55 protein-coding genes and 1 tRNA gene (2 of these 56 only partly in view) are annotated in these 56,674 nt (G+C 62.3%); 28 read left to right on the top strand and 28 right to left on the bottom strand.

What is annotated here, in order from left to right; all coding sequences use genetic code 11:
• Nucleotides 1–439, bottom strand: the beginning of a protein-coding gene (gene pheS / locus FGE21_RS09855) for a phenylalanine--tRNA ligase subunit alpha (RefSeq protein ID WP_139663113.1). It extends 635 nt beyond the left edge of the window; 439 of the gene's 1,074 nt are visible here — the first part of the coding sequence; it begins with the start codon at nucleotides 437–439; the stop codon falls past the left edge of the window.
• Between the two features lie 200 nt (nucleotides 440–639).
• Here pheS and FGE21_RS09850 point away from each other — a divergent pair, with 200 nt between their 5' ends.
• Nucleotides 640–1,620 carry an adenylate/guanylate cyclase domain-containing protein gene (locus FGE21_RS09850; protein WP_139663112.1) on the top strand — a complete coding sequence of 327 codons (981 nt, stop codon included), beginning with the start codon at nucleotides 640–642 and terminating at the stop codon, nucleotides 1,618–1,620.
• A gap of 231 nt (nucleotides 1,621–1,851) precedes the next feature.
• Here the strand turns inward: FGE21_RS09850 and rplT are convergent, their stop codons facing one another.
• The 4 genes from rplT to pyk form a co-directional block, all read right to left on the bottom strand.
• A complete protein-coding gene (gene rplT / locus FGE21_RS09845) occupies nucleotides 1,852–2,217 on the bottom strand; it encodes a 50S ribosomal protein L20 (RefSeq protein ID WP_139663111.1) in 366 nt (121 codons plus the stop codon).
• Nucleotides 2,218–2,232: 15 nt separating this feature from the next.
• On the bottom strand, nucleotides 2,233–2,433 hold the full coding sequence (gene rpmI, locus FGE21_RS09840) for a 50S ribosomal protein L35 (protein WP_139663110.1): 201 nt from the start codon (nucleotides 2,431–2,433) through the stop codon (nucleotides 2,233–2,235).
• Nucleotides 2,434–2,550: 117 nt separating this feature from the next.
• Complete coding sequence (locus tag FGE21_RS09835) at nucleotides 2,551–2,772, bottom strand: hypothetical protein (RefSeq protein ID WP_139663109.1); 222 nt, start codon at nucleotides 2,770–2,772, stop codon at nucleotides 2,551–2,553.
• A gap of 38 nt (nucleotides 2,773–2,810) precedes the next feature.
• Nucleotides 2,811–4,256 (bottom strand): pyruvate kinase, encoded by a 1,446-nt coding sequence (gene pyk / locus FGE21_RS09830; RefSeq protein ID WP_139663108.1) that lies wholly within the window; start codon nucleotides 4,254–4,256, stop codon nucleotides 2,811–2,813.
• A gap of 503 nt (nucleotides 4,257–4,759) precedes the next feature.
• Between pyk and FGE21_RS09825 the strand changes: the two genes are divergently transcribed.
• A complete protein-coding gene (locus FGE21_RS09825; protein ID WP_255731479.1) occupies nucleotides 4,760–5,098 on the top strand; it encodes a DUF1244 domain-containing protein in 339 nt (112 codons plus the stop codon).
• A gap of 192 nt (nucleotides 5,099–5,290) precedes the next feature.
• Here FGE21_RS09825 and FGE21_RS09820 read toward each other — a convergent pair whose 3' ends face one another.
• The 3 genes from FGE21_RS09820 to dgcN form a co-directional block, all read right to left on the bottom strand.
• Entirely contained in the window at nucleotides 5,291–6,151 is an 861-nt protein-coding gene (locus tag FGE21_RS09820) for a D-amino-acid transaminase (RefSeq protein ID WP_139663107.1), read from the bottom strand.
• Nucleotides 6,152–6,161: 10 nt separating this feature from the next.
• On the bottom strand, nucleotides 6,162–7,127 hold the full coding sequence (gene dgcA / locus FGE21_RS09815; RefSeq protein WP_139663106.1) for an N-acetyl-D-Glu racemase DgcA: 966 nt from the start codon (nucleotides 7,125–7,127) through the stop codon (nucleotides 6,162–6,164).
• Between the two features lie 126 nt (nucleotides 7,128–7,253).
• On the bottom strand, nucleotides 7,254–8,255 hold the full coding sequence (dgcN, locus tag FGE21_RS09810) for an N-acetyltransferase DgcN (RefSeq protein ID WP_139663105.1): 1,002 nt from the start codon (nucleotides 8,253–8,255) through the stop codon (nucleotides 7,254–7,256).
• A 302-nt stretch (nucleotides 8,256–8,557) separates the two neighbouring features.
• On the opposite strand from dgcN, the gene FGE21_RS09805 reads away from it, so the two are divergent.
• A complete protein-coding gene (locus tag FGE21_RS09805; protein WP_139663104.1) occupies nucleotides 8,558–9,520 on the top strand; it encodes an L-malyl-CoA/beta-methylmalyl-CoA lyase in 963 nt (320 codons plus the stop codon).
• Nucleotides 9,521–10,074: 554 nt separating this feature from the next.
• On the opposite strand, the gene FGE21_RS09800 is transcribed toward FGE21_RS09805, so the two are convergent.
• Nucleotides 10,075–10,527 carry an Lrp/AsnC family transcriptional regulator gene (locus tag FGE21_RS09800; RefSeq protein WP_139663103.1) on the bottom strand — a complete coding sequence of 151 codons (453 nt, stop codon included), beginning with the start codon at nucleotides 10,525–10,527 and terminating at the stop codon, nucleotides 10,075–10,077.
• A gap of 76 nt (nucleotides 10,528–10,603) precedes the next feature.
• Between FGE21_RS09800 and FGE21_RS09795 the strand changes: the two genes are divergently transcribed.
• The 3 genes from FGE21_RS09795 to rpiB all read left to right on the top strand — a co-directional run bounded on the left by FGE21_RS09795 (nucleotide 10,604) and on the right by rpiB (nucleotide 12,885).
• Nucleotides 10,604–11,200 (top strand): LysE family translocator, encoded by a 597-nt coding sequence (locus FGE21_RS09795; protein WP_139663134.1) that lies wholly within the window; start codon nucleotides 10,604–10,606, stop codon nucleotides 11,198–11,200.
• Between the two features lie 149 nt (nucleotides 11,201–11,349).
• Entirely contained in the window at nucleotides 11,350–12,312 is a 963-nt protein-coding gene (locus FGE21_RS09790) for an acetyl-CoA carboxylase carboxyltransferase subunit alpha (RefSeq protein ID WP_139663102.1), read from the top strand.
• 123 nt (nucleotides 12,313–12,435) lie between these two features.
• The gene (gene rpiB, locus FGE21_RS09785) at nucleotides 12,436–12,885 is read left to right on the top strand and encodes a ribose 5-phosphate isomerase B (RefSeq protein ID WP_139663101.1); all 450 of its coding nucleotides are present in this window, start codon (nucleotides 12,436–12,438) and stop codon (nucleotides 12,883–12,885) included.
• A gap of 110 nt (nucleotides 12,886–12,995) precedes the next feature.
• Here rpiB and FGE21_RS09780 read toward each other — a convergent pair whose 3' ends face one another.
• Entirely contained in the window at nucleotides 12,996–13,658 is a 663-nt protein-coding gene (locus FGE21_RS09780) for a GntR family transcriptional regulator (protein WP_139663100.1), read from the bottom strand.
• A 30-nt stretch (nucleotides 13,659–13,688) separates the two neighbouring features.
• Entirely contained in the window at nucleotides 13,689–14,396 is a 708-nt protein-coding gene (locus FGE21_RS09775) for a M48 family metallopeptidase (RefSeq protein ID WP_139663099.1), read from the bottom strand.
• A 108-nt stretch (nucleotides 14,397–14,504) separates the two neighbouring features.
• Here FGE21_RS09775 and FGE21_RS09770 point away from each other — a divergent pair, with 108 nt between their 5' ends.
• From FGE21_RS09770 to FGE21_RS09740, 7 genes are all read left to right on the top strand, one after another.
• Complete coding sequence (locus tag FGE21_RS09770) at nucleotides 14,505–14,834, top strand: TIGR02300 family protein (RefSeq protein WP_139663098.1); 330 nt, start codon at nucleotides 14,505–14,507, stop codon at nucleotides 14,832–14,834.
• Between the two features lie 210 nt (nucleotides 14,835–15,044).
• Nucleotides 15,045–15,120: transfer RNA gene (locus tag FGE21_RS09765), tRNA-Ala, on the top strand.
• A 411-nt stretch (nucleotides 15,121–15,531) separates the two neighbouring features.
• Nucleotides 15,532–16,848 (top strand): chromate efflux transporter, encoded by a 1,317-nt coding sequence (gene chrA / locus FGE21_RS09760; RefSeq protein ID WP_139663097.1) that lies wholly within the window; start codon nucleotides 15,532–15,534, stop codon nucleotides 16,846–16,848.
• 95 nt (nucleotides 16,849–16,943) lie between these two features.
• Nucleotides 16,944–17,630: a paraquat-inducible protein A gene (locus tag FGE21_RS09755; RefSeq protein ID WP_139663096.1), complete on the top strand. Its 687-nt coding sequence runs from the start codon at nucleotides 16,944–16,946 to the stop codon at nucleotides 17,628–17,630.
• Nucleotides 17,627–18,268 (top strand): paraquat-inducible protein A, encoded by a 642-nt coding sequence (locus FGE21_RS09750; protein ID WP_139663095.1) that lies wholly within the window; start codon nucleotides 17,627–17,629, stop codon nucleotides 18,266–18,268. The genes FGE21_RS09755 and FGE21_RS09750 overlap by 4 nt, the downstream gene beginning before the upstream one ends.
• On the top strand, nucleotides 18,240–20,411 hold the full coding sequence (locus FGE21_RS09745; protein WP_139663094.1) for an intermembrane transport protein PqiB: 2,172 nt from the start codon (nucleotides 18,240–18,242) through the stop codon (nucleotides 20,409–20,411). The genes FGE21_RS09750 and FGE21_RS09745 overlap by 29 nt, the downstream gene beginning before the upstream one ends.
• Nucleotides 20,412–20,414: 3 nt before the next feature.
• Complete coding sequence (locus tag FGE21_RS09740; protein WP_139663093.1) at nucleotides 20,415–20,987, top strand: membrane integrity-associated transporter subunit PqiC; 573 nt, start codon at nucleotides 20,415–20,417, stop codon at nucleotides 20,985–20,987.
• 97 nt (nucleotides 20,988–21,084) lie between these two features.
• Here FGE21_RS09740 and FGE21_RS09735 read toward each other — a convergent pair whose 3' ends face one another.
• The 5 genes from FGE21_RS09735 to FGE21_RS09715 form a co-directional block, all read right to left on the bottom strand.
• Nucleotides 21,085–22,194 (bottom strand): Xaa-Pro peptidase family protein, encoded by a 1,110-nt coding sequence (locus tag FGE21_RS09735; RefSeq protein ID WP_139663092.1) that lies wholly within the window; start codon nucleotides 22,192–22,194, stop codon nucleotides 21,085–21,087.
• Between the two features lie 111 nt (nucleotides 22,195–22,305).
• Nucleotides 22,306–22,551, bottom strand: a complete 246-nt coding sequence (locus FGE21_RS09730; protein WP_176695406.1) for a hypothetical protein — start codon at nucleotides 22,549–22,551, stop codon at nucleotides 22,306–22,308.
• Nucleotides 22,552–23,220: 669 nt separating this feature from the next.
• Entirely contained in the window at nucleotides 23,221–24,807 is a 1,587-nt protein-coding gene (locus FGE21_RS09725) for a chemotaxis protein CheW (RefSeq protein WP_139663091.1), read from the bottom strand.
• Nucleotides 24,773–27,529 (bottom strand): PAS domain-containing methyl-accepting chemotaxis protein, encoded by a 2,757-nt coding sequence (locus FGE21_RS09720; protein WP_218062773.1) that lies wholly within the window; start codon nucleotides 27,527–27,529, stop codon nucleotides 24,773–24,775. The genes FGE21_RS09725 and FGE21_RS09720 overlap by 35 nt, the downstream gene beginning before the upstream one ends.
• 290 nt (nucleotides 27,530–27,819) lie before the next feature.
• Entirely contained in the window at nucleotides 27,820–29,448 is a 1,629-nt protein-coding gene (locus tag FGE21_RS09715) for a GMC family oxidoreductase (protein WP_255731477.1), read from the bottom strand.
• 571 nt (nucleotides 29,449–30,019) lie between these two features.
• Here FGE21_RS09715 and FGE21_RS09710 point away from each other — a divergent pair.
• From FGE21_RS09710 to FGE21_RS09645, 14 genes are all read left to right on the top strand, one after another.
• Entirely contained in the window at nucleotides 30,020–31,255 is a 1,236-nt protein-coding gene (locus FGE21_RS09710; protein ID WP_139663090.1) for an ABC transporter substrate-binding protein, read from the top strand.
• Nucleotides 31,256–31,361: 106 nt separating this feature from the next.
• Complete coding sequence (locus FGE21_RS09705) at nucleotides 31,362–32,252, top strand: carbohydrate ABC transporter permease (RefSeq protein WP_139663089.1); 891 nt, start codon at nucleotides 31,362–31,364, stop codon at nucleotides 32,250–32,252.
• A gap of 1 nt (nucleotide 32,253) precedes the next feature.
• Nucleotides 32,254–33,147: a carbohydrate ABC transporter permease gene (locus FGE21_RS09700; protein ID WP_139663131.1), complete on the top strand. Its 894-nt coding sequence runs from the start codon at nucleotides 32,254–32,256 to the stop codon at nucleotides 33,145–33,147.
• An 11-nt stretch (nucleotides 33,148–33,158) separates the two neighbouring features.
• Nucleotides 33,159–34,250, top strand: coding sequence for an ABC transporter ATP-binding protein (locus FGE21_RS09695; RefSeq protein ID WP_139663088.1), 1,092 nt, complete (start codon nucleotides 33,159–33,161; stop codon nucleotides 34,248–34,250).
• A gap of 40 nt (nucleotides 34,251–34,290) precedes the next feature.
• Nucleotides 34,291–35,040, top strand: a complete 750-nt coding sequence (locus FGE21_RS09690) for a sugar phosphate isomerase/epimerase (RefSeq protein ID WP_139663087.1) — start codon at nucleotides 34,291–34,293, stop codon at nucleotides 35,038–35,040.
• An 11-nt stretch (nucleotides 35,041–35,051) separates the two neighbouring features.
• Nucleotides 35,052–36,173: a Gfo/Idh/MocA family protein gene (locus FGE21_RS09685; protein ID WP_139663086.1), complete on the top strand. Its 1,122-nt coding sequence runs from the start codon at nucleotides 35,052–35,054 to the stop codon at nucleotides 36,171–36,173.
• A 131-nt stretch (nucleotides 36,174–36,304) separates the two neighbouring features.
• On the top strand, nucleotides 36,305–37,360 hold the full coding sequence (locus tag FGE21_RS09680; protein WP_139663085.1) for a sugar phosphate isomerase/epimerase: 1,056 nt from the start codon (nucleotides 36,305–36,307) through the stop codon (nucleotides 37,358–37,360).
• Nucleotides 37,357–38,457: a Gfo/Idh/MocA family protein gene (locus FGE21_RS09675; protein WP_255731476.1), complete on the top strand. Its 1,101-nt coding sequence runs from the start codon at nucleotides 37,357–37,359 to the stop codon at nucleotides 38,455–38,457. The genes FGE21_RS09680 and FGE21_RS09675 overlap by 4 nt, the downstream gene beginning before the upstream one ends.
• A gap of 578 nt (nucleotides 38,458–39,035) precedes the next feature.
• Nucleotides 39,036–39,440: a transposase gene (locus FGE21_RS09670; RefSeq protein ID WP_139663084.1), complete on the top strand. Its 405-nt coding sequence runs from the start codon at nucleotides 39,036–39,038 to the stop codon at nucleotides 39,438–39,440.
• Nucleotides 39,437–39,787: an IS66 family insertion sequence element accessory protein TnpB gene (gene tnpB / locus FGE21_RS09665; protein WP_139663083.1), complete on the top strand. Its 351-nt coding sequence runs from the start codon at nucleotides 39,437–39,439 to the stop codon at nucleotides 39,785–39,787. The genes FGE21_RS09670 and tnpB overlap by 4 nt, the downstream gene beginning before the upstream one ends.
• A 121-nt stretch (nucleotides 39,788–39,908) precedes the next feature.
• Nucleotides 39,909–41,006 (top strand): AAA family ATPase, encoded by a 1,098-nt coding sequence (locus FGE21_RS09660; RefSeq protein ID WP_139663082.1) that lies wholly within the window; start codon nucleotides 39,909–39,911, stop codon nucleotides 41,004–41,006.
• 75 nt (nucleotides 41,007–41,081) lie between these two features.
• Nucleotides 41,082–41,711, top strand: coding sequence for a UDP-2,3-diacylglucosamine diphosphatase (locus FGE21_RS09655; protein WP_176695405.1), 630 nt, complete (start codon nucleotides 41,082–41,084; stop codon nucleotides 41,709–41,711).
• Between the two features lie 14 nt (nucleotides 41,712–41,725).
• Entirely contained in the window at nucleotides 41,726–42,943 is a 1,218-nt protein-coding gene (locus FGE21_RS09650; RefSeq protein ID WP_139663081.1) for a DUF3419 family protein, read from the top strand.
• 17 nt (nucleotides 42,944–42,960) lie between these two features.
• Nucleotides 42,961–43,644 (top strand): class I SAM-dependent methyltransferase, encoded by a 684-nt coding sequence (locus FGE21_RS09645; protein ID WP_139663080.1) that lies wholly within the window; start codon nucleotides 42,961–42,963, stop codon nucleotides 43,642–43,644.
• On the opposite strand, the gene arsB is transcribed toward FGE21_RS09645, so the two are convergent.
• The 11 genes from arsB to FGE21_RS09590 form a co-directional block, all read right to left on the bottom strand.
• Nucleotides 43,641–44,651: an ACR3 family arsenite efflux transporter gene (arsB, locus tag FGE21_RS09640; RefSeq protein WP_139663079.1), complete on the bottom strand. Its 1,011-nt coding sequence runs from the start codon at nucleotides 44,649–44,651 to the stop codon at nucleotides 43,641–43,643. The two genes, FGE21_RS09645 and arsB, sit on opposite strands and share 4 nt — an antisense overlap.
• Nucleotides 44,648–45,913, bottom strand: coding sequence for an organoarsenical effux MFS transporter ArsJ (gene arsJ / locus FGE21_RS09635; RefSeq protein ID WP_139663078.1), 1,266 nt, complete (start codon nucleotides 45,911–45,913; stop codon nucleotides 44,648–44,650). The genes arsB and arsJ overlap by 4 nt, the downstream gene beginning before the upstream one ends.
• On the bottom strand, nucleotides 45,910–46,908 hold the full coding sequence (locus FGE21_RS09630; protein ID WP_139663077.1) for an ArsJ-associated glyceraldehyde-3-phosphate dehydrogenase: 999 nt from the start codon (nucleotides 46,906–46,908) through the stop codon (nucleotides 45,910–45,912). The genes arsJ and FGE21_RS09630 overlap by 4 nt, the downstream gene beginning before the upstream one ends.
• A gap of 6 nt (nucleotides 46,909–46,914) precedes the next feature.
• Entirely contained in the window at nucleotides 46,915–47,757 is an 843-nt protein-coding gene (locus tag FGE21_RS09625) for a helix-turn-helix domain-containing protein (protein WP_139663076.1), read from the bottom strand.
• Between the two features lie 198 nt (nucleotides 47,758–47,955).
• Nucleotides 47,956–48,681 (bottom strand): haloacid dehalogenase type II, encoded by a 726-nt coding sequence (locus FGE21_RS09620; RefSeq protein ID WP_218062772.1) that lies wholly within the window; start codon nucleotides 48,679–48,681, stop codon nucleotides 47,956–47,958.
• 191 nt (nucleotides 48,682–48,872) lie between these two features.
• Nucleotides 48,873–49,559 (bottom strand): D-lyxose/D-mannose family sugar isomerase, encoded by a 687-nt coding sequence (locus FGE21_RS09615; RefSeq protein WP_139663075.1) that lies wholly within the window; start codon nucleotides 49,557–49,559, stop codon nucleotides 48,873–48,875.
• A complete protein-coding gene (locus tag FGE21_RS09610) occupies nucleotides 49,556–50,833 on the bottom strand; it encodes a trehalase family glycosidase (RefSeq protein ID WP_139663074.1) in 1,278 nt (425 codons plus the stop codon). The genes FGE21_RS09615 and FGE21_RS09610 overlap by 4 nt, the downstream gene beginning before the upstream one ends.
• 20 nt (nucleotides 50,834–50,853) lie before the next feature.
• On the bottom strand, nucleotides 50,854–51,897 hold the full coding sequence (locus FGE21_RS09605; protein WP_139663073.1) for an ABC transporter ATP-binding protein: 1,044 nt from the start codon (nucleotides 51,895–51,897) through the stop codon (nucleotides 50,854–50,856).
• Nucleotides 51,898–51,926: 29 nt separating this feature from the next.
• Complete coding sequence (locus FGE21_RS09600; RefSeq protein WP_139663072.1) at nucleotides 51,927–52,769, bottom strand: carbohydrate ABC transporter permease; 843 nt, start codon at nucleotides 52,767–52,769, stop codon at nucleotides 51,927–51,929.
• Nucleotides 52,766–53,611, bottom strand: a complete 846-nt coding sequence (locus tag FGE21_RS09595) for a carbohydrate ABC transporter permease (RefSeq protein WP_139663071.1) — start codon at nucleotides 53,609–53,611, stop codon at nucleotides 52,766–52,768. Before FGE21_RS09595 ends, FGE21_RS09600 begins: the two co-directional genes overlap by 4 nt.
• Before the next feature lie 131 nt (nucleotides 53,612–53,742).
• Nucleotides 53,743–55,011: an ABC transporter substrate-binding protein gene (locus tag FGE21_RS09590; RefSeq protein WP_139663070.1), complete on the bottom strand. Its 1,269-nt coding sequence runs from the start codon at nucleotides 55,009–55,011 to the stop codon at nucleotides 53,743–53,745.
• Nucleotides 55,012–55,235: 224 nt separating this feature from the next.
• On the opposite strand from FGE21_RS09590, the gene FGE21_RS09585 reads away from it, so the two are divergent.
• Nucleotides 55,236–56,270: a LacI family DNA-binding transcriptional regulator gene (locus tag FGE21_RS09585; protein ID WP_139663069.1), complete on the top strand. Its 1,035-nt coding sequence runs from the start codon at nucleotides 55,236–55,238 to the stop codon at nucleotides 56,268–56,270.
• 139 nt (nucleotides 56,271–56,409) lie between these two features.
• On the opposite strand, the gene FGE21_RS09580 is transcribed toward FGE21_RS09585, so the two are convergent.
• On the bottom strand, nucleotides 56,410–56,674 hold the end of the coding sequence (locus FGE21_RS09580; RefSeq protein ID WP_139663068.1) for a S8 family serine peptidase. The gene runs 1,739 nt beyond the window's last position; the window shows 265 of its 2,004 coding nt (coding positions 1,740–2,004); the start codon falls outside the window, past its right edge; its stop codon occupies nucleotides 56,410–56,412.

The raw sequence follows: 56,674 nt of genomic DNA, 5'->3' as shown, positions 1-56,674 counted from the left end.
GGTGGTGGCCGGGGATGTTCAGCGCGTCAAAGTTGTACCAGTCGGTATCCACACGCGGCCCTTCGGCCACAGAAAACCCCATCTCGGCGAAGATCGCGGTCAGCTCTTCCGAGGCCTGGCTGATCGGGTGCAGGCTGCCCTGACGGCGCGGCCGGGTCGGCAGCGTCACATCGAGCCACTCCGAGCGCAGCCGTTCGTCCAGCGCCGCGTCGCCCAATGCGGCCTTCTTGGCGGCGAGGGCGGAATTGATTTCATCCTTCAATGCGTTCAGCGCCGGGCCTGCCACCTGGCGTTCTTCCGGGCTCATCTTGCCCAGCTCGCGCATCTTCAGGGCGACTTCGCCCTTCTTGCCGACAGCGGCGAGGCGCACGGCCTCCAATGCGTTCTCATCACCCGCCTCGGCAATCTGCGCCAGGTATTTTGCTTTAAGATCGTCCATGACGGCCCCTCACGTCTCGCTTTGTGCCCTGCTACCACACGAGGCGTCGAAAGCAAGCGCCGGCGTCCCCTGGCCCGCCCCGGGTGTCGCCGTCAGCCCACGATCGCGCACGCCAGCCGGGGGCCGTGACAATCGCCGCTCTTGCATGCGGCGTACCAAAGGCCCACCTTAGCGGCAGAGCTTGCACGGAGCCGGATTTCATGACCGAACGGATTACACGGAAACTGACCACCATCCTGGCTGCCGATGCAGAGCAGTTCAGCACCGCCATGACCGCAGATGAAGTCGGCACCTTCACCGAGCTTCAGGCCGCACGGGATGTGTTCTTCAAGCTCATCTCCCGCCACGGCGGCCGGGTCGCCAATACCGCAGGGGACGGGCTGATCGCGGATTTCCCCTCGGTGGTGGAGGCCGTGCAATGCGCAATCGAGGTGCAGCAGGAACTCGCCGCAAAGGATACCGCCCTGTCCTTCCGAATCGGCGTGCATCTGGGCGATGTGATCTGCGACGGAGAGGATCTGATTGGCGAAGGCGTCAATCTTGCCGCCCGGCTGCAGACCATGGCAGAGCCTGGCGGGGTGTTGATCTCGCAGCAGGTCTACGACCATGTGAAAAACAAGCTCACCATCGGGTTCGAATATCTCGGCGACCGACGGCCGCGCAATATGCCCGAGGACATTCCCGTTTACCGGATCGCGCTCGGCGCCCCCCGGCGCAGCAAGACCGCGCAGGTCTGGCAGGACCCCGACCCGTTTTCCGACGCCCCGACGCGGGTGTTCGACGGCGCGCCGCCTCAGGCCGGGCCCTCCAGCGGCCGCCGCGCACGCGCCCTGTTCGCGCGCAATTGTGACGGCCGGCAGCGCCCGCTGAGCTTTGGCCGTGCGGGCGCGACTCTGGCGCTGATCGCGGCGGGCCTGTTTATCGTCGACATCTCGACCGGCCGCGGCTTCTGGTCCCATTGGGTACTGCTGGTGGTCGCCGCCCAATACGGATTGCGCAATGCCGACCTCCTGTTTGGCCGCAGCGAGATCCTGTCGCTGCCGGTCAAGCTCTGGGTGATTGCCGCCTTCCTGCTGTGCATCAACCTGTTCAGCTGGAGCGGCTACGCCTGGTCCATGTGGCCGATCGGCGCCTTGGTGATCGCCTCGCTGGCGCGGCGGATTTCATCGCAACCGGAATAGGCCACATCGCAGGGGGCGGCGGCTTTCGCCCCGACCGCAACGCTGGGTGTGACCCTGCACGTATTGCGAGCGGCACCTATTGCAACGGGCATGACCACGGCCCGAACGACGGCACGAACGACGGCCCGAAAAAATACGCACGAAAAAACCCGCCGGTCTGCACCGGCGGGTTTCGGTCAGGTCGGATTGACCAAACTGACGAATAACGGGTCAAGACCCGGCAGACAGCCCTCAGGCGGCCAGCGCGTCCTGAGCCTGACGCACGATGGCGCCGAATGCTTCGGGTTCGTGCACGGCGAGATCCGCCAGAACTTTCCGGTCCACTTCGATACCGGCCAGGTTCAGACCGTTGATGAAGCGGGAGTATGTCAGAGCTTCGTCGTGACCACGGACCGCGGCGTTGATACGCTGGATCCACAGAGCGCGGAAGTTGCGCTTGCGGTTCTTCCGGTCACGGGTTGCATATTGGTTTGCCTTGTCGACGGCCTGACGGGCGACTTTGAAGGTGCTCTTGCGGCGGCCATAGTAACCTTTGGCGGCCTTGATGACCTTCTTGTGACGGGCGTGAGTTGTGGTACCACCTTTAACGCGGGACATATCTCTTATCTCCTCTTAGCGGTCGTAGGGCATGTAGCCCTTGACGATCTTTGCGTCGGGGGCGGACAGGGTTGTGCTGCCACGGGCATCACGAATGAATTTCTTGTGACGTTTGATCATGCCGTGGCGTTTGCCGGCCTGACCTGCCAGGACCTTGCCTGTCGCCGTCACCTTGAAGCGCTTCTTGGCGCTCGATTTTGTCTTCATCTTGGGCATTTCCGTCTCCTTCTTCGTAGGTTCGCTACACACGCGACTCGGCATGCCACTTTGGCCGGTCCCGCGATCAGACGTGCCCTTTACGGCAGCACCGCCGCAAGAGCAAGCCCATTTTACCTAGAGCAGACGAGCAATGACGCGGAAAAACACATCCGGCACATCATAGAAAGCATAGCCCCCCGGATGGGCCATCACCGCCCAGACCAGACAGCCTGCGCCCAGCGCAAACATAAGCGCCGCAGCCAGGGGGCTGCGGCGACTTGCATAGGCCGAAAAGAACGACGGGATTCCGAGCCAGATCAGGACCAGCCCAATCACCAACACCGCATCCGTATCCATCGCGAGCGACCCCCTGTTATACGGTCGGGGGCAGCCTATTATTCCGGGTCGGTGTTGTAAATCATGCGCTCATCGCAGGGGGCGATACGCAGGATATTGGTGGTGCCGGGCACATTGAACGGCACACCGGCGGTCACCACCACCTGATCGGTTTCGGTTGCAAAGCCGCCAGAGCGCGCCGCCCGTGCGGCCGAGACGACCGCCCCTTTGAACCGGTCCACCCGCGCCGTGACCACACAGTTGCAGCCCCAGCTGAGCGCCAGACGGCGGGCCGTTCCCTGCAGATGCGTCATGGCAATGATCGGCACGTTGGGCCGCTCCCGCGCCGTAAGCAGCGCAGTGGTGCCCGATTGCGTGAAACAGCAGATCGCCTTTATCTCCGTCTTCTCGGCGATTTCACGGGCAGCGGCGACGATACCGTCGGCGATGGTGTCCCCCTTTGAGGAGCGCGATGCGGAGATGATCTCGCGGTAGGTCGGGTCCTGTTCCACCTCGGTGGCGACCCGGTCCATGGTCTGCACCGCCTCGATCGGATATTGGCCCGCAGCGGATTCAGCGCTGAGCATGATCGCATCGGTGCCCTCGTAGATGGCCGTCGCCACGTCAGAGACTTCGGCCCGCGTCGGCATCGGGCTCTCGATCATGCTCTCCAGCATCTGGGTGGCCACGATCACCGGCTTGGCGGCTGCGCGACATTTCCGGATGAGACGCTTCTGGATCGGCGGCACTGCGGCCACCGGCAGCTCGACACCGAGATCGCCCCGCGCCACCATGATCCCGTCAGAGGCATCGAGGATTTCGGCAAAGTTGTCCACGGCCGAGGGTTTTTCGATTTTCGACAGCACCGCTGCACGACCATCGGCCAGTTGCCGGGCTTCAAACACGTCCTTGGCCCGCTGCACAAAGGACAGCGCCAGCCAGTCGACACCCAGATTGCAGACGAATTCCAGATCCGCGCGGTCCTTTTCGGACAGCGCCGCCAGTGGCAGAATCACGTCCGGCACGTTGACGCCCTTGCGGTTGGAGATGGTGCCGCCGGTGATCACCACGCAATTGGCAAAGTCATCGCCGCAGTCCTCGACCTTGAGCCGGATCTTGCCGTCATTGACCAGCAGATGCGCGCCCGGCTCCAGAGCCTGGAAGATCTCGGGATGGGGCAGGCAGACCCGGTTGAGGTCGCCCTCGGCAGCGTCCAGATCAAGCCGGAACTTCGCGCCTTCGACCAGTTCCTCGGATCCGCTGGCAAAGACGCCGACCCGCAGCTTCGGCCCCTGCAGGTCGGCAAGGATGGCGATGGTCGAATCAAGGTCGGATTCGATCTGACGAATGATCTTGTGCTTGGCCGCAATTTCCTCGTGGCTGCCGTGGGACATGTTCAGACGAAACACATCGGCGCCGGCCTCATGCAGGGCGCGGATCGTCTCGTAGGTTTCGGATGCCGGGCCGAGAGTGGCCACGATCTTGACGTTGCGTGTACGTTTCATGGGCTCTTTATTTCCTCCGGCTATCGGGTGCGAACGGCAAGGGGCCGTTGTTGAGACCTGCGTTCCCGCATCGGCACCCCTGTCCTGGTCAGGAGCACCCGATGCATGTTAACGCAAACATCGTTGTCGGTCTTATGGCTCAATTCACATTATGCCGCAACTCTTCTAAAGCTGCGCTATCAAATGATGACAGGCCCAAGACGGATCCAATACGGGCCCATGACATAGTCAGCCTATTTCACCCATGGCCCGCCCGGCAACAGCCGCTGGCTGATCATCTACGATCATGCCATCCATAAGAGACAACTGGTGGTGCCCCGCGTGGTTCCGGTGCAGATTCGGTGCAGATCCGGGCCTGCCAGAGGCGGATATGGCAGAGGCAGATATGGCAGGCAAGGCGCGTGTGGCCGTGACCTGCCCCCCCCTGCGCCCTTGCCCCCTTGACCGGGCGTTGCTACCTCTGTCGGTACGACCCCTGCAGCACGCGGACACAGGAGCCAGACATGAGCACTCAGCCGGATATCGACGCCCAGACCCAGATCGAACTGGAGGCGGCGGCCTTTCGTCGTCTGCGCCAGCACCTGATGCAGGACCGCACCGATGTGCAGAACATCGACATGATGAACCTCGCCGGGTTTTGCCGCAATTGCCTCAGCCGCTGGTATCAGGAAGCCGCCAATGCGCGCGGCATCGACCTCGACAAGGAGGCCGCGCGCGAGATCTTTTACGGCATGAGCATGAGCGACTGGAAAGCCAACCACCAGACCGAGGCCACCGCAGACAAGCAGAGCGCCTTCAAACAGGCCTTCGCCGAGAACGTAGGGAGCGACACGACGGGCTAGCCCGCCGACCGCAGCCCAATCACGTGTCGACCACGGCGGCGGATGTGGCAAATCTTCTCCGCCCGGTCCATGCTGCCACATGCAGACCAGCAACGCGCGGGTCCACTGTCACGAGCGACCCTGCCTTCATACGAAAACCGCCCCGGGGATCTCCGGAGCGGCATAGTTTCGCGAGGTATGACGCGGTCTGGATCAGATCGCCGTCCTGACGCTTTCTTCCAGGTAGATCTCGCGCAGACGCCGGGCAATCGGGCCGGGCGTTCCATCGCCCAGGCTGACCCCGTCGATCTCGACAACAGGCATCACGAAGGCCGACGCCGAGGTGGTAAAGGCCTCGTCTGCGGCCTGGGCCTCTTCAATGGTGAACAGGCGTTCGTCAATCTTCAGCTGCGCCTCGGAGGCCAGCCGCAACACGGCCTTGCGGGTGATCCCATGCAGGATCTCTGTCGACAGCGGGCGGGTCACGATGACGCCATCCTTGACGAAATAGGCATTGTTCGACGTGCCCTCGGTGACATGGCCGTCCTCAACCATCCAGGCGTCATCACAGCCCGCTTTCTTTGCCATCATCTTGCCCATGGACGGATAGAGAAGCTGCACCGTCTTGATGTCACGGCGCCCCCAGCGGATATCCTCGATCGATATGATCTTGGCGCCTTTTTTCGCCGCCGGACTGTCCGCAAGACCGGGTTTGTTCTGGGTGAACAGCACCAGTGTCGGCGGCGTATCCGCAGCAGGAAAGGCGAAATCCCGGTCGCCGTCAGATCCGCGCGTCACCTGGAGATAGACCAAACCCTCGTCGATCCCGTTCAGCTCCACCAGCTTGCGATGGATCTCCAACAGGTCGTCACGGCTGCAGGGCTCGGCCATGTCCAGCGCATCCAGCGACCGCTTCAGCCGCACCACGTGGCCTTCGAAATCGATCAGCTTGCCCCCCAGAACAGAGGTCACCTCATAGACCCCGTCCGCCATCAGAAACCCACGGTCAAAGATCGAGACCGTGGCTTCGGTTTCCGGCAGGTAGTCGCCATTCACATATACGGTACGGGTCATTGTCATCTCCTTAGCCCCAAAGCGCCGATTTTGGCGGGTGCACTCCCGCCGCATCAAAGACCAGCGCATCCGGGCGGTCTTCGGCCAGAAGCAGCGGCCCGTCAAGATCCGTCACCAATGCCCCCTGCGCCAACAGCGTTGCGGGCGCCATCGCCAGCGACGAGCCCACCATGCAGCCAACCATCACCTGATAGCCCTCCGCCAGGGCCGCATCACGCAGCTTCAACGCCTCGGTCAACCCGCCGGTCTTGTCCAGCTTGATATTGACGACGTCATATTTTCCACGAAGCCCGGCCAGGCTGGCGCGATCATGGCAGCTCTCGTCGGCGCAGACCGGCACCGGGCGCTCCAGGCCGATCAAAGCCTCATCCTCACCGGCGGGCAAAGGCTGTTCGACCAGCTCCACCCCCAACCGTAGCAGATGAGGCGCCAGCTCGGCATAGACATCCGCCGACCAGCCCTCGTTGGCATCGATAATGATCCGCGCCTCAGGCGCCCCCGCCCGCACGGCCTCAAGGCGCGGCATATCCTCGGGCGTGCCCAGCTTGATTTTCAGCAGGGGACGATGAGCATTCAGGGCCGCCTGCGCGCGCATCTCTTCCGGTTCAGCCAGCGACAGGGTATAGGCGGTGATCTCCGGTCCCGGGGCCGCCAGACCTGCCAGCTCCCAAACCCGCTTTCCCGCCTGTTTCGCCTCAAGGTCCCACAGCGCGCAATCCACTGCGTTGCGCGCCGCCCCCGCAGGCAGCAGCTGCTGCAGCTCGTCGCGCGTGAAATGCGCAGGCAGCCCCTCGATCTCGGCCGTCACAGAGGCCAGCGTCTCGCCATAGCGCGCATAGGGCACACATTCGCCCCAGCCTGTGTGCCCCCCGTCCTCGATCCGCACCGTCAGCACATGGGCTTCGGTCCGCGACCCACGAGAGATGGTGAACACCTGAGCCAGCCTGAAAATATCTGATGTTACACTGATCCGCATGCCATCCCCTCTCTGTCATCCCCGGGTCGGCTGCGCAAAGCTGCGGCCCCCGATTTCATCTTTTCCAAAATACCTCCACCGGAGGCATCCGACAGCGCGCCAGACGCCTCCGCCGCACAGGACAGATCAGATCGCGGCAAGCGCGTCCACCAGACGCCCTGCACCATGGCGATAGGGATCGACCGCAGGCAGCCCCATCCGGTCTTCGACCTCTTTCAGATAGGCCACGGCATCATCCTCGCTCAGATGCTGGGTGTTCACCGAGATCCCGACGATCTGACAGGCCGTGTTGGACCGCAGCGCCAGCGGCAGCGCCACGTCCCGCAGCTCTTCCAGCGTCGGCACATCATAGTCGGGCAGACCACGCATGTGGCTGCGGGTCGGCTCATGACAGAGGATCAGCGCATCCGGCTGCCCGCCGTGCACCAGCGCCATGGTCACACCGGAATAGGAGATATGGAACAAGGACCCCTGCCCCTCGATCAGATCCCAGTGATCCGGGTCATTGTCAGGGGTCAGATATTCAATCGAACCGGCCATGAAATCGGCAATCACCGCATCGAGCGGCACCCCGTCGCCGGTGATCAGGATCCCGGTCTGGCCGGTCGCGCGAAAGGTGGACTTCATGCCACGCGCCTGCATCTCTGCATCCATGGCCAGCGCCGTGTACATTTTGCCGACGGAACAGTCGGTGCCGACAGCGAGACAGCGCTTGCCGCTGCGGTGCTTGCCATCGGCGATCGGGTATTTGACCGAGGGCACCCGAACGTCATGCAGCTTGCGCCCGGTCGCTTCGGCGACCGCCGCCAGGTCCGGCTCGTCGCGCAGCAGGTTGTGCAGGCCAGAGGCGATGTCGAACCCCTCTTCCAAGGCCTGAACCAGCACCTTCTTCCACTCCGGACTGATGAGACCTCCGCGGTTGGCAACGCCGATCACCAGCGTTTTTGCCCCGGCCGCACGGGCCTCTTCCAGCGTCATTTCGGTCAGCCCGAGGTCGGCACCGCATCCGGGCAGGCTGATCTGGCCAACCGCATGATCCGGGCGCCAGTCGCGGATACCAATGGCAACTTTCGCAGCCAGCATGTCGGGCGCATCGCCGAGAAACAGCAAATAGGGGGTCTCGATCATATCCGGCGTCCTTTTATGGATGTGTCGCAATCCACGTTAACTTGCGGCAAAGGGACTGCAAGTTCCTCTCTTTTTTGCCGCTGCAGCGCAGACCCATCGAAGAAATGCCCGTCCGTTCGCCAATTTGCCGAAGATTCTCCCTCTGAGCGCGCCTCTTGCGCTGAAACAAGCGCGCCGCTGGATGGGGCGCGTTGCGCTGCGGCATAATCGTGCTGCAGAAGCAAAAGCCGCTTGCCTTTCGCCACGCAACGAAATAACCAAATTAGGATGATTTTTGAAATTTACGAACCCGGAGAACCCTGATGAGCTTTCGGATCCAGCCCGCCGCGCCCGCCCGCCCCAACCGCTGCCAACTGTTCGGTCCCGGCTCAAACACCAAACTCTTTGCCAAGATGGCGGCCTCGGCAGCCGATGTCATCAACCTCGATCTCGAAGATTCCGTGGCGCCATCAGACAAGGACCAGGCCCGCGCCAATGTCATCGAGGCAATCAACACCGTCGATTGGGGCCGCAAGACCCTGTCGGTCCGGATCAACGGGCTCGACACTCCGTGGTGGTACCGCGATGTGGTGGACCTGCTGGAACAAGCCGGCGACCGGCTGGACCAGATCATGATTCCCAAAGTGGGCTGCGCAGAGGATGTCTATGCGGTGGATGCGCTGGTCACCGCAGTCGAACGGGCCAAGGGGCGGGCCAGATCGGTCTCTTTCGAAGTTATCATCGAATCGGCCGCGGGGATCGCCCATGTCGAAGCCATCGCAGCCGCCTCGCCGCGCCTGCAGGCGATGAGCCTCGGAGCTGCGGATTTTGCCGCCTCCATGGGCATGCAGACGACGGGCATCGGCGGCACCCAGGAGGATTACTACATGCTGCGCGACGGGGCAAAGCACTGGTCGGACCCGTGGCATTGGGCGCAGGCCGCGATCGTCGCCGCCTGCCGCACCCATGGGGTGCTGCCTGTGGACGGGCCGTTTGGTGATTTCTCCGACGACGAGGGCTATATCGCGCAGGCCAAACGCTCTGCGACTTTGGGGATGGTCGGAAAATGGGCGATCCATCCGAAACAGATCGCTTTGGCCAATCAGGTGTTCACCCCGTCAGAGGAGGCCGTCGCCGAGGCCCGCGACATCCTTGCGGCCATGGAGGACGCCAAATCCAAGGGCGAGGGCGCGACAGTCTACAAAGGTCGGCTGGTCGATATCGCGTCCATCAAACAGGCCGAAGTCATTGTAGCCCAGTCGGAGCTGATCGCGCAGGCCGGATAGCGCAGGGGACCGATCGTCGGCGCCTCCGTCCGATGCCCGATACCGGCGCCCGAGAAAACAGGCGCGGTGCCAGTCCGAGTGAACCTTCTACCGAGCGATCCTTCGTCTGCGATCACCAGAAGGGGTGAGGCTCCCGCCCCTTTTCGGAATGAGGCAAAGCCTCCCCCAAAAGCGTTGGGCCGGGCGGGGGCCGCGCCGAAGGCGCGGCCCCCGCCCCCCGGCGATGCACAACGTGCAGCGCAACCCCTCCGGGACACGGGCAAACCCGGCCCGCTCCCCGTTTGGAACGTCCGTTTGCCAAAAGGCCCCTTTGTATCAAGCTCGAAACGAGGCGGGAACGATAAGGTGGCGGCGCCGCCAGATCGGATGTAGACGGGCGTATCCGCCCGCGCGCTAAACGTTGTCTCTGCACGCTCCCCGCGTGGGGAAGCCGTCTCCATGGGCTGGCCGGACAACAGGTTGCCCGGCATATGATCGCGATCCCCGACAGGCTAGTTTCCATTCGTCAGGATCCCGACACCAGAGCGTCCGCACCGCGTGCAACACCACGCGCCTCAGGCCCGCAGATCCTTGGGCGACCCCATCACTACATAGGTCGTGATCCCTGTTACGAAGGGAGAGGTGCCGAGAATATCCGTATGAAACCGCTTGTAGCTTGGCAGATCAGCACATTCCACGCGCAGGATATATTCGATGGTCCCGGTGATATTATGACATTCCACTACCTCCGGCGCAGCAGACATCGCCTGTTCAAACGCCGCCTGCGCGTCCTTCGTGTGCTCCCCAAGACTGACCCCGATATAGGTGACAAAGCCGATCCCCATCGCGCTTCGGTCCAGAACCGCCCGATAGCCGGTGATCACGCCGTCCCGCTCCAACTCCTGCACCCGGCGCAAGCAGGCCGAAGGAGACAGGCCCACACGGTCAGCCAGTTCGAGATTGGAGAGCCGGCCATCACGGGTCAGCTCGCGCAATATATGTTGGTTGATTTTATCATTCTTCGCCATTTGTTGCGAACATATCTGGAAACTCATCGGAAACGCAATTTCAAACCCCGGGTTTTGGCGCAGGATATTGTGCATGATGACCCATGACCTGCTCGCGGCGCTTGCGCTCTTTGCCTTTGTCTCCTCGATCACGCCGGGGCCCAACAACCTGATGCTGATGGCCTCCGGGGCGAATTTCGGCTTTCGGCGCACGATTCCGCATATGCTCGGCGTGGCGCTCGGTTTTGTGTTCATGCTGCTGTTGGTGGGGGCCGGACTGGTGCAGATCTTTGATCTCCTGCCGGTCACCTACACGCTGCTGAAAGTGGCCTCGGTGCTGTATCTGCTTTATCTTGCGTGGAAAATCGCCCATGCGGCCCCGGTGAAAACCCGGGACGGGACCGGACGCCCCATGAGCTTCCTGCAGGCTGCGGCCTTTCAATGGGTCAACCCCAAGGCCTGGGCCATGGCCCTGACCGCCATCAGCGCCTACACCCCCGAGCGCACGCTCTGGGCCATTTTGCTGGTGGGCCTGATCTTCGGAGCGATCAACCTGCCCTCTGTCGGATCATGGACCGTGCTGGGGCAGCAGATGGCCCGGTTTCTGACCAGCCCGAAACGGCTTGTGGCCTTCAACTGGACCATGGCGGCGCTGCTGGTCGCCTCGCTCTATCCGGTGGTCTGGACCGGCTGACCTCTGCCGCTCAGCCCCCCTTGCACCTGCCGTCCCGGCGGCGCTCACCGCGGTCGCAGCGCCCCGAGGCAATCCCGATCCAATACGGAGAGTTGCATCAGGGGCCGGGTAAGTCCATATAACGGGCAAACCGTGACAGTAGAGACAGCATGACCCAGTATCTTGAATTCGAAAAACCGCTGGCCGAAATCGAAGGCAAGGCGGAAGAGTTGCGCGCGATGGCACGCAGCAACGAAGAAATGGATGTGGACGACGAGGCCGCAGCGCTCGACAAAAAGGCCGCGCAGCTTCTGCAGGACCTCTACAAGGACCTGACGCCCTGGCGGAAATGTCAGGTGGCGCGGCATCCGGAGCGCCCGCATTGCCGCGATTACATCAACGAGTTGTTCACCGAATACACGCCGCTGGCCGGGGATCGCAACTTTGCCGATGACCTGGCGGTGATGGGCGGGCTGGCCCGGTTCAACGATCAGCCGGTGATGGTGATTGGCCATGAGAAGGGCTCTGACACCAAATCCCGCATCACCCACAACTTTGGCATGGCGCGGCCCGAAGGCTATCGCAAGGCGGTGCGCCTGATGGAAATGGCCGGCCGGTTTGGTCTGCCGGTGATCACGCTGGTGGACACCACGGGCGCCTACCCCGGCAAAGGGGCCGAAGAGCGTGGCCAGTCAGAGGCCATCGCGCGGTCAACGGAGATGTGCCTGAAAATCGGTGTGCCGCTGATCTCGGTCATTATCGGCGAAGGCGGCTCTGGCGGCGCTGTCGCCTTTGCCACAGCCAACCGGGTCGCGATGCTGGAACATGCGGTCTATTCCGTCATCAGCCCCGAGGGCTGTGCCTCGATCCTGTGGAAAGACGCGGAAAAGATGCGGGAAGCCGCAGAAGCGCTGCGCCTGACGGCACAGGACCTGAAGGCGCTGGATGTCGCCGACCGGATCATTCCGGAACCTCTCGGCGGTGCCCATCGCCACCCCGACGCCAGCTTTCGGGCGGTCGAGGCGGCGTTGCGCGAAATGCTGGCCGAGCTGGGCGACATGAAGCCGGCCGAGCTGATCGCAGACCGGCGGAAGAAATTCCTCGATATCGGATCAAAGGGTCTGGCCGCCTGAGCCGCGCGATTTGACTGAGCCGACCGGTCTGACTGAACCGCCCACACGCGCAACAGCTGCTCCGCTCCGGTGACCCCACCACTGCCACCCCTTACTCGCCTTCTGAAACGGGACGCCCCTGACATGACTGCCAACAACCGCATCGTTCTTTCCAGCGACCACGCCGCTATCGCCCTGCGTCAGACCCTCGCCGCCCATATCACGACACTTGGATGGGAGGTGGTCGATATCGGCCCGACCACACCGGAAAGCACCCACTACCCCAAACACGGCGAAGCGGCGGCACAGCGGATCGTGTCCGGCGATTGTCGGCTGGGCATAGTGCTCTGCGGGACCGGCCAGGGCATCATGATGGCTGCGAACAAGGTCAAGGGGATCCGGTGCGGCGTCTGTTCCGATACATTCTCCGCCCGGATGATCCGCCAGCACAACGACGCCAACATGCTGTCAATCGGCGCCCGTGTGGTCGGCGAAGGGGTGGCGCTCGATATCGTCGATGCCTTCCTCTCGGCGGAGTTCGAAGGCGGCCGCCATGGCACCCGCGTGGATATGATCACCGCGCTGGAGCAATAAGTCCCCCGGCGTAGAGTGGCGGCGCAGAGTGGCGAGACATTGGCCGGACAAGGACCGATCAATGCCCGCCACCTGTCTCGTCCGCCGCCTACCTGGCCAGTCCAGCCCGTCTAGCCCACCAGCAAACGCAGCCCCTGCGTCACATCAGTGCGCACGGCCAGCCGCAGCCCCGGTTCATCACCCGCCTTGAGCGCCGCAATGATGAGCTTGTGATAATAGGGCGGCTCGGTTCGCCCCAGACGGCCATAGAGCGCACGCATGGTCGGTCCGAGCTGCAACCAGACGGTTTCGGCCATGGCCAGCATCGCCGGCGCCTGCGCCCGCAGGTAGAGCGTGCGGTGAAATTCCAGATTGGTCCGGATATAGCCGATGGCGTCCCGCTTCGAGATCATCTCGGCGACGGTGCCATTGATCGCCTGCAGCCGGTCGATCAGCGCCATATGCGCCCGTGGCAGCGCGCGGCTGGCCAGCTCCACCTCCAGCAAGGCCCGCAGCGCCGCCAGCTCCTCGATCCGCTCGTTGGAGAGTTCGGGGGTTGAAACACGGCCGGAGCTGGACAGAAACAGCGCCCCCTCGGCCACCAGCCTGCGCACCGATTCCCGGGCAGGCGTCATCGAGACACCATAGTCCTTGCCGATTCCCCGCAGGGTCAGCGCCTCGCCCGGCGAAATGGCCCCATGCATGATCCGCGTGCGCAAGGCACGGTACACCCGGTCATGCGCAGATCCTGTGTTTTCGGCAATCGGCCGGTTCCCGGTCAGAATTTTATCCATCTGCACATGTGATCACAAAAGCGGCGGAGATCAATCCCCTTCGCCCTCCGGCGCATCTTGGAACCGGTAGCGGTGCAGCGCGTTGCCCTCGGTGCGCAGCCATGTCCGCGCGGCGGAATAGTCACCATAGAGCGCCTGCACCACCTCCCAGAAGGCGCGCGAATGGTTCATCTCCTGCAGGTGGGCGACCTCATGCGCCGCGACATATTGCAAGACCTCGGGCGGGGCCAGGATCAGCCGCCACGAATACATCAACCCGCCCGCAGAGGAGCAGGAGCCCCAGCGCGACCGGGTATCGCGCAGCGTGAGGCTGTGATAGCGGCGGCCGAGTTTCTCCGCGTAGTGGTCGGATGCGGCCGCCAGCCGGTCGCGTGCCACCTCGCGCAGGAACCGCTCCAGTCGGCGGGCGGGCGCGGGTCCGGGCACCTCAAGCACCCCGGCGCGCCAGATCACCCGACGCCCTGTGCCCGGCCGCATCTCGGTGGCCACACCATCCAGCGGCAGCACCACCCCATGCGCCACCCGAAGGTGATCGGGCTGGCGGGCAAGGTGGCTGCGGATCCAGTTTTCCTTTTCCAGCAGAAAGGCGCGGCCCTCGCGTTCGGGCACCCGCTGCGGCAAAGTCAGCGTCACCCGGCCGTCCAGCGCAGAGATGCGCAGGGACAAACGGCGCGCGCGGGCCGATCTGCGAAGTTTCACCCACACCTCTGGATCGCCGGGCAGGCGCAGTTCTGACATGGTTTACCCTCTCCGGACGCAGGCACGCAAAGGCTTTGACAGGCTCCGCCGCATATGGCAAGGCACCTGAATCGTCGAACGACTCACGCTTTTATCAAGGGGATCCCAATGCCCAAGGAAGAATGGGGTACGAAACGTGTCTGCCCGACCACCGGCAAACGCTTTTACGACCTGAACAAGAACCCGATCGTCAGCCCCTACACAGGCGACGTCGTGGTGATCGACACATCCAAAAGCCGGATGATCGAAGCCGATGCCGAAGATGCTGCAAGCCTGAAGGCCAAGCAGAACGAAGACGCTGATGATGCCGTGCTCGAGGATGACGAGGAAACCGTTGATCTGGATCTTGGGGATGACGTCCTCGAAGATGATGACGACGAGGACGAAGTCTCGCTCGACGAAATCGCGGATGTTGCCTCGGATGACGAGGAAACCTGAAGATCTGCCGCTTCCCCACGTGCCTTGAGACAGGGGCGTGGGGCCGCAGTTCCCTTTGCGGCGAGACTTGCACAGGGCCGCATATACAGAGCCGCACATGAGGGTGGAAAAAACTGTCCGGGTCGCTGCATTTTCCGCTTGCAGCACAGACGGTCCTCCCTTAAACGACCTCTCACACCGAACGGGCGCACAGCCTGAACAGTGCAGAATGGGGCCTTAGCTCAGCTGGGAGAGCGCCTGCATGGCATGCAGGAGGTCAGCGGTTCGATCCCGCTAGGCTCCACCATTCCACCGATGAAATACAGAACTGAAGAGCACCCGCCAGAATAGGCCCGTGGTGCAGCGGCTTTGCCTCTGCCGCGCAGAGGGGTGCTGTTTGTCCGTCGGTAGATCCCGACAGCCTCGTCCATGGCGCAAGGATGCCCCCCCCTGGCCCCCCCCTGGCCCCCCCCTGGCCCCCCCCTGGCCCCCCCCTGGACCGCCCCTCCTGGCGTCGGCGGGGATGGGATGTTTTGCACGCAGGCCTTCGATCGCGCAAATGTGGTCTGGACCCGCCGGGGCGAGACATGCACATTCGCCACGATGGTCCGGAAGATCGGGATGGAACTGAATGCGCTCGCGAGAGCGGCGCTCGCCAGGCGCGCCCCATAGCACTCAAAGACCACCACCGGCCCGCACCACCGACAGGGATATGATCATGGCAAATGCGACCGAAACCGCGGCGGATGCGGCGCCGACACTGGCGCAGGCTGCGCGGGTCTGGGCAAGGATTGGCCTGCTGTCCTTTGGCGGCCCTGCGGCGCAGATTGCGCTCATGCACAGGGAAATTGTCGAGGGTCGGAAATGGCTGTCCGAACGGCAGTTTCTGGACGGGTTGAGTTTCTGCATGCTGTTGCCGGGGCCCGAAGCCATGCAGCTGGCCACATATGCCGGGTGGCGGATGCATGGCACCCTGGGCGGGCTGGTGGCGGGGCTGTTGTTTGTCATCCCGGGCGCGGTGGTGATCATGGCCCTCGCCGCGATCTACAGCAGTTTCGGCCATGTGCCTTTGGTCGAGGCGTTGTTTTTCGGGATCAAGGCGGCGGTTCTGGTGATCGTTGTCGAGGCGCTGGTCCGCGTTGCAAAAAAGGCCCTGTCACACAGGCTGCACTGGGCGATCGCCGGGGCCGCCTTTGTCGGTATTTTCTTTCTGTCGCTGCCCTACCCGCTGATCATCCTGATCGCAGCCCTTCTGGGCTGGCGTCTGGCCAGCAGGCAAGCGGGGCAGGACAGCATGGATGCAAACGGGGATATGAACGCGGATACAGACGCGATTTCCCTGCGCGGATCGCTGGCGACCATCGCGATCTGGCTGGCGATCTGGCTGCTGCCGCTGGCGGCGCTGGGGTGGCTGGCCGTCCCCGAGATCCTGCTGGAGCTGGGCAAATTCTTCTCCACCCTCGCGGTTGTGACATTTGGCGGTGCCTACGCCGTTCTGGCCTATATGGCGCAGGATGTGGTCGTCCGGTTCGGCTGGCTGAGCGCAGTGGAAATGGTCGATGCCCTCGGTCTGGCCGAGACCACGCCGGGCCCGCTGATCCTTGTGACGCAGTTCGTGGGGTTTCTGGCCGGCGCCCGCGAGGGTGGGCCGGTGCTGGGTCTCGCAGCCGCCCTGGTCACGCTATGGGTGACCTTTGCGCCGTGTTTCCTGTGGATCTTTGCCGGCGCGCCCTACATCGAATGGATCGGCAGACAGCCGCGCCTGAAAGCCGCCCTGAGCGCGATCACCGCTGCGGTTGTCGGGGTGATCCTCAACCTGTCGATCTGGTTCGCGCTTCATGTCCTGTTTTCCGACGTGACCCGCAGGCAATGGGGGCCGGTGACACTTTGGCACCCGGAGCCTGCCTCGGTCGACGGGCTGGCGCTGGCGCTGTTTCTGCTGTGCGGCGTGCTGGCCTTTGGGGGGCGCTGGGGGATATTCCGCATTCTCGTCACAGCCTCGCTCCTCGGCGCCGGGCTGCGGCTGTTGTGGTGACCGACAGCAGGCGGCCGGAGCGAGACACCTTGCCTATTCCCCGCCCCGCCGTCACTGTATCGAAGAAAGCTACTCCGGACAGGATCACACAGGACATGGTGCGTCAAAACGACGTTTCGATCACAGCGGCGGACGACCTTGGCGCGCTGGTGGTGTGCCCGTCCTGCGACGCGCTGTACCGGATGCCAAAGGTGGCGCCCGGCGAAGATGCGATCTGTCACCGGTGCCACCGGGTCCTTGCGGCCCCTCGGCGGCGGGCCGGCATGCAGATCATCTCGTTGGCGGCGGCAAGCCTCGTGTTCCTGGTGGCGACGCTGTTCTTCCCGTTCCTCAAGATCTCGGCCGCCGGTCTGCACAATGCCACCTCGGTGCTCGATGTGGTGCTGGCCTTCACCAACAGGGAGCTGGCGCTTCTGGTGCTGTTCACCGCCGGCTGCATTCTGGCGATCCCGGCGCTGCGGATGGGGTTGCTGCTCTATGTGCTGGTGCCGCTGGTGTTCGACCACCCGCCGCGCCCCGGCGCCCGCGCTGCGTTTCGCCTCTCCGAGCGGCTGAAACCCTGGTCGATGGCCGAGATCTTTGCGCTTGGCTGTGCCGTGGCGCTGATCAAGGTCAAGGATCTGGCCCAGGTGGAATTCGGCCCTGCGTTCTGGATGTTTGCGGGTCTGGTGTTTCTGGTGCTGCAGGTCCAGCGCAATCTCTGCAGCCGGTCTGTCTGGGATGCGCTGGAGCAGGTCCCGGATCGCGACATCCCTGCACCGTTGCGGGAACATCGGACATGAGCGACCGGGCGGATGTCCTGACCGCACGGGATGCGGGCCTTGTGGGCTGTCGCGACTGCACCCGCGCCTGGCCTGTCACAACCGAGATCTGCCCCTGTTGCGGCAGTGCGCTGGTATCGCGCGACAGCGGCTCCCTGCAGCGGGTCTGGGCCTGGTGGCTGGTGGCGCTGATCTGCTACGTGCCCGCCAACATCTACCCGATGCTGCGCACCAGCACGCTCGGCTCGGTCTCGCAGGATACGATTGTCGGCGGTGCCATCACCCTGGCCGAGCACGGCTCCTACAGTGTGGCGGCGATCATTCTGCTGGCCTCCGTGGTGATTCCGACGCTGAAATTCCTCGCCATCGCCTATCTTGCGATCAGCGTCGCGCGCCCCGCCTCCACCCGCCCGAGGACACAGCATCTGCTCTATGAAATGGTGGAATATATTGGCCGGTGGTCGATGATCGATGTGTTTGTGGTGGCGATCCTGTCGGCGCTGGTCCATCTGGGCAGCATTGCCTCGGTTGAACCGGGTCCCGCCAGCCTCACCTTTGCGCTGACGGTTGTATTCACGATGATTTCCGCGCAGAGCTTTGACAGTCGGCTGATCTGGGATCAGCTTGAAGATGAGAAAGACGACACCCTTGCCCCTTGACCCGCCAGAGCTGAAAACCACCCCGGCCCGCCGCCCCCTGCACCAGCGCATTTCCCTTGTCTGGCTGGTGCCGCTGACGGCGGTGATCATCGCCGTGGCGCTCGCCCTGCAGACCTGGTCGGCGCGGGGGCCCTTGATCGATATCGCCTTTGAAGAGGCCTCCGGCATTGCCGCAGGCAGCACCGAGCTGCGCTATCGGGACGTGATCGTGGGCCATGTGGAAACGGTGGAGTTTGAAGCCGGCCTCGACAAGGTCTCCGTCAAGGTGCGGCTGAACAAGGACATCGCGGATTATGTCGATCAGGACGCGGCCTTTTGGGTGGTCAAACCCGAGGTCACCACAACCGGCGTCAGTGGCCTGAATACGGTGCTGTCCGGTGTCTTCATCGCCGGTGTCTGGGATGCGGAGCCGGGCGGCGTGGTGCTGCGCCACGAAGGCCAGTCCAAGGCCCCGCTTCTGGCGCCCGGCGACGCGGGGCTTTTGCTGATGCTGGAGGCCGCCGCCGGCGTCGCCCTGACCGCGAATGCACCGATCACCTACAAGGGGCTAGAGGTTGGCCGGATCGGCACGCCGGAGCTGTCGGCGGACCGTCAGATCGCCACGGCACCTGCTGTGATCTTTGCGCCCTATGATCAGCTTGTGCGTTCGACCACACGATTCTGGGACACCTCCGGTTTCTCCTTCTCGCTGGGGGCCAGTGGTGCGGAGCTGGATTTCTCCTCGCTGTCCTCGCTCATTGCAGGCGGCGTGAGCTTTGACACGGTGATTTCCGGCGGCGTTCCTGCGGCGCAGGACGACGCGTTTCAGGTCTTCGCCTCGCAGAGCGACGCCCGCCAGAATGTCTTTGACGCGGGCCGCGGCACCGGCGTGCCCTTCACCATCATTTTCGAGGACAACGTCAGCGGGCTGGAGATCGGTGCCCCGGTCGAAGTGCGCGGCCTGAAGATCGGCGATGTGACCGGCATCACCGCAATCGTGGACGAAGCCCGCTACAATGACAGCAAGGTCCGCCTGCAGATCAGCGTCGAGCTGAACCCCGGAGAGCTGCGGCTTGCCTCGCTCGACGCCGGGGTCGAGATCGCGGATGAGGCGGTGGATGAGGCGGTCGAAGATTTCCTCGCGCGACGGGTCCGGGGCGGGCTGCGGGCGCGGCTGGCCTCGACCGGGCTGTTTGCCACCGGGCTGAAGGTCGAGCTGGTCGATGTGCCCGACGCCCCCGCCGCCGAATTGCGGCGTGACAATGCCCCCTACCCGCTGATCCCCGTCACCGAGAGTGACATTTCCGACGCCGCCGCCAGCGCCGAGGGCATGATGGCGCGGCTCGGGGATCTGCCGATCGAGGAGCTGATGCAATCGGCCGTGCGCTTCCTCGATACCGCCACCGGTCTGGCGGCCAATACGTCGGTGCTGGTGCAGGATGACACGGTCCGCGCCATTCCCGGCGATGTGCGGGCCCTGCTGGGCGACGTGCGCGGGGTCGTTAGCGCAGCCGAAACCCAGGCCCTCCCGGTCCAGGGCGCGCGACTGTTGTCAGATCTGAATGCCACCGTTGCCGATCTGCGCGGGTTGATCACCCAGGTCGAAGAGGCCCGCGCGGTGGAGAAACTGGTGCAGACCGTCGAAGCTGCAGGCGCCGTCGCCGCCTCGGCCGAGGCCAGCCTGAGCGGCGTTCCGGGCCTGATCGAGAGCCTGACCGAGACAGCCGCCACCGCACGGGATTTGCCGCTGGAGGCGCTGGTCACGCGGGTCACGGATGTGGTCGCGGATGTCGAAACCCTGCTGGAACACCCCGGAACCCGCGCCATTCCCCAGACGCTGAACGCGACGCTCGAAGAAATGCGGCTGGCGCTGGCGGAGCTGCGCGAAGGGGGAAGCGTCGCGGCCCTGAACCAGACCATGGCCTCGGCCCGCTCTGCCGCAGCCGCCGTCGAGGAGGCAACAGTGGACCTGCCCAAGATCAGTGCCCGCATCGAAGCGCTGCTGCGGCAGGCCTCGGCCACGCTGGCGGGCTATGATCAGGGATCGGAAATCAACCGCAGCGCCCGGGCCGCGATGACCGCCTTGGCGCGGGCCGCAACGGCGGTCGAAAGCCTGGCCCGTGCGCTGGAACGCCGACCCAACTCACTTATAATGGGACGATAGATCATGAGACAGACCCTGACCGCCGTTGCCCTGACATTGACCACGGCCCTGTTGGCCGGCTGCAGCGGCGATCCTGACCTCTATGTGGTGCCGAAGTCGGACGTCACGGCGCCGGTACGGATCTCCTACCGCTCTGTCGCCCTGCGGGAGGTCTCGTTGCCGACCTATGCCGCGTCCCAGGACATCACGCTGGCGGATGAATTCGGCAAGCTGACCACCAGCGCCGACAGTCTCTGGGCGGATGAAGGAGACCGGGCCGTGACCCTGCATCTGGTGCGCGCGCTCAGCGCCGTCACATCGGCGCGGGTCGCCTCGGACCCCTGGCCGTTTCTCAACCGCCCCGAGGTGACGATCGACGTCCGCTTCGAAGAGTTCCTGGCGGCCCAGAGCGGCACATTCACCCTGCGCGGGATGTATTTCATTGCGCCCGAAGACGTGAACCGCGCCGACAGATCCCGCAGCTTCGAGATCACCGAGAGCTTTGCTGCCGATCAGGGGATTCCGGCCATTGCCGCCGCGCGCTCTGCCGCGCTCGGGACATTGGCAGAGGATATCGCCAGCCGCGGGCTGCGCTGATCTGACCCACGGGCTGCGCCGATCCCCCGACCAAAAGGGCGCGTCGGCGCGACGCTGAAGCCCGGCGCGCCCGTGTCCCCGTGCCGTGGCCCCCCGCCTATTGGCCGAGAACCACCATGTCGCGCGGCATCTCGGAGAAGATCTCTGCCCCGCCTGCGCGCAGGATCACGATTTCCTCCAGGCGGACGCCGAACTGCCCCTCGAGATAGATGCCCGGCTCGATCGAGAACACATTGCCCTCGGCCAGAACCACGTCGGAATTGGCGGAAATATAGGGGGGTTCGTGGATATCCACACCAAGCCCGTGCCCGGTGCGATGCAGGAAATGCCCACCGTAGCCGGCCGCCGTGATCACATCGCGCGCCGCCTTGTCGACCTCCGAGGCCCGCACGCCGGGCTTGGCCGCCGCGACGGCCGCCTGCACCGCCTGTTCAACGATGCCAAAGACCTCGCGATAGCGGTCGTCAGGCGTGCCGAAATACCCGCAGCGGGTCATGTCGGACGGGTAGCCATCCAGTCGGCAGCCCGTGTCGATCAGAACCGCCATGTTGTTTTCCAGCCGCGTCGCGCCCGGATAGTGATGGGGGAAACCGGCAGAGGCGCCGAAACAGATCGAACAGAACTCCAGCTCGGCGCCGTCTTCTTTGTACGAGGCCTTGATCACCTCGACGACGTCCTGTTCGCTCATGCCCGGCTTCAGCGCGGCAAAGGCCGACCTGACTGCGCGGTCATTGATCAGATGCGCCGCCTTGATCGCCTGAAATTCCGTCTCATCCTTGGCCGCACGCAGCCGCCCCACGGTATCATCGGTGAAGCGCCGACGCGGCGCGTCCAGCGCGTCCAGAAGCCGCAGCGCGAAATCCGTGCGCATGGTTTCATCCAGCACCACCGACAGCCCCGCCCCGGTGGCATCGCTCGCCTGCAAGAGGGCGGCCAGCGCCGCTTCGGGGCCATCGTCGTCCCGCCAGGGGTGAAAGGGCAGATCAGTGTCCGCCCGCGCCGCCGCCGCGTTCAGGGCGGGCATCAGAAACCCGGCATAGCCCTGACTGACCAGCAGCATGACGGGGCGTTCATCGCCGTGCGGATGCACCCCGGACAGCCAGGCCATATGGCTGGACGGGCCGAGGGCCACAAGATCGGTGCCGGTCTCGGCCATACGCCTGCGCAGGGCGGAGAGGCGGGCTTGGCTGCGGGGGAATGCGGTCATGAGGGGCTCCGGGACAGGCGGCGACCAAACTGGCGGGGTGCCAAGCTGGCCGGCTGCGAAAGCGATATGGGATCCGGGCCACCGCTGCGTTGGCGGTCCGGCAAGCGGGTGTCAGTCTTTTTCGACCAGGCGAGAATAGGCGAAATCGGCGGTCGCGCCAGTCACATATCCGGTCCCTACGGTATCCATAGCGACCTGATAGGCCGCCTGGAACATGATCACGATGAGCGAGGTCTCCTGCACTTCTTTCTGCAGGTCACGATACATGTCAAGCCGGAGCGGCGCATCGCCTCCGACACTGCGGCCATTGTCCGGTCCTTCATCTCGGCGGGAACCTCGATGGACTTGCCAGGTCATGGTTGCTGCTCAGTGGTCGCCATCGCGACGATTTCCCCCGACGCCGAACTGGTCGGTCAACTGGGCTGGGGTTCGGCCACAGACCTGCCTGCCATGTCTGGTGTTCGGACGGTCGCGACGTTCAACGAACTGCATGACGCAGGCTACGCCGCCCAAGACCGCGTTTCCTCGCCGAAGAGAGACTGCGCCTTTCGGCAATGGTGACACTCGCATTTGCGCTCTAGCGAACTGGCCCGGTCGGCACGCAGCGCCGCTGTAGAAACGGGCACGTCTGAATCGGGGACAACGGAGCCAAACCTCCCTCTCTCGATCCACCGTCGGCGTTCTTTCTTCGCTTCGGCCCAACGGCTTGGCCGCCACCCGAAGTGGATCCCGCTTCCGGGCATTTCCGGCGGTGGGATCCGGCTTGGAGAGCGAAAAATGCCCCGCCGGTCCACCCTTCGATCAGATGTGGCCCGCCCGGGCTGAAGCCGGGTGCTGCAAACGGGCGCGGAGCGTCTGTTGGCGGGGGTGTGCTCCCCAGCCGTCACTTGCCGCTGGGATAGGAAATCGGAACATCCCGTCGTGGCGATGCTCGGAAAATGCCGATGTCCCGGCCAACGCTGTCTGACCCATGCTGCGCCGCATCCGGAGTTGAAAATTCGCTCGGACGCTGCCGCGATCTTGCACCTAGGGCAGCAGTAATGTCGGATCCTCGACCGGGACCAGACGGCGGCTCGGGCCCAGGCCCAGTTCGACCAATTGTTCAGACGGCACTTCGCTCGCGGAGCCATCGGAATTGCGGAACCCTTTTAGACGCCCCGTATCAATTGATTTCATCGCCTCCACCGCCAAACCGTAGTGGTGCCCGTCCTTCTTCAGGATCAAAATGCCAGCTTCGGTTCCGAAATTTCCCATCCCGTTGCCGCGCCGCTGTGCGCAATCGTAAACGGGCATCAGGCGATTGCGGTACGACAAATTGACCAGATGGCCCTCGAAATCAGCCGCCCCGAATGCCACCGGCACGCGCATGATTTCGCTCACCGCCTCTATCGGTACGGCAAAATCACCGGCCGCACAGACCGTCAGATAGCGGTTCGACTGCGAGCGAATCCCCGCGAGCGCCGACGCACCGCTGCCATGGTCCGATGTTTTCGCAGCCGCCTCCTGGCGCCCGGAAGACGTGGCCATACGTTTCTTTGGTTCCGGCTTTTTTCGGTGCGAGGTGGACGCAAGCCTCAGAAGGTCCGCATCCTTTCGGCAGGCCTCCACATTGATAACGAAACACTGATCGCCGCCCTCATCAATGTGGACGCCGTCAAAGAGGTTCCACCGCCTGGTGACACTTGGCGGAAATTTATAGACGGCGTCTTCTTCTATATTTACGACGCTCACGACGCGGTCGACATTGAATGACAGCGCATGGTCATCGGGGTATTCAATAACAATCCCAGAGGCTTCCGTGGGTCGCGCACCACAACCGGGGAAGCCGAAATTGGCCAATGTGTCCAACATCGGCATTTCCATTCCGTGCCGACTGATCAGACCGAGACACCCGCCGCTGCTCACCGGCCAGGGTTCCAGCACGCTGGTCGGCACGGTCGAGGCGATATCCTTTATTGCAATCAGAAAGTTCAGCTCTCCGACCTGGAATTTGATGTGAGCGAGCTTTCGCACCCGGGATCGCCGACGCGTGGTCGCCGAAATTTCATCGGATGGCGCCAGCGGGATCGACAAAAGCTCCGGCACGGAGAGCAACGAAAAATGGCCGTGCCTGTCGCAGATATAGCCGCCGCAGACGAGTTCATCCGGCTCCTCAGGCAGGTTTTGGGCCCAGGTATCGCCCAGCTGCAACAAACAGCGCACAACGTCGACCAAGACTCCGGTAACGCGACCGTTGGCGCGGACAACGACAATCACACCCTTTGCGGCACCGGTGCCCGGCGCGACCTCGGGATCAGAAAGATCCAATTCCTGTGTATTGAACACAGGCGCATCCAGCCCCAATCGACGGTGGAGGGCCTGAACGGGAATTGCCTTGCCCCGCAGCAGCACCCCCCCAACCAGATCCGGATGCTGGGTCGGCAGGCGCTGAAACCGGATCGGAGCCGGGATGACCTCCCGCACATGCTCAATGGGGATGGCAAACAACATCCCACCGATTTCCACCACACCGACCATCATATCCGCCGGTTCCGGGATGTCATCGCCCCCGGTGCCTTCCACGACGTCCCGCACCGGATCAGGCCGCTTTGGGGTCGTCGGACAACTGGGCAATCAGTTGCTCCACCTGTTTCGAAACAGAGAGCTGATTGTCGGCGGCTGTTGAAATCTGGTCCACTGATTTCCCAGTCAGATTGACGCTTTCGACGATACGGGAGAAGGCATCCCGTGCGGCGACCGACCGTGTTGTTCCCTGATCAACGCGGACTTCGGATTCGGCAATCAGTCGCGAAATCTTATGCGCCGCTTCAGAACTTCGTTCTGCCAGTTTCCGGACCTCTTCGGCGACAACCGAGAAGCCGACACCATGTTCGCCCGCGCGCGCCGCCTCAATCGCCGCGTTGAAGGCAAGAAGGTTGGTTTGATTGGCAATTTCACCGATAACTTTGACAATTTCCGAAATTTCGCCAGAGGAGCGCTGCATCAACTCGATCGTTTCGATCGTGTGATTGAGCGCCTCAAACCCCTGCGTGGCGTTCTGTTCGGTATCCGCCGCCTTGCTGCGGGCCTCGCTGGTGGCAAAAGAGATATCAGAGATCGCCTCGCTCAGAGAATTGACCGCGGACATCATCTTTGCCGCATTCTGTTGAATCGTCAGCTCTCGTGCGACCTGTTCGGTGATATCGGCGGCGTATTTGATCACCCCCATGGGTTCCCCATGCAGGTCCATGAGGGGGGCATAGGTGGCCTGAATGTACACATCGCGGGCAAATTTTCCAACCCGGTGGAACCGACCTGACTGAAATTCGCCCCGGTTCAATGCGAGCCAGAAGTCCCGGTATTCCTGTGATTTCAGGTGCTCTGCCGCGCAAAACATGGAGTGATGCTGGCCAATGATTTCGCGCACGGAATACCCCATGACGCTGAGAAAATTCTCGTTGGCCGACACAACATTTCCGTCCAGATCGAATTGCACGACCGCCTGGCTGCGGTTCATCGCCTCAATCTTGTTGTTGGCATCGACCGACTGCTTCTTGGCATCCGTAACGTCGCTTGCGTATTTCACGACCTTTACCGGCGCGCCTTTCAGGTCGAAGATCGGATTGTAGGTCGCCTGGATCCAGACTTCCCTGCCGCCGCGGCCGAGCCGTTTGTATTCACCCGCCGCGAACTCTCCGCGCGCGAGTTGCTTCCAAAACTCGCGGTAGCTCTCGCTCGCGGCATATTCTTCTTCGCAGAACATCTTGTGTTTCTGGCCGACAACTTCCTCGGCATCATAGCCCATGAGATTGAGGAAATTTGTATTGGCGCTGAGAATAGTGCCTTCAAGATCGAACTCAATCACAGCCTGACTACGGCTGACCGCATTCAATTTCGCCTCGAATTCGACCGCAATTTCCTTTGATTCGGTCAGGTCATTGGCGAATTTCACGATCTTGATCGGGTTCCCGTCGAGATCAAAGACCGGGTTGTAGGTCGCCTGGATCCAGAGATCGGACCCGTCTTTTCGGAGCCTCTGATAGACGCCGCTGTCGTATTCGCCATTGGCCAATTTGCGCCAGAACGTCACATAGGCCCGGCTTTCTGCGTAGTCCTTCGTACAGAAAATCCGGTGGTGCTGGCCAACAATTTCATCCAGCGTATACCCCGCCAGATCGAGAAAAATATCGTTGGCCCATAGAACATGGCCGTTGAGGTCGAACTCGATCACCGCCTGACTGCGGTTCGCGGCCTCCAGACGCGCCTCCATCTGGGCGCGTTTTTGGTGTGCCTCGCTCACATCAGAGGCGAATTTGACAATTTTGACCAATTTTCCGTCCGGACCGAAGACCGGGTTATAGGAGGCCTGAATCCAGACCGGAGATCCGTCCTTCTTCAGCCGCCGGAATTCGCCGTGAGAATATTCTCCGGACGATAGCTTTTGCCAAAAGGCCGCGTAGCCCGCCCCTTTAGCCGTGTCCGCATCGCAGAAAATCCTGTGGTGGCGGCCGACGATGTCCTTGAGCGTATAGCCCGTCAGTTCCAGGAAATTTGGATTGGCGTCCAGAATAGTACCGTCAAGGTCAAATTCGATCACCGCGCTGCTGCGACTCAGGGCGTCGATCTTGCTGGCGCTGTCGGCAGACTGCAGTTTTGATTGAGTGACGTCCATCGCATATTCAACAATGCGGACCACCTGCCCGTCGCGATCCAAGATCGGGTTGAAGGCAGCGCGCACCCAGACTTGATCGCCCTTGCGCCCGACCCGCTGGTACTCTCCCTCGACGCCCTGGCCGCCCCGCAAATCATCCCAGATCCGGGAAAACCCTTTCGGCTTGCCTTTCAGGTCAGGCCAAAGCAGGCCATAGTGTGCGCCGATAAGATCACCGCGCTTGTAGCCCATAAGCCCGCAGAAGTTGTCATTCACCTGCATAATCGTGCCATCGGTGTCATACTCCGCAATCGCCTGAGCGCGTTCAATCGCCGCGACGTAGCCGAGAATGGCCTCGTCCGGCTTGACGATGCCTCCGGTCAGAAAGACGTGGCCGTCATGAGATTTCTGCATGAAACCATGGAATTGGGGCGACACAGGAGTGTCCTTCAACCTCACCCGGAAGGAGAAGCTTCCATCTCCGGATGCGGTGGCCTGAACGTCGCGACGCAGGTGCTCCTGGTCGACGACCAGATCGGTCAGCGTCGTGTCTTCCGAGGTTTTGAGCCGAGCAAAAGCCTCATGGGCCGGATCACTGGCGGCCACCACAGTCAGGTTTTTCGGCTCCAATTTGAGAATGACCGCATGGCTCATCAAAGCTTCGCCAGCGCCTTTGAGGTCTATTTCAACGAACTTTTTAACCATGAACTCGTTTCCCTTTTATCGACCCACGCCGCCACGACAGGTTTGTACCAAAGACTGGGGGAAAAATTGCACAGCGCACTTAACATGGTGTAAAGGACGCAGCCTTTCTGCGCTGGTTTTGCCGCCGCAGAGACCACAAACACAAACCCGCATTTCCGGCCCGCAGCGCCTGCCAGCCGTTGAAAGCGCCGTCTCTGAAAGTCCGGCCTCAGAAAGCACGCCCTCGAAGGCCCTGCCCCGCTCCACCCTCCTCCCCCAAAGCGAGCGTCGGCCCCAGCCCCCGGGACGGATCAGGGGCGGGCGGCGGCGAGCACCATTTCGGCGGCTTTCTCGGCGATCATCACCACCGGTGACGCCGTGTTGCCTGAGACGATTTTGGGCATGACCGAGGCATCGACGATCCGCAAACCCGACAGTCCGTGCACCAACAGCCGTGCATCCACCACCGCCGCAGCGTCAGACCCCATCCTGCAGGTCCCGACCGGATGAAAGATTGTGGTCGCGATGTCGCCCACCGCCCCGAGAACGTCCTCATCGCTGTTGCAATCTGGCCCTGGAAGAATCTCTTCGGGCGCATATGGCGCCAATGCGCGCGCGGTCATGACCTGACGGGCCTGCCTGACCGACGCCAAGGCCACTGCCCTATCGGACTCGGCGGACAGGTAATTCAGGCGAATGTCCGGCTGATCGTTCAAATCCGCGCTCTGCAGGTGACAGGAGCCGACACTTTCCGGGCGTAGGTTGCAAACGGAAACCGTGATCGCCGGGAACGGGTGCAGCGGGTCGCCCAGCTTGTCTGTCGACAGGGGCTGCACGTGGTATTCCAGATCCGGCGTTTCCAGATCCGGGCGGGATTTGGTGAACATGCCGAACTGACTGGGCGCCATGGACATCGGCCCGCTCTGGGTGAGCCCGTATTGCAGGGCGATTTTCGCTTTGCCAAACCAACTGTTGGCCATGGTGTTCAGTGTCTTTGCGTTCCGCACCTTGAATACGGTGCGGATCTGCAGATGATCCTGCAGGTTCTCTCCGACGCCTGCCAACGGGTGCCGGACGGTGATGCCGTGGCGCGCCAGAACATCCGGACGACCGATGCCTGACAGCTCCAGCAGTTTGGGCGAGTTGATGGCGCCGGCGGCCAGCAGAACCTCCTGCCGGGCAAGGGCGGTATATGTCTCACCACCGCGACGATATTCCACGCCGACAACCCGTTTGCCCTCCAGCACCAGACGGTGGGTATGCGCCTCGGTCAGAACCCGGAGGTTTTTGCGTTTCATCGCCGGGCGCAGGAAGGCTTTGGCCGTGTTCCACCGCACGCCCTTGTTCTGGTTGACCTCGAAGAAGCCAGACCCTTCGTTGTTGCCGTCGTTGAAATCGGCACGCGGCTTGATGCCGAATTCCGCCGCGCCTTGCTGCACCGCGGTCAGAATGTCCCATTTCAGGCGCTGCTCGGACACTTTCCATTCGCCGCCCCCCCGGTGCATTTCGCTGTCGCCACCGTGGTGATCTTCGGACTTCAGGAAATAGGGCAGCACATCGTCCCAGCCCCAGCCCGGATTGCCAAGCTGGCGCCAGATGTCGTAGTCGGCCGCCTGCCCGCGCATGTAGATCATGCCGTTCACCGAGGTGCAGCCGCCCAGAACCTTGCCGCGCGGATAGCTGAGCGCCCGCCCGTTCAGGCCTGCTTCGGGCGCGGTTTTCATCATCCAGTCGGTGCGTGGATTGCCGATGCAATAGAGATAGCCCACGGGGATATGCACCCAGTGGTAATTATCGCTCTTGCCCGCCTCAAGCAGCAGAACCTTGTTCTTTGGGTCCGCACTCAGGCGGTTGGCCAGCACACAGCCCGCCGTGCCGCCCCCCACAATGACAAAATCGTAGGTTTCTCTCCGCTCGCTGCCGTCGTGCATATCAGTCATCTGCCCTACATATGTCCTGCTGAGCGCACGTTCGTTGAACAGGCCCCTCCCAGCGTCAGCACAGTTTTGCGCCAGACATTCGTCAACTGCAACACTCGTGACCGAGCTCTCGGCCGGGCCCGACATGTCGTCGCCGGGGCGGCGGGGCGCGATGTCAGCCCGCAAACCATCGGCTTGGGACAGGGGCAACGCCGTCAAAAGCGACGCCGGTCGATTCGGGCAAGACAACACAGCGCGCAGCCGGGCAACAGCGGGGTCGGTGGCGCCAACGGCGAAATCAGCGCGGCAACGGCAAAGACTCCCTCGCCTGTTCCGCGCCGGACCGGAGGCTGTCTCAGGACCATTTGGGACGTGATTTCAAACACATGAACATTCATCGCGGGATCTGCGGACATCGGCGGCACCGCAGCGTCAGCCGTTTCTCTGCGCCAGAGCATGTAATCGTTTACGTGAAAGCAAAACTTTGCTTAACTGCCGATGTAAACGTTTTCAGATGCGGCATGTGCACAGAAAACAGGCCGCAGACGGAAGGAGGGGCTCGGTAGGAGGAGCCTGTTAGGGAGGAAGACACATGACCACACTTCGAACACTACTGACGGCAACCAGCGCCCTGTGCTGGCTGAGTACGGCCCATGCCACAGAGCTGGAGGTCACCCATTGGTGGACCTCCGGGGGGGAGGCCGCTGCGGTGGCTGAACTGGCGAAGGCCTTTGACAGCAAGACCGAGCACAGCTGGAAGGACGGCGCCATTGCAGGCAGCGGAAATACCGCCAGGCCAGTGATGATCTCGCGGATTACCGGCGGCGACCCGATGGCCGCGACCCAGTTCAACCACGGGCGTCAGGCGGAGGAGCTGGTGGAGGCAGGTCTGATGCGGGACCTGACCGAGATCGCCGCCGCCGAGGGCTGGAAGGACATCGTGAACCCGCCATCCTTGCTTGATGCCTGCACCCTCGACGGCAAGATCTACTGCGCCCCGATCAACATCCATTCCTGGCAATGGCTATGGCTGTCGGACGCGGCCTACAAGACGGCGGGCGTGCCTGTGCCCACCAACTGGAGCGAATTTGTCGCTGCCGCGCCTGCGCTCACCGAGGCCGGCATCGTTCCCATGGCAATGGGTCAGCAGGGCTGGCAGCAAAAGGGGGCGTTTGACGTTCTGATGATCGCGCTTTTGCCAAATGACATCTACCTGAAGGTCTATGACGAAAAGGATGCGGAGGTCGCCGCAGGGCCGGATGTTGCCAAGATCTTTGAGGCGGTGGATCAGGCGCGCAGCATGGCGGCCAATTCCAACGTGCAGGACTGGAACCAGGCCACCAACATGCTGATCACCGGCAAAGCCGGCGGCCAGATCATGGGCGACTGGGCCCAGGGGGAGTTTGCCGTCGCGGGCAAGGTCGCCGGTACCGACTACCATTGCCTGCCCGGTCTTGGCGAGAAGAACGTGCTGACCACCGGAGGCGATGCCTTCTATTTCCCGGTGCTCGATGATCCGGACCAGACCGCCGCGCAGGGGGAGCTGGCGGCATTGATGCTCTCGCCCGAAGTGCAGGTCGCCTTCAACCTCAAGAAGGGGTCGCTGCCGGTGCGCGGCGATGTGGATCTGTCGTCGGCCAATGACTGCATGCAAAAAGGCCTCGCGGTGCTGAAATCAGCAGAACCGCTGCCCGGAGGCGACCAGTTGATCACACAGGACACCACCCGGCAGATCGAAGATCTGATGGTCGAGTTCTTTGCCGACACCTCGCTGACTGCCGCTGCCGCTCAAGAGCGCTTTGCCGAGATCATCGGCGACGCGGATTGATCTGAGCGCCCTCTGAGCCCCCTGCCCGACCTGCCCCATTGAACGATCTTCCGGGGCGGGTCGGGACCACCCAGAAATCCTGCATGCAACGCACGGGAGGCGCCTGATGGCTGCTTCACGACCCAACCGCCTGTTTCGCAACCTCACCGCCAAGATCGCGGCGATTCCGATGATTCTGACGGCCCTTGTCGTTTTTGTCGGCGGCACCCTGTGGACGGTCGTCTACAGTTTCACCGGCTCGAAAATGCTGCCGAAGCTGAAATTTGTCGGCCTTGACCAATACGAACGCCTCTGGGACACGCGCCGCTGGATGGTGTCGATCGAGAACCTGTTGATCTACGGTATCTGCATGCTGGTCTTCAGCTTCGTGATCGGCTTCATCCTCGCCGCCCTGATGGATCAGAAGATCCGCTTTGAGAGCACGTTCCGGACCATCATCCTCTATCCATATGCCCTCAGTTTCATCGTCACCGGGCTGGTCTGGCAATGGGTTCTGAACCCTGAGTTCGGCATTCAGCACATCCTGCGCAGCCTCGGCTGGGAGAGTTTCACCTTTGACCCGCTCTACAACGCCGACATCGCAATTTACGGTGTCCTGATCGCCGGTCTGTGGCAGGGCACCGGGCTGATCATGGTGCTGATGCTTGCTGGTTTGCGCGGGATCGATCAGGAGATCTGGAAGGCCAGCCGGGTCGACGGCATCCCGGCGTGGAAAACCTATGTTTTTATCGTCATTCCGATGATGCGCCCCGTTTTCATCACCACGCTGGTCCTTGTCGCGGCGGCCATCGTCAAGGTCTACGACCTGATTGTGGCCCAGACCGGTGGCGGCCCCGGCATCGCAACCGAAATGCCCGCGAAATACGTCTATGACTATATGTTTGGCGGTCAGAACCTCGGTCAGGGCTTTGCCGCATCGACGATGATGCTGCTGGCGGTGATCATCGTGGTGATCCCCTGGGCCTATATGGAATTCGGGAGCAAGAACCGTGGCTGATATGACCTCAACCCTGAGCGGGCCGCGCGGCCCCAAACCGCGCAAGGTCCTGAGCCGCAACAATATCATGATCTACGGCAGCCTGATCGTGGTCTCCCTCTACTACCTGCTGCCGCTGTGGGTGATGGTGATGACATCGCTGAAGGGCATGCCGGAAATCCGCATGGGCAACATTTTTGCCCCGCCGGTGGAGATCACCTTTGAGCCCTGGGTGAAGGCCTGGTCCGAGGCCTGCACGGGCCTCAACTGCGATGGCCTCTCGCGGGGGTTCTGGAATTCGGTCCGGATCACCGTGCCCTCGGTGGTGGTCTCCATCGCGATTGCCAGCGTCAACGGCTATGCGCTGGCCAACTGGCGCTTCCGGGGGGCGGATGTGTTCTTCACCATCCTGATCTTCGGCGCCTTCATTCCCTACCAGGTGATGCTCTACCCGATCGTGATCCTGCTGCGGGAAATGGGGCTCTATGGCTCTCTGACCGGGTTGGTGATCGTGCACTCCGTCTTTGGCATGCCGATCCTGACGCTCTTGTTCCGGAACTATTTCACCTCGCTGCCGGAAGAGCTGTTCAAGGCCGCGCGCGTGGATGGCGCAGGCTTCTGGCGGATCTATTTCCAGATCATGCTGCCGATGTCTTTGCCGATCTTTGTGGTGGCGATGATCCTGCAGGTCACCGGCATCTGGAACGATTTCCTGTTCGGCGTGATCTACACAAAGCCCGACCTCTATCCGATGACGGTGCAGCTGAACAATATCGTCAATTCGGTGCAGGGCGTCAAAGAATACAACGTCAACATGGCGGCGACGCTGCTGACCGGGCTGGTGCCGCTGGCGATCTATTTCATCTCCGGAAAACTCTTCGTGCGGGGCATTGCCGCCGGCGCGGTCAAAGGCTGAGGACAACGCATATGGACCCGAGTATTTCAATCAAGGACCTCCACCTGAGCTTTGGCGCCGTGGAAGTCATCAACGCCCTCAATCTGGATGTGGGACAGGGAGAGTTTCTCGTCCTCCTCGGCTCCTCCGGCTGTGGCAAGTCGACGCTTTTGAACTGTATCGCCGGGCTGCTGGACGTGTCGGACGGGCAGATCTTCATTCAGGGCAACAATGTCACCTGGGAGGAGCCCTCCAGGCGCGGCATCGGCATGGTGTTCCAGAGCTATGCGCTCTATCCGCAGATGACCGTCGAAGGCAACCTGAGTTTCGGCCTGAAGAACGCGGGCTTTTCAAAGACGGAGGTGGCCGAACGCGTGGCAAAGGCGGCGCGCATCCTGCAGATAGAGCCGCTGTTGAAACGCAAACCCGCCGCCCTGTCCGGGGGCCAGCGCCAGCGGGTTGCCATCGGCCGGGCACTGGTGCGGGACGTCGATGTGTTTCTCTTTGACGAGCCGCTGTCGAACCTGGATGCCAAGCTGCGCACCGATCTGCGCGCCGAAATCAAGGAATTGCACCAGACCCTGCGCAACACGATGATCTATGTCACCCACGATCAGATCGAAGCGATGACGCTGGCGGACCGGATCGCGATCATGCGGGGCGGGCAGATCCTGCAGCTGGCCTCCCCCAAGGAGATCTACAACCGCCCGAACTGCAAATATGTGGCGGATTTCATCGGCTCGCCATCGATGAACTTCCTGGCCGGCGCGCTCTCGACCGAGGCGGATGGAACCGTCCGCTTCACCTGCCCCAGCGGCGTGTTTTCGCTGGATGGCTATGCCTTTGACGCGCCGGTTCGCGGCGGCGAGGGTTGGCTCGGCATTCGCCCGGAACATATTGCGTCCGGCGCAGAGGCCGCCAGCCGGGCGATCCAGCTCGACGCGACCGTGCGGCTGGTGGAGCCCCTCGGCTCCGACACGCTGGTGCGGGTGATGGTCGCAGACCAGAGCTTTTGGGTGCGTATGGACGGGCGCACGGAGGTGCGCGAGGGCGACCCCCTGCCCATCGGCTTCAACCCCGGTCGCTGCAATGTTTTCGACAAAACAACCGAGGCCCGCCTCTGACCGGCCACGGGATCATACCCCAAACAACAGGATCAGAATTATGGATGTTTCATTTCAACTCTATTCCGCCCGCAATCACAGTTCATGGGCCGATACATTCGAACTTTTGGGCAAGCTTGGCTACACGCAGGTCGAAGGCTTCGCCGGGGTCTATGAGGACCCGGACGAAACCCGCCGCCTGATGGACGACAACGGGCTGAGCATGCCGTCGGGACATTTCTTTCCCATCGCTCAGTTCGAAGACAATCTCGCCGATACCCTCGCGATGGCACAGACGCTGGGCATCAAGCAGCTGTTCTGCCCGGCCCCCGAGGATGCGCTGCGTGACGGGGCGGACCTTGCCGCCTGGTCGGACCTCGCCCACCGGCTGGAGGCTGCGGCAAAGCGGGTTCAGGACGCAGGCCTGCGGTTTGGCTGGCACAACCACCATTGGGAATTCAACCCCCTGCCCGGCGGCGAGATTCCGATGCAGGTGATCCTCGACACGGCCCCCTCAATCGAATGGGAAATGGATGTGGCCTGGATCCTGCGCGGCGGTGCCGACCCGATGGAATGGATCGACCGCTACAAGGACCGGATCACCGCCGCCCATGTCAAGGACATCGCCCCCGACGGCGACTGCGTCGACGAGGATGGCTGGGCCGATGTCGGTCACGGCACCATGGACTGGCCCGGGCTGACCGCAGCCCTTCGCGATGCGGGGGTGTCCCTGTTTGTGATGGAGCACGACAAACCCTCTGACACAGACCGGTTCGCGCGCCGCTCCATTGCAACCTTCAACTCCTTCTGACGAGGCCTATCATGAGCAAACCACTCGGAATCGGTGTCATTGGCTGCGGCAATATTTCCGCCGCCTACATGCGCCTTGCCCCGATGTTTTCGGGCATTGAAATGCGCGCCTGTGCGGATCTGGCAGCCGAAGCCGCCCATGCCCGCGCCACGGAGTTCGGCCTGCGGGCGGACACGATCGACGGGCTGCTGGCTGCGGATGACATCGATATTGTCGTCAACCTGACCATTCCGGCAGCGCACTTCAAAGTCTCGCGGCAAATTCTGGAGGCAGGCAAGCATGTCTACTCCGAAAAGCCATTTGTACTGAGCCGCGAAGAGGGGGCGGAACTGGCCCGTATCGCGGCCGAAAAATCGCTGCGCGTCGGCTCTGCTCCGGATACGTTTCTGGGCGGAGCGCATCAGCTTGCACGGCATCTCGTCGACAGCGAAGCCGTGGGGCGGATCACCTCCGGCACTTGTTTCGTGCAAAGCCCCGGCATGGAAATGTGGCATCCGAACCCGGATTTCTTCTTTCAGCCCGGCGGCGGCCCGATCCTGGATCTCGGCCCCTATTACCTGTCCAACCTCGTGCAATTGCTGGGACCTGTCAAACGCGTCTGCGCCATGTCCTCCTCTGCGTGGGAGTATCGCACCATCACCTCAGAGCCGCGCGCGGGCGAGACGCTGAAAGTCGAGACACCGACCACCATCCACGCGGTGATGCAATTCCACTCGGGCGCCCAGATCACCTATTGCGCCAGTTGGGATGTCTGGCAGCACGGCCATTCCAACATGGAGCTCTACGGCACCTCGGGTACGTTGCATGTGCCGGATCCGAACTTTTTCGGCGGCGAGGTGCGGATGACGGAGAAGAGCAGTTTCACAAACGGCACCCCGGCCTGGGATCATCCGTTCGGGCGCACCAACGAGGACGGGCGGGCCAATTACCGGGCAGCGGGCCTTGCCGATATGGCACAGTCGATCATCAACGACCGCCCGCACCGCTGCGCGCTTGAGTTCGCGTTGCATGTTGTGGACGTGATGACCTCGATCCTTGCCTCGGGCGAGACCGGCCAGTTTGTGGAGATCGAAACAAGCTGCGAGCGGCCGACCGCGCTTGGGATAGAAGACGCGCGTCGGCTTCTGGCCTGACCGGACCCACCAGACTGACCCCGCCTGACCGACCCGCCTGTGCCCCATCTGCACAACGAACACAGGCCCGCAACGGCACCCTGACGCAGGGCGCGCCTGTCCGGGCGCCTCCCAGGATATGGAGAACAAAGATGACTGCACCAATCAAAGGACCCGCCTTGTTCCTGGCCCAGTTCGCGGGCGACAGCGCGCCGTTCAATTCGCTTGAGGGGATCTGCAAATGGGCGGCGAACCTGGGCTACAAGGGGGTTCAGATCCCGACCTTTGACGGCCGCCTGTTCGATCTGGACAAAGCTGCCGACAGCCAGACCTATTGCGATGAGATCAAGGGGATCTGCACCGAGGCCGGTGTCGAGATCACCGAGCTTTCCACCCATCTTCAAGGGCAATTGGTGGCGGTCAATCCCGCCTACGATCTGGCCTTTGACGCCTTTGCGCCAGAGGCGATGCGTGGCAATCCCGCCGCCCGGCAGGCCTGGGCCGTGGATCAGGTCAAAAAGGCCGCAACCGCCTCGCAGCGGCTGGGGCTGTCGCATACGGTCAGCTTTACCGGATCGCTCGCCTTTCCCTATCTCTACCCCTGGCCACAACGGCCCGACGGCCTGATCGAAGAAGCCTTTTCCGAGCTGGCCCGGCGCTGGAAACCCATCCTCGATCACTATGCGGACCTCGGGCAGGATATCGGTTTTGAAATTCACCCGGGCGAGGACGTGTTCGATGGCGCCACCTGGGAGATGTTCCTGGAGGCGCTGGACGGGCATCAGGCCGCGATGATCAATTACGATCCCAGCCATTTCCTGCTGCAGCAGATGGATTACCTGGCCTTCATTGATCTCTATCACGACCGCATCAACGCCTTTCACGTGAAGGATGCGGAGTTCAACCCGGATGGCCGGCAGGGCGTTTACTCCGGCTATCAAAGCTGGACCAACCGGGCCGGGCGGTTTCGCTCGCTCGGGGACGGACAGGTGGATTTCGGGGCAATCTTCTCGAAACTCACGCAATATGGCTATGACAGCTGGGCGGTGCTGGAGTGGGAATGCTGCATCAAATCGCCCGAGCAGGGCGCAGCAGAAGGCGCGCCCTTCATCGCAGGGCACCTGATCGACGTAACCGGCAAGGCGTTTGACGATTTTGCCGGAGGCGCGCGCGATGAGACAACATTGAAGAGGATGCTGGGCCTATGACACGACTGAAACTTGGCATGGTCGGCGGCGGTCAGGGGGCGTTTATCGGCGGCGTCCACCGGATCGCCGCCCGGCTGGACGGGAAATGGGATCTGGTGGCCGGGGCGTTGTCCTCCGACCCCGACCGGGCCATGGCATCGGCAGCGGAGCTCGGGATTGCGGCGGACCGGAGCTATACCTCCTTTGCGGATATGGCGCAGGCTGAGGCGGATCGGCCGGACGGGGTCGACGCGGTGGCCATTGTGACGCCAAACCACCTTCATGCCGCCCCCGCGATTGCCTTTCTCGACGCGGGCATTCACGTGATCTGCGACAAGCCCCTCGCGGCGACACAGGAGCAGGCGCAGGAGTTGGCAGCGGCCGCCAACCGGTCGGCGGCGCATTTCATTCTGACCCACAACTATACCGGCTACCCGCTGATCCGCCTCGCCCGAAAGATGGTCGCTCGTGGCGATCTCGGCGCGGTGCGGGTGATCCAGGCGGAATATGCCCAGGACTGGCTGGCCGAAGAAACGCAATCGAAACAGGCGGATTGGCGCACCGATCCAGCCCGTGCCGGGGCCGGGGCAATCGGCGATATCGGCACCCATGCGTTCAACCTCCTGTCCTTTGTCAGCGGCTTGCGGGCCGAGGCGCTATCGGCGGAGCTGCACAGTTTTGTCGAGGGCCGCAGCGTCGATGACAATGCGCATATCCTGTTGCGCCTGTCAGAGGGGGCCCGTGGCATGATCTGGGCCAGCCAGGTCGCGGTGGGCAATGAAAACGGCCTGCGGCTGCGCATCTACGGCGCCAAAGGCGGTCTGGAGTGGTCGCAGGAAGACCCGAACCGGATGTGGTTCACGCGGTTTGGCGAGGCCCCGCGCCTGTTGACCCGCGGGCAGGGCGAAGCGACCGAGGGCACCCGCATTCCAGCGGGCCACCCCGAGGGGTATCTGGAAGGCTTTGCCACGCTCTATTCCGAAGCCGCCGACCTGATTTCGGGCACATCCCCGACGCCGCCGCTCCCGGGGATCGAAGCGGGCCTTGACGGGATGTGGTTCATCACCTCATGCTTGGAGAGTTCCGGCAACGCGGGCGCCTGGGTCGCACGGGACTAGAAACGCCGCAGGTCGCGCCCCCGGGATGCGGTGATGCGGGACCATGTGTCCCGTAGCCATCGCCCTGGCTGACGGGTTTCATTCAGTTTGATACCTGTTGAGATTTTTGTCACATAATCTCAGTGCGTTATGGGGTTAAAATTTCAGCTGGTTTGATACCATTAGTGGGGTGCCGTAACTTTTGCACCAAGTCGGCACCTTGCGCCCCCAAAAATGCTTCATGAATTCAGTGAAGAGGTCTATTGGGTGTGGGCCAATTGGCCTACACCCCACACCCGATCAAACGTGCTCTACTTGCTAATTTCAGGACCAGCCCGCAAGTTCGGGAGAGTCTTTCAAGTCCTGATCTAAGTCGGCTCGCACTCTCACGGCTGTTGCTTCAGGATCTAGCAAATCTTCTTGCATGAGAAGCGCCGCAGCGGTGTCGTGATCAACATTGAGAGCGCTCTGTTTCTCTTTAACTTCATGAACTGCACGCGCCAGAACAACCCAATAGTTCGTAAGCGGTGTAAACACCCCATGTTTCGATAAAATAAGGGGTTTGCGATACTGACGCCACCTGATGCAAGGAGGTGGCAATGCTGGATGGAATGGCTCCGGAAGAGGCGAAGGTTTGGGGGATCAGGCTCCCCATGTCCTCGTCCGGGCGGCGTAAATGGCCTGATGAACTGCGCTCGATGGCCGTGCAGAAAATCCTGGCGGGGGCCGGTATCCGGGAGACGGCCGAGGAGATCGGCGCCAACAAATCTCTGGTGGCGCTCTGGGTCAAGAAGGCAGAGCCGCAAGCGGATGGGCCCGCTTTTGTCGAAGTCGTCACTCCTAGGACCTTGCCGACACCCCAGCCATCGATGCCCGTCGCTGCCTCGCGGGAGAATGACGCCTCCTGCAAGATCAGCGTCGGCTCTGCAACGATCGAGATACCCCAAGGCTATCCCGCCGTTCATCTTGTGGAGATTTTGCGGGCCGTGAGGGCGGCGCAATGATTTCTCCAGCCAGCAATTTCAGAATTTATCTGGCTTCGCAGCCCGTAGATTTCAGAAAAGGATTGGATGGGCTCGCCGCGTGTGTCGCGAACAGTTTCCAGCTCGATCCCTATTCCGGCGCGATTTACGTGTTTCGGTCCCGGCGCGCTGATCGTCTGAAGATCCTTGTCTGGGATGGCTCCGGTCTCGTCCTGATCATGAAACGGCTACAGGGCAAGCGGTTCACCTGGCCAAAGCCCCAAACCGGCCCCGTTACATTGACCAAAGTTCAGTTCGACGCGCTTTTCGACGGCATTGATTGGACCAAGGTGGCGGCCTCACCCAGCCGCAAACCCGTGTTTCTGTAGTTCAACAGACATTCCAACGACGGGATGACCGGAGTGCGACCAGTCGTCGGCTCCGTGAGATCCAGACGCGCGAGAGTTCGGTCTTCGCGGAACTTCGCGTACTACATTCGGAAAATCAAAAATGACCAAGATCAAGTTCATCGATGCCCGCTTTCCCGACGGAGGCCTTGACGAGATGGGTATCAAGCGCCGCTTCGAGGGACACCTTCGAAAGCTCAGAGCCCTGCGTGACGGGGTGACGCCACAGGCACCGGGAGACTTCGCGGACGCCCTCCGTTGGGAAGGTGATTTGAGCGAGGTGCGGATTTCCAGCAATGACCGAAACAAGATCCTTCGCAGGGCGCAGTACCTTGTGCAGCGCCGAGCCGCTTTGTCTGGGACCAGCCATTTCTCCAGTGACGACAAGCGCAAGTTGGGGGTGCTCCGGAACGGGGTGGATCTTGTCGAGATCAAAACCGAACATCGCGCCGACGAGATCGCCGCCGCGATACACGCGGATATGCCCTGGATGACGCCCGCGACCGACTTCCTCTGGAAGGCGATGCGTCGCTCCGTTCACGTCGGCGAGCCCGGGTTCCGCCTGCCACCCGTCCTCCTCGACGGGCCTCCGGGGATCGGCAAGAGCATGTGGTCCCGCCAGCTTGGTCGACATCTGGGCGTGCCGCGTGGCGCGATCGAGAGAACGGCGGAGCAGGCGTCCTTCGTGATCAATGGGTCGCAAAAAGGTTGGGGGACCACCTTCCCGGGGCGTCCCATCCAAACCATCCTCCAAAGCCTCTGCGCGAACCCTATTATCGTGATCGACGAAATAGAGAAGGCGGGCAAACCGACTTCCACGACCGGACAGACCTACGGATTGCAGGAAGGGTTGCTCCCCCTTCTGGAGCGATCTTCGGCAGCCACCTGGAAGTGCCCATATTTTCAGATCAACTTCGACATGTCCTGGATCAGTTGGGTCCTGACCTCCAACTCCCTGGCCACTTTGTCAGCGCCGTTTCTCAGCCGCCTTGAGGTTCTTCGCCTCTCGCAGGTCTCATCTGCCCACTTGAGCGAGTTTGCCCGTCGTGAGGGTCACAAACGCGGACTAAGCCAGCCCTCTGTTGACGCCCTGGCCGAGGCTCTGGAAATCGCCAGCCGCACCGACCAGCTGAACTTGCGTCACGTGATCAGGATGCTGGAGAGGGGACAGGTGTTGGAGGCGGCGGGGACGCTTCACTGATCCGATTTCTGAGATGGTCCCCGACAACTGGACACCCTACTAAGCTTGCCGCCAACGATCACGAGGAAGAACAGCGTGGCTGGCAAACGAAAGAACTACTGCGCCGAGTTTAAGGCGAAGGTGGCGCTTGAGGCTACCCCGCCCTACCGCCTGGAGCGGCGGCTCCGGAACGGCAAGCGCTATCTGGTGACCCATGGCGATCAGTTCGATTCCGTGGTGGTGCATGCCAAATGGCTCGCCCATCTCGGAGACCGCGCCTACAGCTTCATTCTGTGGCTCAACACCCGCATCAACCGGATGCGCCACCTCTGGGGCGGGCAATATTGGTCGCTGTCGAAATGGGCCAAGCATCAGGTCAAACAAGCCGTCAACTTCATCAGCGAATATGAGAACGTCCTGACCGCCGAGGCACGGCGGGGCGGATACGACGGGGTGATCTGTGGTCATATCCACAGCGCGGCCATTCGGGATCTGGATGGCGTTTCCTACGTCAACACAGGCGACTGGGTGGAAAGCTGCACGGCGGTCGTCGAATTGGCGGACGGCAGTCTGGCCCTGATTGACTGGGAACGCTCTGCCCGACGCCCCGGTCGCTCCGGTCGCACGGGTCGCACCGCACGCCCTGGACACAGCCGACACATCGGACGCCACGCACGCCGCAAACGACTGGCACGCCGCAAAGACAAACACAGCGAAAACGTATGAAGGAAGCCAGCGCGATGAGCATTTCCACCCAAGCCCAACTGGATGCTGCTGTTCTGCAGGACGGCGATGTCACAACCGGACGACTGGAGCGCCTGTTTGCGCGGCTGTTCATGGGGCTGGTCTATCCGCAGATCTGGGAGGATCCGGTGGTGGACATGAAAGCCCTGAACATCGCGCCCGGGGACAATCTGATCTGCATCGCCTCCGGCAGCTGCAACCTGATGTCCTATCTGACGGCAGGTCCCGCGTCGGTGACGGCGGTTGATCTGTCGCCTGCCCATGTGGCGCTGGGGCGGCTCAAACTGACTGCGGCCCGCGCCTTGCCAGACTATGTGGCCTTCTACCAGTTCTTTGCGCGGGCAGATATGGCCAGCAATGTGGCGCTCTATGAGCGATACCTGCGGCCGGACCTCGACGCCACGACCCGTGCCTATTGGGACGCACGCCAGCCCTTCCGCCGCAGGATCTCAGTATTTGGGCGTGGCTTTTACCGGCATGGGCTGCTGGGCCGTTTTCTGGGCGTTGTTCATCTGATCGCGCGTCTGGGCAGGGTTGATTTTTCCCCCCTTCTGATCGCCCGCTCGATCGACGAGCAAACGGCGTTTTTCAACGCGCGGATTGCGCCGTTGTTTGACATGTGGCTGGTGCGCAAGCTGGCAGGGTTTCGCGCCGCATTGTTCGGGCTTGGTATCCCGCCCGCGCAATATGACAAACTGGCCGCCGACGGGGATGGCGATGTCCTGCCCGTCCTGCGCGAGCGTGTTCGAAAGCTGATGTGCGATTTTCCGATCCGCGACAACTACTTCGCCTGGCAGGCCTTTGCCCGGGGCTATGACCCTGCGCCCGACGGATCTCTGCCCCCCTATCTGCAGCCGGACGCCTACGCGGCCTTGCGCGAAAACGCCTCCAGAGGGCACATCGTGAACCGCTCCCTGACCGAGCTGCTTGCGGACCAGCCCGAGGGCTGCAAACAGGGGTATGTCCTGCTGGATGCGCAGGACTGGATGAACGACACGCAGCTGAACGAGCTGTGGCGCGAAATAACACGGACAGCTGCGCCGGGGGCACGAGTCATCTTTCGCACCGGCGGCACCCACGACATTCTGCCGGGGCGGGTGGTGCCTCGGATCCTCGACCGCTGGAGCTATGACAGCGACGCCTCGGCCGAGGGGACGGCGCAGGACCGTTCGGCGATTTACGGCGCTTTCCATCTTTATCGTTTTCAGGGTTAGAAGCAGGGTCCGAACCGATGCCACATTCCGCCACCCCTCCCCATGCCGAGCTGATGGACCGGACCTACCGCCACCAGCGCCTGTTCTATGATCTGACCCGCAAATACTATCTGTTCGGCCGGGACCGCCTGATTGCGGACCTGAACCCGCAACAGGGATCGCATATCCTCGAAATCGCCTGCGGCACCGGGCGCAACCTGCAGGTCGCCGCCAAAAAATACCCGCAGGCCGCCTTTTACGGCCTCGACATTTCCTCCGAGATGCTGATTTCAGCGCGCACGAAACTGGCAGGGCGGGCACAGCTGGCGCAGGCCGATGCCTGCGGATTTGACGCCCGTCAGCTGTTCCAGCGGGCGCAGTTCGACCGGATCTTTATTTCATACGGGATTTCAATGATCCCGGACTGGGAGACCGCCCTGCAGGTGGCCTGCGGGCATCTGGCGCCGGGGGGCGAGTTGCATATCGTGGATTTTTCAGACCAGGCGGGCTGGCCTGATTGGTTCGGTTCGGCGCTTGGGCGCTGGCTGGAGAAATTCCACGTCTCACCGCGCCTTGACCTGGGCCCTGCGCTGGAACGGCTGGCAGACACTGTGGGCGGCACGGCGCAGCATGGGCAGCTCTATCGCGGCTATGCGCAATACGGGGTCCTGCGCGCGCCAACCGCAGGAGCGCCGGCCGTGGCCACCTCCCGCCCTGCCTAGTCGGCAAAGCGGGCCCGGGTCCGGTTTGCAAAGGCCACCAGCGTCAGCATCACCGGGACCTCGACCAGCACGCCAACCACAGTCGCCAGCGCCGCGCCGGAATTCAGGCCAAACAGGCTGATGGCGACCGCAACGGCAAGTTCAAAGAAATTCGACGTCCCGATCAGGGCGCAGGGCGCTGCGATGCGGTGCGGCACCTTCAATGCAAATGCCGCCGCATAGGCGACTGCGAAAATACTGTAGCTTTGGACGATGATCGGCACCGCAATCAGCAGAATGATCAGCGGCCGCGAGACGATGACCTGCCCCTGCAGGCCGAACAGGATCATCACCGTCACGATCAGCCCGACAACGGAATAGGGTTTGACCCGGGCCTGAAACCGCTCAATCGCCGCCTCCGCACCGAGGCGACTGCGGGTGATCATCCCCGCCACCAATGGCAGCGCGATGAACAGAAGCACCGACAGGATCAGGGTGGACCAGGGCACCGTGATATCCGTAACCCCCAATAACAGAGCCACAATCGGCGCAAAGGCGACAACCATGATCAGATCGTTCACCGAGACCTGCAATAGCGTATAGGCCGCATCGCCGCGGGTCAGTTGCGACCAGACAAAAACCATCGCGGTGCAGGGCGCAGCCCCCAGCAGGATCAGGCCCGCGATATACTGAAGCGCGTCCTCGGCCGGGATCCAGGGGGCAAAGACATATTGGAAGAACAGGACCGCCAGCGCCGCCATGGTGAAGGGTTTGACGAGCCAGTTCACCACCAGGGTGATCAACAGGCCCTGCGGCTGTCTGGCGACTTTGGTCAGGGAGCGGGGATCGACGCCCACCATCATCGGATAGACCATCGCCCAGATCAGCACCGCGACCACCAGATTGACACTGGCCACCTCTGCGGCGGCGACCGCATTGACCAATCCGGGCGCGATATTGCCCAGCAGGATGCCGCCCGCCATGGCCAATGCGACCCAGATCGAGAGGTAACGTTCGAAAATACTCATGCGGGAACTCCGTGGTTTTCAGATGTTCGAAGCTGCGTGGTAGCGGCCGAACTCAACACGATCATAACAGCCGCAGTACCGAGACACAGCGCGAGCCCGCCAAGCTGATAGGTGAGCCCTGACAGGACCGTGCCCAAAAGCCGCCCGGCCGCGTTGGACATGTAGTAGAACCCGACATCCATCGTGACCCGTCTGGCATCGGTAAAGCTGAGGATCAGAAAGGAATGCAGGGAGGAATTGACGGCAAAGATTCCGCCGAACGCCAGCAGCCCGCCGATGATCGTCACCGTCAAGACCGGCGACGGCTCTGGCGACAACCACACGAGGCTGGCCAAGGCTGCGGGCACTACGGCCAGCATCGCCGCCCAGCGCTTTGCGCGCGTCAGGATCTCCGCATCTGTCAGCATCGACGCGCGCAGAATACGCGGCGCGCTGCCCTGCACCACACCATACAGGATGGTCCAGACCGCCATGAAGGTTCCGATCACAAAAAAGGCTGCGCGATTTCCCTCGTGGCTGCCGTCCGACAGCACAGCGTAGAAATAGATCGGAATGCCGACCACGAACCAGACGTCGCGGGCTCCGAACAGGAACAACCGGGCGCCGCTGAGCCAGTTCACATTGCGATTCTTGGAGAAGACCTCGGAGAACCTGGCATCTTTGCGACCGATGGGCAGGCCCGAGGGCATGCCAACCACGACGCCTGCGAGGATCACGAACAGGATCGCGGCCATCGCCAGGACCGACGGCACAAATCCACACACCGCCAGCAGCGCCGCGCCCAACAGGAACCCGGCGCCTTTGACTGCATTCTTCGAACCGGTCAGCACCGCGACCCAGCGAAACAACCCCCCGCCATCGTCAGGCGCAAGGATCTTGACCGCGCTCTTGGAGCTCATCTTGGCCAGATCCTTGGCCACGCCCGACAGGCCCTGCACCAGCATGACAAAGGTGACAGAGGCCGCGATGCTCCATTCCGGATCGAGCCGGGCCAGAGCCAGCAGGGCCACAACCTGCAGCGACAGTCCGGCATAGAGCGTGGCCGTCAGACCAAAGCGCGCCGCAATCCACCCCGCAGAGAGGTTGGTGACGACGCCTGCGATTTCATAGAGCACAAACAGATAGGCCAGCTGCACCGGCGAAAAGCCCAGCGTGTGGAAATGCAGCAGAACCAGCATCCGGAGCGCCCCGTCGGTCAGCATGAAGGCCCAATATGCGGCCGTCACGGTCAGATAGGCGGCAAAGCCAGCAGGACGTGTCACAGGGTTCCACCCACCATCAGCGCCACATCGACAAGGCGATGCGCATAACCGAACTCATTGTCATACCACGCATAAATTTTGACCTGCGTGCCGTTCACCACCATCGTCGAGGGCGCATCAATGATACTGCTGCGCGGGTCATTGGTGTAATCCGACGACACCAGCGGCCGGGTCTCATACCCGAGGATCCCGCTCAAAGGGCCGTCAGCTGCGGCTTTGAACAAAGCATTGACCTCGTCAGCTGTCGTCTCACGGGACATTTCGAACACGCAATCGGTGATCGAGGCGTTCAGCAAAGGCACCCGCACCGCGTGGCCATTCAGCTTGCCCGCCAGCTCGGGGTAGATCAGCGTGATCGCCGTGGCAGAGCCGGTCGTGGTCGGGATCAGGTTGGTCAGCGCGGATCGCGCGCGCCGCATGTCCTTGGCCGGGCGGTCCACTATGGTCTGGGTGTTGGTGACATCGTGGATTGTCGTGATCGAGCCGTGCTTGATGCCGATCCCCTCCAACAGGACCTTGACCACCGGCGCCAGACAATTGGTGGTGCAGCTGGCGGCCGTGATGATCCGATGTGCCTCCGGGTTGTAGGCATCGTTGTTGATGCCGTAGACGATGTTCGCAGTCGGCCCGTCCTTGACCGGCGCCGAAACGACGACCTTTTTCACGCCCGCCTCGAAATACGGGGCGAGCTTGGCTTCGGTCTTGAAGGCTCCGGTGCAATCGATAACGACATCAACGCCTTCGAGAGGCAGCGCGCCGATATCGCGGCTGCAGGTCACGGGAATGCGGGTGCCGTCGATCGAAATCCCTTCGTCGTCCGACGCAAATTCCGCAGGCCAGCGCCCGTGGACGGAATCAAATTCCAGCAGATGCGCGTGCATCGCGGGATCGCCTGTCGCATCGTTCACAAAAGCGATCTTTGCGCCACGTTCGATCAAGGGGCGCAGGGCGAGTTTGCCCATGCGGCCAAGCCCGTTGAGAGCATAGGTTGTCATGGTCGGTTATACCTGTTCCTGTTCGCGTCTGCCGATTTCATCCACATGTTTTTGCAACGACTCCCGGTCCAGAGTCTCAAACGGCAGCGATGTGAAGGCGCTGATCCGATTGCGCAAGGCGCCGTATGTCTGCTGGAACGCCAGCCTCTTTTGCGCCTCCGTGCCCTCTGCCTTGACCGGGTCCGGCATGCCCCAATGGCCGGAGATCGGCTGCCCCGGCCACACAGGACATTCCTCATTTGCGGCGCGGTCGCAGACGGTGAAGACAAAATCCATCCGGGGCGCGTCAACGCCTTGAAATTCAGATACGTTTTTCGACCTAAGCGGCGCAACATCGTGCTTCTTCGACTTGAGCATCTCGACCGCATAGGGGTTCAGTTCAGACCGGTGCGCGGTGCCCGCCGAATAGGCCGTGAACCGATCCCCGCCGAGGTCGCGCAACAGGGTCTCGGCAAAAATGGAACGGGCCGAATTGCCGGTACAGACAAAGAGAACGTTGAATTTGGTATCGCGCATAGGGGACACGCTCCTGATGAGGTCAGAAAAATGTGGCGGACAAAGATCCGGTCGGCCACGACAACAATCCACAAAGAGACCGGCCACAACGTCGCGGGCCGCCTGCAGATTGATCGCATAGAGCAACCGCGCGCCGTCCCGCCGCTGGGCAATCAGATCCGCCCGCGTCAGCGCGGCCAGATAGGCCGATGCGGTGCTTGCCTTCAGGCCCAGAACATCCGCGATTTCGCCCGCCGGCAGCTCATCCGGACAGCGCCGCATGAGCAGCCGGAACACCGCAATGCGCTGCGGGTGGCTGAGAACGGCGAGTCGATCTGTGAGTATGTTTTCCATATTTCACGAATATTGGAATTGTTTGTTTCGAGCAACCCCCTACCTGCCCTCCGAGCCGCATTCATGTATCGTCCGGCCTGTGAAAAAACCGCCCCCCAGTGGGCGGCGGTCAAGTGGGAGGCGGTCAAAAGAGCGCTTTGGCGGCTGGGCCGATCAGTCTGACCAAGCCGGCTGAGCTGACTGGTCTGACTGGACCGTTTACCCGGCCAACTCGGCCTGATGAGCTCTGACCATGTCCATCATGCTATTGAACCGGAAATCATAGGTCGGCAGGTCACCCGGGTTCATCGTGGCGCCAAATCCGTCCTTGTCATGACGCCGGTAGATCCAGCAATTGGCAAGCCCATGCCTGTTGGCCGGGGCGTGATCGTGAAACATGCTCTCGGCCGTGTGCAGGATGTCCTGTTTCCCGATACCGCGGCGGGCCAGTGTGTCCAGCATATAGTCAAAATTGCGATCCGCCGGTTTATAGCTGCCGATATCCTCGGCCGTATAGACACCGTCAAAGGTCACGCCCAGCCGGGCATTGGAGCCGGAAAACGACAGGTTGTCGGTGTTTGTCAGCACGATCAGCTTGAAATGCTGCTGAAGATAGGCCAGGGCCTCGCGGCTGTCGTCAAAGGCGGGCCATTGGCGCACCGAAAGACCGTAGGCCACGCAGTCCTCCCAGGTGACCTCGACCCCCCATTCCTCGGCCATGCGGCGATAGACGACAGGCAACAGTTCATAGTACTTCTTGGCCGGTGTCCATTTCTGGGTGGTGGACTCGTAATATGCATGCGCCTCAAGGATGTCGTCGCGGGTCAAACTGCGGCTGACCTTGTCGGTCAACGGCTTCAGCCCGGCAATCATGCCACTTTCCCAATCGATCAGCGTACCATAGACGTCGAAGGTCAGCGCCTTGAAATCGCTCAGTTTCATCATTCATCCTCTCCTGTCGACAAGAGCCACCGCCGCCCCGCAGGTCGCGGCCGGACAGGCGCCTCTGTCACGCATTTTCCGTCAGGTCGCAAAGGATCCGACCACAGGCTTTCTTGTGACAGGCGCAGAGATTTTGGCAAGCCATCCGGCAGAAAAAAGAAAGACCGGCGACCCGCAGCGATTACCTGCCGGGATCAAACCAGCCAACGGGCATAATCGCTCACCAGAAGATGGGTCGGGGCGACGTCTTCTTCGATCTCGGCAAAGCGACCGATCGGTTCGCGGAACAGATTGTCGGTCTCGTCGTCATTGACCGTGGAGACCTCGCCGATCAGGACGTCCCCGCCCTCGCCCCAGAAGGCATGCCAGTCGCCAGGCATCAAGGTCACGCTTTCGCCGGGCGCCAGAGCCAGCTTTTCGCCGGGCGCATAGTCGCGCCGGATGCCGTCACACCAGACCGAGCCACCACGATCGGCGGCGAACCGGCCCTGATCGTCGGACCCGAAGAGCTCGATCACAAGGGTCGCGCCGCCGCGGTTGATGATGTCCTCGGCCTTGATCACATGGGTGTGCATCGGGCTCAGCTGATCCTGCCGGGAAATCAGCAGCTTTTCCGCGTAACACATGCCACGGCCGTTCTGCAGATCCGCCAGGCGGCCATTGCGCAGCGTGAAGAGAAACAGCCCCATCTCGTCAAATTTTCCGGCGCCATAGTCGGTGATGTCCCAGCCACAGCGGGCGTCGATCAAATGACGCGCCGCGTCTTTGCGGGCCACGAAGGTCTCTGGCGACCAGGAGGCAAAGGGTGGCAGGACGAAGCCGTAACTCCTGATCATCTCATCCGCGTTTGCCATGATCTCGTTGATGCGCGAGCGTTTCATTCCACCCCTCCCGTTTGCTTGAGAAACTCGATCACCATCGCCGCGGTCCAGGTAAAATGCGGACCACCGCAAGGGGCACCGGTCATGGGGTCGTAATATTCCGAGAAGCCGCTTTCGACAATCAGCTTCATCGAGTCGCCGACGATGCGGGCCGCGATCTCTGTGTGACCATCGCGGTTCAGCCCGTCCGCAATCATGTAGTTCACGATCAGCCAGGCCGGGCCGAGCCAGTATCTCTCGCCGTCATATTCGGGTGCATGAGGGTCATGGCTCGGGATCATATAGGTTGTGCGCCGGGCCAGATCCTCCAGCCGGGCCGCAATCCGTGCCGATCTGTCCGGCGCGATGGCGGTGAACACAGGCAGCAGGCCGCCCACGGTCAGGCAGTCCACCGGCGCGCCGATGGCGCGGTCATAACAGAGGTATTGCTGATGCCTGTCGCTCCACAGATGTTCCATCGCCGCCAGCCCCTTGTCGGACTGCGTTTTGGCCCGTGCCCCAATCGCAGGCTCGTCCAGCTGCTCTGCCAGCCAGGCCAGATCGGCGCAGGAGCGCAGCAAAATGGCGTTGAAGCCCGGGTCCACCACCCGAAACGGCGAGGCATCATGCAGTTTCGCCGTGTCCCACCCCTGCGCGCGGAAGTGTTTCACCAGCCAGATGTAGCGCTGGTACTGCTCTGTTGTGGGCCTATGCGCAGCGGCGGCGTGCTGGATATCGCGACGCTGGAAATCGCCCACTCCCTCGGTCGGCACCCGCGACAGCGCCGCGTTCCAGTCAGCTGAATTGTCCCGTCCCGACTCCCAGGGATGAATGATCGCAACCAACCCCGTTTCCTCGGGGTCCCGGGTCGCAAAGAACCAATCGTGCCAGGCCTGGATCTTTGGCAACAACGCCTTTGCCCGCGCGCGTGCCGATGGCAGGTCTTTTGCCCGCTCGAACAGCTTGCGCACGGCAAATCCGGTCACCGCCGGCTGACTGATGCCGGAGGTGGGCACGGGCCGCTCTGTGCCCCAGACCGAGGGGCCGGGAAAATAGCCTTCGTCTTCCTTGTGAAAGATGATGTGCGGCACCATGCCGTCCGGCCATTGGTGATCGAACAGGGTTTCGATCTCGGTCCAGGCCCGGGATTCATTCACATAGGATTGCCCGAGCGCGGATAGGGCACTGTCCCAGTTCCATTGAAACGGGTAGAGCCCGTGGGTAGGCACCGTGTAGTGACCGAGATCATTGCGGGCAAGGATCTCGACCGCCCCGTCATAAAGCGGGTGGCTCATCGTGTGTTCTCCAGAAGACTTCAGGCGATGGAAAGAGACGTGTCAGGATCAAACCAGCGGATGCGGTCCGGCATTGCCGCCAGCTTCAGCTCATCTCCGGCGCGCACGGTCATATCGCTGTCCAGAATGGCGCGGAACATGGCGCCGCCCACATCGCAGGTCAAAAGCAAATGCGCCCCGAGCGGCTCCACCAGGCGGACCCGCGCCTCCAACCCCTCATCCGCGGGGCGGACATCCTCCGGGCGGATTGCAAACTCCAACGCTGTGGCCGGGACATCGGGGCCATCAAAGACCTGATTTGCCACTGCCCAGCGCCCCGCTCCGGTGTTGCGGGCAGGCAGGAAATTCATCGGCGGATTGCCGATGAAACCCGCCACGAACCGTTCCGCCGGATCGCGGTAGACCTCAACCGGTGAGGCCGCCTGAACAATGCGGCCCTGATGCATGACCGAAATCCGATCCGCGAGGCTCATCGCTTCGACCTGATCATGGGTGACATAGATTGCGGTGGTATTGCTCTCGGCCAGAACGCCTTTCAGCTCCGCCCGCATCTCCAGCCGCAGCAATGCGTCGAGGTTTGACAGCGGCTCATCCATCAGGATCACATCCGGCTCCATCGCGAGGGCGCGCGCCACTGCGACGCGCTGGCGCTGGCCTCCGGACAATTCGCCGGAATACCGCGTCAGCAACTGTTCAATATGCATCAGCTCTGCCGTGCGGGTGACCCGTCGTGTCACCTCGTCATTGCGCATTTTCTGCATTCGCAAGCCAAAGCCGATGTTTTCAAACACCGTCAGATGCGGAAAGACCGCGTAGTTCTGAAACACCATCGCGATGCCACGATCCTTGGGCGGCAGATGATCGATGCGCCGCCCGCCGATCCAGACCTCGCCGGTGGTCTGGGTTTCAAGACCTGCGATAATGCGCAACAAGGTGGATTTGCCGCAGCCCGAGGCCCCGAGCAGCACCATGAATTCCTGGTCGGCAATGGTGAGGTTGATGTCATGGAGCGCCTGGTAGCTGCCAAAGCATTTGGCGACATTCCGGATCTGAATTTCAGCCATTTTAGTGTCCTTATCGTCTGTCGCGTGCCCTAGCGGTTCGCGATGCCCCACATGGCAAACAGGTATTTGCGTACTGCAAAGATGAAGATCAGCGCCGGCACCACGAGGATAAACCCGCCCGCAAATTTCAGATGCAGCGGCGCTTCGCCCAGAGTCTGCAGCAAAAACGCGGTCAGGGTCCGGTTCTCGATGGTCAGAACGGCGGCGGCAAAGACCTCGTTCCAGGAGATCACAAAGGCAAAGATTGCGCTTGCCGTGATGCCCGGAAGGATCAGCGGCAGGACCACTTTGGTGAATGCCGTCAGCCGCGTGCAGCCGAGCGTCCATGCGGCCTCCTCCAATTCCACCGGAATGCCGGAAAACAGCGAGAACGTGATCAGGACGGCAAAGGGAATGGCCAATGTCGTATGGACCAGCGCCAGCCCGAAGGCCGTGTCATCCAACCCGGTGCGAATGAACATGACCGCCAGCGGCAGCGCCAGCAACGGCAGCGGGAACGCACGTGTCAGCAGGATCAGCAGCCGGAACGCCTCCTTTCCGCGGAACTCGAACCGCGACAGCGCATATCCGGCGGGCGCCCCGATCAGGATCGACATCACCATTGTCAGGAATGCCACCACGATGGAGTTCTTCAGCGCCGTCAGCATGCCCTGAAACCCCGCAAAGAAGGTCAGACTGCCAAGGTCGAATTCCGGTACGAAGGATTTCGGAAAGCTGTTCACCGTCTCTGGCGCCGACAGCGTGTTGATCAGCAGGAAGTAGAGCGGCACGATCACCCAGGCACACAGGAGCGTCACCGAGGCCGCATAGAGCCAGCGACCGGTTTTGCGGGTCTGGCCCTGATCGGGCAGAAGCACGGCGGTATCGCTCATATCGTTGCTCCTTTCGGGACGCGCAGAACGCGCAGGATGATAACCGTGAAGACGATGGAAATCCCCAGTACGATCAACGCCATGGCCGCTGCGGCGCCGCCGTTCTGCAGGTCAAACTGATAGGCATAGATCTCGCCCATCAACACCGGCATCACGGTCCCGCCGAGGGCTGCGACGACGGCAAAGACTTCGAAGGCCAGCACGACCCGCAGGATCAAGGCGGTCTGCAGCGACGGACGCAGCATCGGCAATGTGACCCGCAGGAACCGCTGCCAGGGAGAGGCGCCAAAGACCTCGGCCGCCTCATAGTATTCTTTGGGGATCAGGCCGATGCCCGCGACCAGGATCACCAGCATGATCGCCGTCGCGCGCCAGATCTCGGCCAGGGCAATGGCGAGGAACACCATGCCCGGGTTCTGATAGGACAGGAAATTTACCGGCCCGTCCGCCAGTCCAAGTCCCGTCATCATCGAATTGAGAAAGCCGGATTGCTCAAAAATCGCGAGCCAGATGATCCCCGCCGCCAGATCGGAAATACCCAGCGGGATTGTCCAGATATAGAGGACAAGATCGCGGCCCTTCTTCATGCGGTTCACCATCGTCGCCATCAATAGCGCGAGCGCCAGTTGAACGGGCACCACAAGCGCCGCCAGGAGCATGGTATTCTTCAATGAAATCGGGAACTTCCAATAGCTGACCACGTCGCGGAAATTATCCAGCGACAGGCCGTCAGCGCCGCCAAACGCCTGCGCCGCAACCAGCACGAACGGATAGAGGAAGAACAGACACAGAAAGAGTGTGACCGGCAGGATCAGCACATAGGGGAGCAATCGGGCGTTCATCAGCGCGCTCCTGTCTGAGGGCACAGAGCCCCGGAGAGTGGGAGAAGGAGTTTCGGGCAAACGGTCCGGGCGACAGGGCTATGAGGCGCCCGGACCTGGGGTGTTTTGGCGAATGTTGCCGGGGTGCGCGATTATTCGACCGGGCATGCTCCGTCGGATGGGGCATCGGGGGCCCAGCATGGCGCACCGGTTTCTTCCATGATGGCGGCCAGCCTGCCCTTTTGATCATCCAGCACACGGCGGATATCCTGCCCGCCCAGAATGATGCGCTCAAAGCTGTCGACGAAAACCCGGTTGAAATCTCCGCCCTTGTCTCCCAGCCCGGCAGGCAACAGCCCGGGGTTGGCATCCGGCGATGCGCTCATTTTGGCAACCGCCGCACCCGACGCCTTGACCGAGGGGGGCAGGTCATCCGGCAGATCCACATTCACCACCGGGAAGAAATTCGTCGCCCGCAGGGTCGCGATCTGCGTTTCCGGTTTCAGCATATAGGCAACCAATGCCTTGGCCGCTTCCGGATCCGGCGCGGTGGACGGAATGGCGAGCCCGGCCAGAACCGGCATGAAGCCGCGTCCGGTCGGACCTGCAGGCGCGGGAAAGGCGACAAAGTCATCGGGCCGCTCGTTGAACGCCTGCGCCAGACGGGAGGTGTGGTCAAACACAATCCAGGCATCTCCGTTCAGCAACTGTTCCTGCATAAAGGAGAAATTGGTCGAGGCCGGGTTGGTGTGCTGCCACAATTCGCGGAATTTTTCCCAGGCCACCACGGCCTCGTCCGAGGCAAAGGTGCGCACCACGCCGTTGGTATAGGACGGATAGAGGTAGCCCTGGAAAAAGCGGTGCTTCAGCCCCTTGGGACCGGCGGGAAAACCGAATTTGGCATCTCCGGTTTCATCATGAACATTCTTTGCCCATGCGATCAGCTGATCATAGGTCAGGGCGTTGATATCAGCGCCCTCCGGCAGATATTCCAGCGCCTCCTTGCTGGCCGCCATGATATAGCTCGCCTGCATCCAGGGCACATATTGCAGAGTCTCCGTGCCAAGCTTGGCCAGCCCGTTGAAGGTCTCGCTGCTGGACGCGACACCCAGATCCCCGAGATCGGTCAGCGCATCCGGGTTCATCGCCGAGAAATTTCCGTGCAGCGCGCCCAGAACGTCGATGGAACCGGATCCGGCCTCCAGCTCGGCGTTCAGCCGGGTGAGCCATGGTCCGTCCTCGTTGGGCTGGTAGTCCACGCCCCCCTCGAAACCGGACAGAACCTGCTCGCGCATGGCCTGCGCCTCCTCGACGGGGCGAGCCTGCGTGGACCAGAACAAAACATCAGCGCTCAGCGGTGCCGTCGATGCCACAAAGGCAGCAGCGGCCACTGCACTGGCCAGTGCATTCAATGATTTCATAACTTCCTCCCTAGTCGGACGCAGCCTCTCCCTCTCTTGGGAACTTGCGACTCGCCGCGATGTCATCAACTGTGATATAACGATATACCAAGGTCAACGAAAAATATCCGACTCGCTGTCTCGGCCCATATTTTCCGAGGACTGACGGTTCGTTTTTCCTTGAAGACCGGCGGGGCATCCCGCATCCCTGTCCAAGTTCAACCACCAGCCGATTGCATCCGAACGTGTCAGAAAAACCTACACTCAGCACTGTCGCCCGCGCGGCAGGTGTCTCCGTTCCAACCGTCAGTCAGGTACTGCGCGGGACCGGCAGGATTTCGGAAAAGACACGGCAAAAGGTATTGGAGACCGCACGCCGGCTCCAATACGTTCCCGACTATCGGGCCGCTGCGATGCGGTCCGGAGAAAACCGGGAGATCGGCTTTATCATCAACCAGCTCTCGAACCCGTTCAACGCAGAGGTCGTCAGTGGTGCTCTCGATTTGCTGGAGGACGAGGGCTATCTCGTATCGATCCTCGACGCGCGGGACGATGCCGACCGCCAAGGCCGTCACGTACAGGCCTTCATCAGCCATGGACGCGGCGGGTTGCTGTGGGTTCCGGCGGTGGACACACCGGATGAGACCTACGACCTGCTGGCCTCCCGCAGCATCCCGACCGTCACTTTCCTGCGCCAGGGGCGGGCCGATTTTGATCACCTTGGGGTCCGCAACGCCCAGGCCACAGAGCAGGCAACGGATCATCTGGCGGATCTGGGGCATCACCGCATCGCCTATTTCGGCGGCACCATGAACACCACCGTCCGGCAGGACCGCATCGCCGGCTACAGTCGTGCCATGCTGCGGCGTGGCTTGGAGGATCCGCTGATCTGGCCCTGCGGTGACGGAAAAGTCGCAGGTCTGGAGGCCATGCAGGACCTGCTGTCGCAGCACCCCGATGTGACGGCCATTGTGTGCAATGGTGACATGGTTGCGCTCGGCGCCTGTCTGGCGCTGATCCGCTCTGGCCGCACCCCGGGCCGCGAGGTGTCAGTCATCGGCTTTGACGGCATTCAGGACGCAGCGGTTGCGACCCCGCCTTTGACCACCCTTGCGGTCGAACCACAGATGCTCGGGCGGGAACTGGCGCGGATGCTTCTGCATCGCATCGAGGCGCCGGACAAACCGGTGACCATCTCGGAGGCTCGGGTGGAGCTGCGTCTGGGGGAAACGACCGGCCCTGCCCCGCCGCGCATACCGGCCGCCGGTGCCGGACCCTAGCGCAGGTTTCGCACAGGGGCACGGACACGGACACAAACCTGCGCACGAGCCCGGACAAAAGCCTGTCGCAGGCCGGGGCGTCGCAGACCGGGGCACGGCGTCGCCAACTTCACGCCATGCGGTGCCGCGGACTGACCCGCTAGACGTCGATCCGCACCCCTCCCGCCCCGGAGCGTGGCGGATCATCGCCCCCCTCCAGGTAAAACGGCGCCCGCTTGACGGCCCAGCGGCTCCAATCTGCGGCCCCCGCCTCCCATTCACCGATCATATCCGCTGCGTAGCGCGCGACCCGGGGGGCGGCAACGCTGGTGCCGGACATGCGGGCGGAGGATCCGCTTCGCGATCCCGCCCCTCTGACACCGCGCATAAGGTAGCTGTCATCGCCCAATGCGGCGAGGTCGGGG

The sequence above is a fragment of the Phaeobacter sp. B1627 genome (genome assembly GCF_006265095.1).
Taxonomy (GTDB): Bacteria; Pseudomonadota; Alphaproteobacteria; order Rhodobacterales; family Rhodobacteraceae; genus Epibacterium.
The sequence above is the reverse complement of the archived record's forward strand: the minus strand, read 5'-3'. Positions and strand labels throughout refer to the sequence as shown.

Coding starts and splice junctions, on each gene's coding strand:
- FGE21_RS09850 (WP_139663112.1), top strand. CDS start 640: ATGACCGAACGGATTACACGGAAACTGACCACCATCCTGGCTGCCGAT.
- rplT (WP_139663111.1), bottom strand. CDS start 2,217: ATGTCCCGCGTTAAAGGTGGTACCACAACTCACGCCCGTCACAAGAAG.
- rpmI (WP_139663110.1), bottom strand. CDS start 2,433: ATGCCCAAGATGAAGACAAAATCGAGCGCCAAGAAGCGCTTCAAGGTG.
- FGE21_RS09835 (WP_139663109.1), bottom strand. CDS start 2,772: ATGGATACGGATGCGGTGTTGGTGATTGGGCTGGTCCTGATCTGGCTC.
- pyk (WP_139663108.1), bottom strand. CDS start 4,256: ATGAAACGTACACGCAACGTCAAGATCGTGGCCACTCTCGGCCCGGCA.
- FGE21_RS09825 (WP_255731479.1), top strand. CDS start 4,760: ATGAGCACTCAGCCGGATATCGACGCCCAGACCCAGATCGAACTGGAG.
- FGE21_RS09820 (WP_139663107.1), bottom strand. CDS start 6,151: ATGACCCGTACCGTATATGTGAATGGCGACTACCTGCCGGAAACCGAA.
- dgcA (WP_139663106.1), bottom strand. CDS start 7,127: ATGCGGATCAGTGTAACATCAGATATTTTCAGGCTGGCTCAGGTGTTC.
- dgcN (WP_139663105.1), bottom strand. CDS start 8,255: ATGATCGAGACCCCCTATTTGCTGTTTCTCGGCGATGCGCCCGACATG.
- FGE21_RS09805 (WP_139663104.1), top strand. CDS start 8,558: ATGAGCTTTCGGATCCAGCCCGCCGCGCCCGCCCGCCCCAACCGCTGC.
- FGE21_RS09800 (WP_139663103.1), bottom strand. CDS start 10,527: ATGGCGAAGAATGATAAAATCAACCAACATATATTGCGCGAGCTGACC.
- FGE21_RS09795 (WP_139663134.1), top strand. CDS start 10,604: ATGACCCATGACCTGCTCGCGGCGCTTGCGCTCTTTGCCTTTGTCTCC.
- FGE21_RS09790 (WP_139663102.1), top strand. CDS start 11,350: ATGACCCAGTATCTTGAATTCGAAAAACCGCTGGCCGAAATCGAAGGC.
- rpiB (WP_139663101.1), top strand. CDS start 12,436: ATGACTGCCAACAACCGCATCGTTCTTTCCAGCGACCACGCCGCTATC.
- FGE21_RS09780 (WP_139663100.1), bottom strand. CDS start 13,658: ATGGATAAAATTCTGACCGGGAACCGGCCGATTGCCGAAAACACAGGA.
- FGE21_RS09775 (WP_139663099.1), bottom strand. CDS start 14,396: ATGTCAGAACTGCGCCTGCCCGGCGATCCAGAGGTGTGGGTGAAACTT.
- FGE21_RS09770 (WP_139663098.1), top strand. CDS start 14,505: ATGCCCAAGGAAGAATGGGGTACGAAACGTGTCTGCCCGACCACCGGC.
- chrA (WP_139663097.1), top strand. CDS start 15,532: ATGGCAAATGCGACCGAAACCGCGGCGGATGCGGCGCCGACACTGGCG.
- FGE21_RS09755 (WP_139663096.1), top strand. CDS start 16,944: ATGGTGCGTCAAAACGACGTTTCGATCACAGCGGCGGACGACCTTGGC.
- FGE21_RS09750 (WP_139663095.1), top strand. CDS start 17,627: ATGAGCGACCGGGCGGATGTCCTGACCGCACGGGATGCGGGCCTTGTG.
- FGE21_RS09745 (WP_139663094.1), top strand. CDS start 18,240: ATGAGAAAGACGACACCCTTGCCCCTTGACCCGCCAGAGCTGAAAACC.
- FGE21_RS09740 (WP_139663093.1), top strand. CDS start 20,415: ATGAGACAGACCCTGACCGCCGTTGCCCTGACATTGACCACGGCCCTG.
- FGE21_RS09735 (WP_139663092.1), bottom strand. CDS start 22,194: ATGACCGCATTCCCCCGCAGCCAAGCCCGCCTCTCCGCCCTGCGCAGG.
- FGE21_RS09730 (WP_176695406.1), bottom strand. CDS start 22,551: ATGACCTGGCAAGTCCATCGAGGTTCCCGCCGAGATGAAGGACCGGAC.
- FGE21_RS09720 (WP_218062773.1), bottom strand. CDS start 27,529: ATGGTTAAAAAGTTCGTTGAAATAGACCTCAAAGGCGCTGGCGAAGCT.
- FGE21_RS09715 (WP_255731477.1), bottom strand. CDS start 29,448: ATGACTGATATGCACGACGGCAGCGAGCGGAGAGAAACCTACGATTTT.
- FGE21_RS09710 (WP_139663090.1), top strand. CDS start 30,020: ATGACCACACTTCGAACACTACTGACGGCAACCAGCGCCCTGTGCTGG.
- FGE21_RS09705 (WP_139663089.1), top strand. CDS start 31,362: ATGGCTGCTTCACGACCCAACCGCCTGTTTCGCAACCTCACCGCCAAG.
- FGE21_RS09700 (WP_139663131.1), top strand. CDS start 32,254: ATGACCTCAACCCTGAGCGGGCCGCGCGGCCCCAAACCGCGCAAGGTC.
- FGE21_RS09695 (WP_139663088.1), top strand. CDS start 33,159: ATGGACCCGAGTATTTCAATCAAGGACCTCCACCTGAGCTTTGGCGCC.
- FGE21_RS09690 (WP_139663087.1), top strand. CDS start 34,291: ATGGATGTTTCATTTCAACTCTATTCCGCCCGCAATCACAGTTCATGG.
- FGE21_RS09685 (WP_139663086.1), top strand. CDS start 35,052: ATGAGCAAACCACTCGGAATCGGTGTCATTGGCTGCGGCAATATTTCC.
- FGE21_RS09680 (WP_139663085.1), top strand. CDS start 36,305: ATGACTGCACCAATCAAAGGACCCGCCTTGTTCCTGGCCCAGTTCGCG.
- FGE21_RS09675 (WP_255731476.1), top strand. CDS start 37,357: ATGACACGACTGAAACTTGGCATGGTCGGCGGCGGTCAGGGGGCGTTT.
- FGE21_RS09670 (WP_139663084.1), top strand. CDS start 39,036: ATGCTGGATGGAATGGCTCCGGAAGAGGCGAAGGTTTGGGGGATCAGG.
- tnpB (WP_139663083.1), top strand. CDS start 39,437: ATGATTTCTCCAGCCAGCAATTTCAGAATTTATCTGGCTTCGCAGCCC.
- FGE21_RS09660 (WP_139663082.1), top strand. CDS start 39,909: ATGACCAAGATCAAGTTCATCGATGCCCGCTTTCCCGACGGAGGCCTT.
- FGE21_RS09650 (WP_139663081.1), top strand. CDS start 41,726: ATGAGCATTTCCACCCAAGCCCAACTGGATGCTGCTGTTCTGCAGGAC.
- FGE21_RS09645 (WP_139663080.1), top strand. CDS start 42,961: ATGCCACATTCCGCCACCCCTCCCCATGCCGAGCTGATGGACCGGACC.
- arsB (WP_139663079.1), bottom strand. CDS start 44,651: ATGAGTATTTTCGAACGTTACCTCTCGATCTGGGTCGCATTGGCCATG.
- FGE21_RS09630 (WP_139663077.1), bottom strand. CDS start 46,908: ATGACAACCTATGCTCTCAACGGGCTTGGCCGCATGGGCAAACTCGCC.
- FGE21_RS09625 (WP_139663076.1), bottom strand. CDS start 47,757: ATGGAAAACATACTCACAGATCGACTCGCCGTTCTCAGCCACCCGCAG.
- FGE21_RS09620 (WP_218062772.1), bottom strand. CDS start 48,681: ATGATGAAACTGAGCGATTTCAAGGCGCTGACCTTCGACGTCTATGGT.
- FGE21_RS09615 (WP_139663075.1), bottom strand. CDS start 49,559: ATGAAACGCTCGCGCATCAACGAGATCATGGCAAACGCGGATGAGATG.
- FGE21_RS09610 (WP_139663074.1), bottom strand. CDS start 50,833: ATGAGCCACCCGCTTTATGACGGGGCGGTCGAGATCCTTGCCCGCAAT.
- FGE21_RS09605 (WP_139663073.1), bottom strand. CDS start 51,897: ATGGCTGAAATTCAGATCCGGAATGTCGCCAAATGCTTTGGCAGCTAC.
- FGE21_RS09600 (WP_139663072.1), bottom strand. CDS start 52,769: ATGAGCGATACCGCCGTGCTTCTGCCCGATCAGGGCCAGACCCGCAAA.
- FGE21_RS09595 (WP_139663071.1), bottom strand. CDS start 53,611: ATGAACGCCCGATTGCTCCCCTATGTGCTGATCCTGCCGGTCACACTC.
- FGE21_RS09590 (WP_139663070.1), bottom strand. CDS start 55,011: ATGAAATCATTGAATGCACTGGCCAGTGCAGTGGCCGCTGCTGCCTTT.